Here is a 57,671-nt window from a genome sequence, read left to right on the forward strand (position 1 = left end):
CCGTCCCGGCCACCATGCTCCTCGGCCTGGACAACACCCCCGGCCACCTGCACGGATACGGCCCCATCCCCGCCGAGACCGCCGCCCACATCGCGACCGACGCCACCTGGCAACGCCTCCTGACCGACCCCGTCACCGGGATCCTGACCGACTACTCCACCACCACCTACCAACCCGGCAAGATCCTGCGCCAAGCCGTCACCCAACGCGACCAGACCTGCTGCTTCCCCCAGTGCGACCGACCCGCCCAATGGGCAGACCTCGACCACATCCACCCCTACGACCACACGCTCGACCCCACCACACAACCACCGGGCGTGCCCGGACAGACCCGCGCCACCAACCTCCAACCGTTGTGCCGCGCGCACCACCTCGCCAAGACACACGGCGGCTGGAACGTCACCCGCCACCCCGACACCGGGAACACCACCTGGACCGCACCCACCGGCCACACCCACACCCGACCACCCACCCAGGCAGGGCCCACCAGCACCGACCACGCCGGCACCGGCACCGGCACCGGCATCACCAGCCTCGCCGACGACATCCGACACCGCCTCGGACAGCGAGGCCCGGGCAGCTCGACCGACGATCTCGCCGCCAGCACCCCGCCCGGCGCCGGACCTCATGAGACACCCGCTACCGGTGAACCGCGCCGGCTTCTTCCTGAGGAGCCACCCTTCTGATCGTTCGGGCCGCACCCACCGACCCGTCAGACGCGCCCGTCACCACCCAGCTCTGCGGCGCGGCGCAGCACGAGCTCGGGCACCGGGTCGGCGACGTAGTCCTCGGTGAGGGGCGCCGAGGCGACCCGGCGCACCGGCACGAGCCCGGCCCAGCCGTCGAGCTCGAGGTCGCCAGGTTCGAGCGTGGCCCCGCCCGCGCGCTGCTTCATCGAGGCCTCGGCAAGCGGCAGCGCGATCACCACGGTCGCCGCGAGCTCCTTGCGCGTCGGGGGCCGCAGCGTCGCGGCACGCCCAGGCACCATGTGGTCCACGATCAGGTCGAGCGCCCGGCGGCGCTCCCCCGCGTCGGTCACCTGCCGAGGCCGCCCGATCACCACCGCCGACCGGTAGTTCATCGAGTGGTGGAAGCCCGTGCGTGCCAGGACCAGGCCGTCGAGCTCGGTCACCGTCACGCACACTTCCCGCTCGAGTGCCGGTGCGAGCCAGCCGGCCGCGACGGAGCCGTGCAGGTACAGGGTCCCGCCGTCGTCGGGCCCGGCGGGGTCGACGCCGAAGGCGGTGGGCAGGACCACCGGGTGCGCCCCGGCCACGACCCCCAGGTGTGCGATCAGCGCGTCGGCGAGCAAGGCCATGAGCCGGTCCCGCTCGTCGACCTGGCGGTTGCGGCCGCGGGTCGGCGTCGTCCGGTCCGTGGGCGACAACGAGGCTGAGGACGGGCCAGACGTGGACGAGCCAGGCACGGCAATATCGGATGTGGACGAGCCAGACGTGGACGGGGCGGGTTCGGGGCGACCTGGTGCGGCCGGTCCCGGCGTGAGCTGCTGTGTCGTCATACGGTTAGCCTGACCCCGAAGTGGCTTACCGACACGGGCCATTTTGCCGCCAGTTGAACAAGCCACTCGCCCCAGGGACACGGGCCACCGGGCTCCCGCACCGCCCCGAACGACCCGAACGCCCCGCACCACCCGCACCACCCGCACCACCCGAGACCACACCACGCCACCCCGACCCGAAAGCCGCACCATGCTCCCCGTCCGACTCGACCGCACCCGCGCCGAGCCGCTCCCCGCCCAGCTCGCCGCTGCCGTCCGTGCCCTCGTGACCGACGGAACGCTCGGCACCGGCGACCGGCTGCCCTCCAGCCGCGCCCTCGCGGCCGACCTGGGGGTGGCGCGCGCCGTCGTCGAGCAGGCGTACGACCAGCTCCTGGCCGAGGCGTGGGTCTCCACCCGCCGCGGCGCCGGCACGTTCGTGGCGTCCGGCGAGACGCTCCCCGCCCCGCCGCAGCCGAACCGACCCGCCACGCGAGCCACCGAGTACACGCACCTGGACGCGGGCACGCCCTGGATCGACCCGCGCCAGCTCGCGGGCTGGCGTCGCGCCTGGCGGGAGGTCTCCGCGACGACGCCGCCGCGGGGCTACCCCGACCCGGCCGGGCTCCCGGAGCTGCGCGAGGCCCTCGCCGAGCGCCTCGCGCGCACCCGCGGCCTGATCGTGGGACCCGATGAGATCCTGCTGACCAGCGGCTCCACGGACGCCCTGCGCCAGCTCCTGGGGGCGCTCGGGCCCGGCGACGTCCTGGTCGAGGACCCCGGCTACCGGGCCGCCGTGGAGACGATCCGGACGTCGGGCCGGGACGTCGTCGACCATCCGGCGCTCGCGCCCGTCACCGACCTGGCCGGGTGCGCCGCCGCCTATGTCACGCCCGCGCACCAGCACCCGCTGGGCCGGGTCATGCCCGCCGCGGACCGGCTCGCACTGCTCGCGGCCGCCCGCGCCGCGGGCGCCGTCGTGGTCGAGGACGACTACGACTCCGAGTTCCGGTACGACGTCGCCCCCGTGCCCGCCCTGGCCGCACTCGACCGGTCGTGCGTGGCCTACGTCGGGACGGCGTCCAAGTCGGTCAGCCCCGGCCTGCGGCTGGGGTGGCTCGTCGCGCCGCCCGAGGTCCACGAGCGCCTGCTGGACCACCGCGCGATCACCCACGACACCCCGCCATGGCCCAGCCAGCGCGCCCTGCTGACCCTGCTGCGCGACGGCTGGGTCGACAAGGTGGTGCGCACCGCGCGCCGCGTCTACGCCGACCGGGCGCCCCGGGTCGCCGCCGCCCTGGAGCCGTACGCCGAGCTCGCCGGGCCGCTGGCCGGGATGTACTCGACCTGGCTGACCAGCCCGGAGGCGGCCGCCGCGGCGCGGGCGTCGGCCCGCGCCGCGGGGTTCGAGGTGCGGCTGCTGGAGCTGTACTGCCGGACCGCCGGCCCGACCGGTCTCGTGCTCGGCTTCGGCGGCGTGACCGACGCCGAGCTCGACCGGGCACTGGAGGCGATCGTCAGCGGCCTGCGCGGCCGCTGACGATCGCCGCTCAGACCAGCGAGTCCTGCCACGCCTCGTGCAGCCGGGCGTACCGCCCGTCGCCCGCGATCAGCTCGGCGGGCGTGCCGTCCTCGACCACCCGGCCGTGCTCCATCACGAGCACCCGGTCGGCGATCGCCACGGTGGACAGCCGGTGGGCGATGATGATCGCGGTCCGGTCGGCCAGCAGGGTCTGCAGACCTCGCTGCACGAGCCGCTCGCCCGGCATGTCGAGCGAGGACGTCGCCTCGTCGAGCACCAGCACCGCCGGGTCCGCGAGGAACGCCCGGGCGAACGACAGGAGCTGCCGCTGCCCGGCCGACACGCGGCCGCCGCGCTTGTTCACGTCGGTGTCGTACCCGTCGGGCATCTCGAGCACGAACTCGTGCGCGCCCACCGCACGGGCCGCGGCCTCGATCTCGGCCTGGCTCGCCCCGGGCCGGCCCAGCGCGATGTTCTCGCGCACGGACCCGCTGAAGAGGTACGCCTCCTGGGTGACCATGACGACGGCGCGCCGCAGGTCGGTCGAGGACAGGTCGCGCACGTCGATGCCGTCCAGCCGCACCGCGCCGGTGGACGCGTCGTAGAACCGCGTCACCAGCTTCGCCACCGTCGACTTCCCGGCGCCGGTGGTACCCACCACGGCCACGGTCTGACCGGCCGGGATCGTGAGGTCCAGGTCCGGCAGCACCACGGGGCCGTCGCCGTACTGGAACCGCACGTGGTCCAGCCGCAGCTCGCCGCGGGCCCGCTCGCCGGCGGCCGCCAGCGGCGTCGGGTGGGCGGGCTCGACGACGGTGGGCTCCTCGGCGAGCAGGCCCGACACCTTCTCCAGCGCCGCCGTGGCGGACTGGAAGGAGTTGTAGAACATGCCGAGCTGCTGCACCGGCTGGAAGAACCGCTTGCAGTACAGCAGCACGGCCGCGAGCACGCCCACCTCCATCGCCCCGTCCAGCACACGCCAGCCGCCGACGGCGAGCGCCGCCACGACCGTCATGTTGCCGATGAGGATCAGGCCCGGCTGGAACCGGCCGTTGACGCCGAAGATCTGCAGGTTGGCGTCGCGGTAGTCCTCGCCGAGCTTGCCGTAGTCCGCCTCGGTGGTGGGCTCGCGGCGGAACGCCTGCACGGCGCGCATGCCGGTCATGGTCTCGACGAACTTGACGATGAGCCGGGCGGACGCCGTCCGCTGCTCCCGGTAGTAGCGCTGGGACATGCGCTGGAACCAGCGGGTGAGCAGCCAGGCCGGGACGAACGCGACGGCGAGCACGAGGCCGGACCGCCAGTCGATGAGCAGCAGGCTCACGAAGGTGAACACCATGAGCAGCAGCGAGGAGACGACGCCGGTCAGACCGCCGTCGAGCAGCTCGCGCAGTGCCTCCAGGTCGGAGGTCTGCCGGGAGATGATCCGGCCCGAGGTGTAGGACTCGTGGAACTCGAGCGAGAGCCGCTGGGTCTGGCGGAACACGCGGCGGCGCAGGTCGAGCAGCACGGCCTGCGCGATGCGGGCCGCGGCCCGCACGTAGGCTCCGGCGGCCACGCCGCCCAGCACGGCGGCGACGAGGTACCCGGCGCCGGTGAGCACCAGGGGCGTGACCGAGCCGTCCTGCAGGGTGGGCACCGCCCTGTCGATGGCCACGGCGACGAGCCACGGCCCGGCGACCTGACCGAGCGTGGACGCGACCACGAGCACGGCGGCCCAGGCCAGCGCCCGCTGGTGGGAGCGCAGCAGGTCGCCGAGCAGCTGCATGGAGCGGCGCCGGACGGCCTGGGACGCCTCCTTGCCGAGGCGGGTCTCGTCGTCCGCGGCGGCGTCGGTGGGACGACGGCGGCCCCCTGCTTCCGGGGTGGTCTCCGTGGTCGCGGTCATGACAGCGCCTCCTGGCTCGTGGGCTCGGCGTTCCTCGACTCGGTTCTCCGGGGCTCGGTGCCCTCCGGCTCGTGCGCCTCGTAGTCCTCCTCGAGGCTCGAGATGATGTACCGGTAGTGCGGGTCGCCGGCCAGCAGGTCGTGGTGGGTGCCGACGGCGGTGATGCGCCCGCCCTGCAGCACGGCCACCCGGTCGGCCAGGGCCACCGTCGAGGGGCGGTGCGCGATGATCAGGCTGGTCGTGTCCCGCAGCACGTCCCGCAGGCGGGCGGTGACGGCCTCCTCGGTGGTGACGTCCAGGGCGGACAGCGGGTCGTCGAGCACGAGCACACGCGGCCGTGCGGCGATGGCGCGGGCCAGGGCGAGGCGCTGGCGCTGACCGCCGGACAGGGACATGCCCTCCTCGCCGATGCGGGTGCCGACGCCGTCGGGCAGGTCCAGCACGAACTGGGCCTGGGCGACGTCGAGCGCCTGCGTCATGAGCGCCTCGCGCTCCGCCTCCGGCAGGTCGTCGGACACGCCGAGCAGCACGTTGTCCCGGACCGAGGCGGAGAACAGGGTCGGGTCCTCGAAGGCGACGGCGACGCGCTCGCGCACCTGGGCGCGGGTCATGTCGCGCACGTCGACGCCGTCCACCTCGACCACGCCCGCCGTCACGTCGAAGAGCCGGGGCGCGAGCATCGCCAGGGTGGACTTGCCGGAGCCGGTGAGGCCGACCAGAGCGGTGGTGGTGCCGGGCGGCAGCTCCAGGTCGACCTGGTCGAGCACGGGGCGCTCGGCGTCGTCGTACCGGAAGGTGACGTTGCGGAAGGCGACGTGACCGCCCCCACCGCCCTGGGCAGGTGCCGGCTCAGCGGGCCGCGTCGGGTCCGTGAGCGGGTTGACGGTCTCGATCACCTCGAAGAACCGGTCGACGGCGGTCCGTGCGTTGAGCGTCATCGACAGCGTCATGCCGAGGTCGACGACCGGGCCGTTGATGACCGCGGTGGTGGTGAAGAACGCGACCAGCGCACCGAGCGTCATGTCGCCCTGGGCCACCAGGTAGACGCCGACCACGAGCGCGACCGCCTGCGTGACCTCGGGGATCACGCGCAGCGCGGTGGTCAGTCCGGCGTCGGTGGTGGCCTTGCGGATCTCGGTCTCCCGCAGCTCGGACGCCTGGTCGGTGAACGAGTCCAGGGCGTCCGGGCCGCGGCCGAACGCCTTGAGCACGCGGATGCCGTGCACGGACTCCTCGACGGTGGTGGCGAGGTCGCCCGACTGGTCCTGCGAGAGCCGCGAGATCTTCCGGTACTTGCGGGAGAACCGGAACGCCAGGATCGTCACCGGGATCGCGCCGCACAGGAAGATGATGCCCAGCCAGCCGCCGGTGGCCACGAGCAGGCCGACGCCGACCACGATGGTCACGAAGCTGACCACGAGCTGCAGGATGCCGAAGACGAGCCAGCGGCGCAGCAGGCCGAGGTCGCCCATGATGCGGCTGAGCAGCTGCCCGCCGGGCCAGCGGTCGTGGAACGCGACCGGGAGGTCCTGCAGGTGCTTGAACAGGGCCATGCGCATCACGGCCTCGACCCGCGTGCCGGGGAACATGACGAGCGTGCGGCGCAGGAGGATCAGGCCGGCCTCGCCCGCGCCGAGCAGGGCGACGAGCACGACGGACCAGGCGAGGCCCGTCCAGTCGTGCTCGCGGGCGCCGGCCGTGAGCGGGCCGTCGGTGACCCACTGCAGCACGCGCGGGATGGCGAGCGCCATGAGGCTGGCGCCGAGCGACGCGACCAGACCGCCCACCAGGCGTGGCAGGGCGGGGCGGACGTAGGGGTAGAGCCGGCGGATCGAGGCGAAGGTGCTGCGCTCGTCGCCGGGCGGGCTGCTGGGATCAGAAGAAGGATCGGATCGATTCGAGCGTTCGTCTGTGGGAGGCATCACAGCCATTATCCCGCCGGGCGCAAGTTGTTAGTTTCGGTAAGCACCTTCTTGTGTTGTGACCTGCACCACAGGAGTGCGGGCCGGGAAGCGGCGTCAGCGCACCCGCACCGAGAGGCACGTGACGCAGCCCTCGAGCTTCTCGAACTCGGTGACGGGCGTGGTGAGCACCGTGAGCCCCCGCCCCCGCAGGAGCTCGGCGGTGGCCGGTGCGGACTCCGACAGCAGCACGGTGGTCTCGTCCAGCACGACGACGGCGGTGCCCTCCGCCTCCGGGACGGCCAGGAACGACTCGAACCGGCTCGGGTCGTCGACCAGCGGCACATGACCGATCACCGTGCCGTCCGGCAGGGCGGTCACGGCGGACTTGAGGTGCAGCGCCCGGGTCACGGGCACCTCGACGACGCGCCAGCCGCGGGGTTCGAGCAGCGCGCGCAGCTGCGCCGCGCCCTCGGCGTTCGTCCGCGCCGTCCGCCCCACGTAGACGGTGCGGCCGACCTTGAGGATGTCGCCGCCCTCCAGGGTGCCGGGCTCGGTGATCTCGGCGACCTCGCGGCCCGTCGCCTCGGCCACGGGCCGCATCGACTCGATCTCGCCCCGCCGGGACAGGGCGCCGGGCCGGGTCAGGACCATCAGGTCGTCGAACACCACCACGGTGTCCTCGACGAACACCCCGTCGGGGTGCTCGTCGGCGGCGGGGAGCTCGCGCACCGCCCACCCCAGGTCGCGGAACACGTCCGCGTACCGCGCCCACTGCCGCGCGGCCAGGTCCGCGTCGACGGGAACGCGTTCGAGGTGCGTCAGCTCGCCGTCGGCCAGGGCAGGCGACGGCGGGCGGACGAGCAGGGTGCGGGGCAGTTCCTCCGGGGCCGGCCGGGCGGCGGGCTGTGCGGTGACCATCCCGCGACGCTACCGCGTCAGGAACGGCATCGGTCCGGCGGTCCCGGTTCCCGGCGTTATCTCCCCAGGTAGGCCATCCGCGCCGTCTTCGGCCCCTGCGGCGACTCGAACGAGACCACCTCGCCCGCGGTGAACCCCATCACCAGCATGCGGCGCAGGGCCTTGTCGTTGTGCGCGTCCGGCTCCCCCACCAGGCGGCGGGTGCCCGCCCCGGCGAAGAGGAACCCACGCATCGCGGGCCCGAGCACCGACCAGGGGTCCGCGGGCGCCCCGTGCCGGGCCGCCGGGCCGCGGCTGCCCAGGAAGAAGTGCAGCCCGAGGTCGCCCTCCCGCACGTCGTAGGCGGTGCCGATCGGGTCGTGCTCCGGGTGGTAGGCCTGCACGAGCACCACGGGCTCGTCGTCCCACCGCACGAGGTAGGCGTGGTGGGTCTCCAGGGAGTCCACGAACGCGTACGTGTCGCGCACCTCGTCGCGCGTGTGCTCCCCCATCCCCCAGAACGCCGCCCGCGGCCGGGTGAACCACCCGTGCAGCAGGTCGGCGTCGGCCTCCGGGTCCAGCACGTGCACGGTGACGAGACCGTCCTCGCCGAAGTCGCGGCGCCACACCTCGGCGCCGCGGGCGCCGTTCAGCAGCCGCAGGCTGGTGTCCGCCGGGCGCAGCTGGTCCCAGTCGGTGACGACGGCGGAGGTGCGGGCGTCGGCCCAGGTGGCGTGCTGGTCGTCGAAGTGCGGGCTGCCCGGGCGGCCGTCGGCGCCGAACGGCACGCCCCACCGGCTGTTCGCGCGGTCGGACAGGTCCCAGACGTACCGCGCCACCGACGCGCGGTACGCGGTGGGCGCGACCCCGGGCGAGCCGCCCGTGCAGCGCACGGTCTCGTTGTTGCCCGAGACCGGGGCGGGCGTCACGTCGAGCGGGCGGCCGGGCACCGCGGGCGCGACAAGGTCCGGCACCGGGAGCAGCGGCGCGGGCACGTGCAGGTCGCCCCAGGCGGGTTCGGCCGGGCCGACGGCGGCCTGCACGGCGGTCGCCTGCACGACCTCGGCCAGCGCCGCGCTCGCCTCCGCCGCGGCATCGATGCGCAGGCGCCGCCCGTCCGGACCCGCGACGACGAGCCAGTCGGCCGCGAGGATCCGCGACAGCCCGGCTCCGACCGCCGTCGGGACGTCGAAGACGCCGCCGAGCACCGGTGTCAGCGCGGGGTCCTGCCCGTGCGGCTCGTGCAGCGGCGCGAAGACGGGGTGGCCGGCGAGCCGGTGGGCCAGGGCGTCGCGCCAGCGCATGTAGAGGGCGGCGTCGGTGGAGACGGCGTCCACGTGGGCGCCGTCGGCCACCCAGGCGCGCAGGCGGACGGCGGCCGCGGAGGCGTCGTCCGCCAGGTGCGCGACCAGGCCGGGCGCGCCGAGGTCGCGGGTGTCGCCGTGGATCCGGGCCTGCGTGGTGGGCGACTCCGGTGCGGTGGCCGCGGCGAGGAGCTGCCGGATGCGCTCCGCGCGGTGCGGCGCGTAGGACCAGCCGAGGTCGTGCGCCTCCCGGCCCGGACGCAGGTCGCGCGGGCCGGATCCCGGGCGACCGTCCTGACCGGCGGGCCGCTGGGTGACCGGCCGCTCGTTGGCGTCGACCGCGACCTCGGTCACCCGCGCCGGCGCCGGGAGGTCCACGTAGCCGTCGGCCGGCTTGGCGGTCGGCAGCGCGCGCTCCGGCGCGCCGGCCGGCACGTCCGGGACCTTGCCCGCCGTCAGGCTCAGCACCTCGCCGGTGCTGTCGGCCGTGAGCACCCGGTTGACGGGGTCGACCCACCCGCCGAAGGCCTCGGCGACGTCGCGCGCGGTGCGGGCGTGCAGCAGCGCGCGCCACGCCGCCACGCCGACGTCGGACAGCTCGCGGGCCGGCCAGTGCAGGCGCCAGCCCTCGGGGCGGCCGCTGTCCGCGCCGTCCGAGACGACCTCGACGTGGTGCGCCGCGGCGTTGGTGATGCCCCAGGCCACGGCTGACGACGGTCCCGACGCGTGCCCGAAGTGCGGCACCCCGGGCACGCCCGGGAAGGCGAAGCCGACGACGTCGTAGGGCGCGGCCGGGTCGGTGCACGCGAGCCGCACCTGCTGGTACGGGCCGGGCAGCTCCAGCGTGCGGTGCGGGTCGCCCGCGACCAGCGGGCTGCCCGACTCGGTGAACCGGCCGTGCACCGCCCACGCGTTGGACCCGGAGCCGCCGTCGGCCACGAACAGGCCCAGGACCCGGTCCAGCGGCACGCCCGGGACGTGCAGGTGCCGGGCCACGTGCGCCCGCCACAGGATGCTCGGGAACCCGTTGAACAGGACGTGGCTCGCCAGGAAGACGCCGATCGGGGTCCACGGCGCCCACGGCCGGAACGGCACCCCCGCCAGCTCCGGCACGTCGCGGCCGCCCGCCAGCAGCCCGGCGCTGACGCCGTCCGCGTACGCGGCCAGCCACTCGCGCTCGGGCCGGGCCAGGGCGTCGTGGATCGTGCGGGCCGTGGCGGCCAGCCGCTCCCGCGCGGCGAACCGGTCCCACGCCTCCCCCGCCGCGCCGGCGAGCTCGCCGTACCGTTCCTCGGCCCGCATCCGGTCCGCCTCGACCTGCAGCCCGCGGTCCTGGGCGGTCACCCAGCCCTGGCCGTAGGCCAGGGCCGTCTCGGTCGCGGCCCGCACGTGCGGGATGCCGAGGTCGTCACGAAACAGGTCGAAGTCCACGTTCCCTATCATCTCTCCGGGTTCATCTCTCTGGGGTCATCTCTCTGGGCGCCGCACGGGGTTCGCGAGCGTTCCCGCGTAGATCAGCGACTCGGACTGGTTGGTCAGGTCCACCATCTGCAGGGTGTTGCGCAGCTGCAGCCGGTTGAGGCACGAGTGCGCGAACCGCGCGGCCCGCAGGTCGATCCCCGTCCTGGCCCGCACGTCGGGGTGCTCGGCCGCGTGCCGGTCGATCGTCTCGGCCACCAGGGCCCAGAACCGGTCCTCGCCCAGCACGCCGTCCTCGGCGAGGATGCCCGCCAGGTGCCGCAGCACGCCGTCGAACACGTCGGTGAAGATCGCGAGCGCCTTCTCGTCGTCGTCCACGGCGGCCCGGATGCGCTCGACGCCGTCCGGCAGGGGGCTCTGGCCCAGCAGGGCGACCTCCTCGCCGATGTCCTTCATGATGGCGCGCTGCACCACGCCGTCGCGCAGCACCAGGATGAGGTTCTCGCCGTGCGGCATGAACGCGAGCTCGTAGCTCAGCAGGCAGTGCACCAGCGGGTAGACGTAGGCGTCGAGGTAGGCGCGCAGCCACTGCTCGGGCGCGACGCCGGACTCGCGGACCAGGCCCGTGGCGAACGACGCCCCGCTCGCGTCGCGGTGCAGCAGGCTCGCCATGGTCACCAGGCGCTCGCCGTCCGCCAGCCGCGGCACGGGCGACTCGCGCCACAGGGCGGCGAGCATCTTGCGGTGCGGGTTGGGCTGGGGCGTGCGGTGGTAGACGTCGCCCGTGTACCCGACGGAGGCCAGCTCGCGCAGGACGCCGAACCCGGCGCGGCGCAGGGTCTCGTCGCCGCCCACCAGGTCCGCGACCCAGTCGTTGATCGCCGGGGTGGCGCGCATGTAGGCCGGGGACAGGCCGCGCAGGAACCCCATGTTCTGGATCGCGAGCGCCACCTTGACGTAGTGCCGCTGCGGGCGGGTGCGGTTGAACATGGTGCGGATCGACTGCTGGGCCTGGTACTCGTCCGAGCCGGGGCCGAGCGGCACCAGGTCGCCGCGCGCGACGTCCGCCGCGAAGGTGACGGCCACGCGGTGCTCCCACTGCCAGGGGTGCACGGGCAGGTAGAGGTAGTCGGCGGGGTCGAGGCCACGGGCGGCGAGGCGGTCGGCGAAGGCGGCGCGCTCGGCGTCGGACAGCTCGCCCGGGGTGCCGGGGCTGCCGTAGTGGCCCGCCTCGGTCTGGTCGGCCGCGAGCGCGAGGTGGGTGTGCTCCCGGCGCGCGGCGAGCCACAGCATGCGCAGCCGCTCCCCGCGCTCGGGCGCGTAGGCGCGGTAGTCCCGCAGGGAGAAGCCGATGCGGCCGTTGTTCGCGACGAAGCTGGGGTGCCCCTCGGACATCGCGGCCTCGACCTGCTGGAACGCCTCGGCGGTGGCGTGCGCGCCGGACGCCGTCCGGGCCGCGTCCAGCAGCCCGCGCACCGAGGGCGTGGTGCCGTCGAGCTCGCGCTCCCGCTTCGCGGCCGCGCTGGCCAGGGTGGCGGACAGCTCCTCGAGGTAGGTCGCGAGCAGGGCGTCGGGCACCTGGAGCAGCGGCTGCAGCTCCGCGATCAGCTCCAGCGCGTCCACGGGCAGGACGACGGCGCCGCGCACCCCGGCGTCGGCCGTGCGGCGGATGGACGCCGGGTCGATGACCCAGTGCTCCAGGGCGTAGCGGCGGGCGGTGAACCGGTAGGTGACGCCGTCGAGATCGAGGCGGTAGGCGCCGTCGGCGCTGTTCCCGTCGGCGCTGTTCCCGTCCGTGCTGTCGTCCGGGGCGTCGTCGGGCTCCGGCGCGAAGAGCCGCTCGTGGGCGAGCTCCGCCAGGGCCTTGGCCGCCAGGTGCCGGTGGGCGTGCTCCATGAGCGGTGCGCTCAGGTGTGTGGCGATCATCGGGTCGGGCCGGTGGGTCGCGGGGTCGCCGCCGGGCGCGAACCCGTCCCCGAGGGCGGACGCCGCGAAGTCGGCGCGGGTCGCGACGCTCAGGGCGGCGCGCTTGGCGTGCGCGCCGCGGCCGAGGTCCACCTCGCGCAGCACACGGAACCCGGCGGCGGCGTTCTTGGCGGCGATCTTCCGGTTGCCGACGTCGGGCTCGACGACGACACGGACGGCGCCCCGGCCGGCTCCTGCCCCCGCGCCCGTAGCCGACAGGCAGAACCGCATGACCGCCGTCATCACGGCGTCGGTCAGCCCGTGCCGCGGGGTCGCGGGCGGGGCGACCAGCAGGTGCATGCCGAGGTCGCCCGGCTGGGTGTCGTGGACGCCGTCGAGCAGCACGCGCGGGTCGTACGTCTCGGTGAGGAACACCGGCTCACCGTCGAGGCGGCCGAGCCAGGCGTCCTCGCCGGGCCGGCCCTGGATGCCGGCCAGGTACTCGCGCACGTCGTCGACGTGCAGCTCGCTCATCTGCCAGAACGACGACGCCGGGTGCGCCAGCCAGCGCTGCACCAGCTCGGCGTCGCGCACCGGGTCGACGGGTTCGAGCGTCACCCCGCCGAGGCGGGTCGGGGTCGCGAACGTGTGGACCGTCGTCGGGGCGCTCACCGGGCGGCCTCCATCTCGTTGTCGGTCAGGTGCTCGGCCGGTTGCGTGCTGCCCCGTCCCGGCCCGTCCCCGCCGTCGGGCAGGCCGAACTGCTGGAAGGCGATGCGGCGCTCGATCGGGTACGGCTCGCGGCCCGTGACGTTCGCGAGGATCACGGAGTTGCGCCAGGCGCCGAACCCGAGGTCGGGCGCCGTCACACCATGGGTGTGCTCCTCGCCGTTGACCACGTGGATCCGCCCGTCGTCGTCCACGGTGTAGTCGCGGCGCACTGCGTAACGGCCGCGCGCGTCGAGGTTGACCAGGCCGGGGGCCAGGAACGCGGGTACGGAGGCGGCATAGCCCGTGGCGGCGACGATCGCGCGGGTGCGGTGCTCCGCCGTCGTGCCGAGCTGGGCGTGGCGCAGGGTCAGCACGTACTCGCCCGCCCCGTCCGCACCGTCAGGGTCCGAGCCAGCAGGGTCCGAGCCAGCAGGGTCGAACCGCGCCGCGACCACCTCCGTGTCGGACAGCAGCGTGGTCGGCACCTCCGCGCCCAGGGCCGACTTGCGGTACAGGGTGTCGTAGATGTCGTCGATCAGGTCCCCGCTGATGCCCTTGTAGAGGTTGCGCTGCTCGCGCCCCAGCACGTCGCGCTGCTCGATCGGGAGCGACACGTAGTGGTCGGTGTACTCGGGCGACGTCATCTCGAGCGTCAGCTTCGTGTACTCCATGGGGAAGAACCGCGGCGAGCGGGTCACCCAGTCCACCCGGTGCTCCCCCGGCCCGGTGCCGCAGCCCTCCAGCAGGTCGCGGTACACCTCCGCCGCGGACTGTCCGCTGCCGACCACCGTGACCGAGCCGGCCGCGGCGAGCTCCGCGCGGCGCGGCAGGTAGTCGCTGGTGTGCACCACGGGGCCGGCCGCGCCGCCGGGACCGTCCTCCAGGGCAGCAAGGAAGGCGGGCAGCCGCGGCTGGGTGCCGGTGCCCAGCACGAGGTGCTTGGCACAGTATTTCTCGACGCCGTGGGCGGTCTCGGCGGTCACCTCGAACAGGTAGCCGCCCTCGCCGGACGACGGCGCCGGGTCCGCCACCCGGACGACGGCGGTGACTCGCCGCCCCCAGCGCAGCGTCGGGAGCTGCTCGGCCACCCAGCGGCAGTACTGGTCGTACTCGGCGCGCAGCGGGTAGAACGACTCGCGGATGTAGAACGGGTACAGCCGCCCCGTCGTCTTGAGCCATGCCAGGAACGAGTAGGGCGACGTCGGGTCGGCCATCGTCACCAGGTCGGCCAGGAACGGGACCTGCAGCGTGGTGCCCTCGATGAGCATGCCCGCGTGCCAGGAGAAGCCGTCGCGCTGGTCCAGGAAGACGGCGTCGACGTCGTCCAGGGGCTGGGCGAGCGCCGCGAGGCCCAGGTCGAACGGGCCGATGCCGATGCCGAGCAGGTCGTGGACCTTCATCTGTCGGGTACCCGTCTGGTCGGTGCTCATCGCGTCTCCCCCTCGCCGCGCGCCAGCCGCGGGTGCACGTCCCGGCACGGCGGCTCCTCCGTGTCCGCGAGCGCCTCGCCCGCGAGCAGCCCGTGGGCGGCGGAGCGGACCAGCTCCAGCACACCGCGGATGTCGGCGAGCGTTGCGTCGGGGTTGAGCAGGGTGAGCTTGAGGCAGGGGCGGCCGTCGATGACGGTCTTCGCGACCAGGGTGCGGCCCGAGTCGAACAGGACGCGCCGCACCTGGGGCACGAGCGCGTCGGCGCGCTCGGGGTCGAGACCGTCGGGCTCGTAGCGGAACAGGACCGTGGACAGGTCGGTGGTCCCCACGAGGCGGAAGTCGGTGTCGTCGGCGAGGTCCTGGTGCACGGCGGCGGCGAGGTCGCAGACGGCGTCCACCATCGCGCCGACGCCGTCCGCCCCGAGCGCGCGCAGCGTGACCCAGAGCTTGAGGGCGTCGAAGCGGCGCGTGGTCTGCAGGGACTTGTCGACCTGGTTCGGCTCCGCGTTCTCCTGGGGGTTGAGGTAGTCGGCGTGCCACGCCACGGGGGCGAGGTCGGGCCGCTCGCGCACGATGAGCGCGCTGGACGAGACGGGCTGGAAGAACGACTTGTGGAAGTCGACGGTGACGCTGCGGGCCCGCTCGATGCCGTCGAGCAGGTGCCGGCGCGTCGGGCTGACCAGCAGGCCGCAGCCGTAGGCGGCGTCGACGTGCAGCCAGGTACCGACGGCGTCGCACAGGTCGGCGATGGGGACCAGGGGGTCGATACGGCCGCGGTCGGTGGTACCGGCGGTCGCGACGACGGCGACCACCGTGTCGCCCGTGCGCTCGATGTCGACGAGGGTCTGGCCGAGGGCGTCCAGGCTCATCCGGCCGTCGGCGTCGGTGCCCACCTCGACCACGGCGTCGTGCGGCAGGCCCAGCAGCAGGGCGGACTTGGCGACGCTGAAGTGGCTCGCCGCCGTGGCGAGGATCCGCATGGACTCCAGGCGGACGCCGTCGCGGCGGGCGCGCTCCCGGGCCAGGAACAGCGCCTGGAAGTTGGACTGGGTGCCGCCCGAGGTGAAGATGCCGTCGGCGCCCTGGTGCACCTCCGCGCCGTCGCCGCCGATCTCGCCGTCGACCGGGAAGCCGATCCGGCCCGCCGTCCACTCGACCAGGCGCCGCTCCATGAGCGTGGCGACCGTGGACTGGTCGTAGGTGTCGACCGAGGTGTTGATCGCGGCGAGCATCGTCTCCGCGCCCACGGCGGGCAGCGCGACCGGGCAGTTCAGGTGCGCGGCGTAGGTGGGTTCGTGGAACCAGATCGCATGCTTCGCGTACAGGTCCGCGGCCTCGCGCAGCGCCGCCCGCGTGCCCGACGGCGGGCCGTCCAGGTCGACGGCGTCCACGAGACCCTGCAGCTCGGAGCGGCTGGCGCCCGAGAACGGCTGGGTGACGGAGGTGAGCCGTGCTGCGATGTCGTCGGCGACCGCGCGGACGGTGTCCGCATAGGTGCTCGCGGTGGCCCCGCGCAACAGCGCGGTCGTGTCGTGGCTCGAACCCGAGGGTGCGGTGGGCACTGGCTGCGTCACTGCGGGCAGGTGTGAGGGCATGCGGAAGGCTCCTCGTGCAGGCGAAAGGAACGCCGCCCGGACCGGACGGCGTGGTGGTGCGACTTAGGTTTGCCTGACCTAACTTAATCCTTCGGACACCCGCGTCAAGCCATGGCCGCAACCCGGGACGTGGCGCCCGTCACTCTGCCGGCGGCACGACCGCCACCGGGCAGGGCGCGTGGTAGATCAGGGCCTGGCTGGTGGATCCCAGCAGCAGGCCGCGAAAGCCCCCGCGCCCGCGGGAGCCCACCACCACGAGCCGGGCGCCCTCGGCCCGGTCGAGGAGGGATGCGGTCGGGCCGTCCGGGGCCACGACCCGCTCGACGCGCACCTCCGGGTGGTCCGCCCTGGCGTCGGCCAGCCAGCGCTCCAGGGCCTCGGCGCCGTGCTCCTGCACGCGCTGGTCCTGCACCCCGTGCCTGGCCGCGGCCGACGCGTCCCGCCACGCGTGCACCGCGACGAGGGGCGCGTCGCGGAGGGCGGCTGCGTCGAAGGCGAAGCGGATCGCCGCCTGGCTCGTGGGCGAACCGTCGACGCCGACCACCACCGGGCCCTCCTGGGCGGGTGTGCCGCGCACCACCACGACCGGGCAGTGCCCGTGCGTGGCCACGGCCACCGCGATCGAGCCCACCAGCAGCCCGGTGAACCCGCCGAGCCCGCGCGAGCCGAGCACCACCAGGCCCGCAGCCGCCGACCTGCCCACGAGCTGGCCTGCCACCGACCCGCTGGCCAGCCTCGTGCCGGCCGGGACGTCGGGCGCCTCCTGCGCGGCCGCCGCGGCGGCGTCGGCGAGCCACTGGCGTCCCTGCTCGATCAGCCCGTCCTCGTACGGCCCGAGCGTCGCGGCGTGCGGGACGCCCGGGGGCACCGGCGTCCACACGCTGACGAGGACCAGCGGCGCACCACGCCGGGCGGCCTCGCGCGCCGCCCACCGCACGGCCCGTGTCGCCGAGTCCGAGCCGTCCACACCCACCAGGACCGGTAGGTCTCGCGTATCGCTCACCAGCCCATCGTGACACCGGATCACGGGACCGGCCGGACCGAGGCGATGGATGATCTACCTATGAGCCGCATTCTCGTGACGGGTTCCGCCGACGGCCTGGGCCGCCTCGCGGCCGACGCTCTCCTGGCCCAGGGCCACGACGTGGTCGTGCACGCCCGGAACCCCGGCCGCGCCGAGACCCTGCGGCCGCTGGTCGACCGCGGCGCCCGGCTGGTGGTCGGCGACCTCGCCGAGCGCGACGACGTCCGCGGCCTCGCCGGTGCGCTGGCCGACGACGCCCCGCTGGACGCGGTGATCCACAACGCCGGCGTGTGGAGCGGACGGGCCGTCATGCCGGTCAACGTCGTCGCCCCGTACCTGCTCACGGCCCTGCTGCCCCGGCCTCGCCGCCTGGTCTACCTGAGCAGCGGCTCGCACTACAGCGGCCGCCCGGTGCTCGACGGCGTCGACTGGCAGGGGCGGGCGCCGGGCTCGTACGGCGACAGCAAGCTCTTCGTCACGGCCCTCGCGGCCGCCGTCGCGCGCCTGCGCCCCGGGGTGCTGAGCAACGCCGTCGACCCCGGGTGGGTGCCCACCCGGATGGGCGGGGCCGGCGCCCCGGACGACCTCGAGCTGGGGCACCGCACCCAGGAGTGGCTCGTCACCAGCGACGACCCGGAGGCGCTGACGACCGGCGGCTACTGGTACCACCAGGAACGGCAGCAGCCGCACGGCGCGGCCCTCGACGTGGCGTTCCAGGACCGGCTCCTGGCGGCGCTGGCGCAGGAGACCGGCACCCCGCTCTGAGCCGACCCGCGGGGCGGCGGGACAGCCGGGCTACGACGCCGCCGTCGGCCGCGGCTCCGCGGCGGACCAGGACGCGAGCAGACGCAGGCCCTCGGCCGACGGCGATCCGGGCTCGGCGCTGTAGACGAGCATCACCTGGCCCGGCTCGGCCGTGAGGGCGAGCTCCTCGTAGACCAGGGTCAGGTCGCCGACGACGGGGTGCCGGAACCGCTTGGTGCCGGCGCCGTGCGTGCGCACGTCGTGCTCGGCCCACAGCGTGCGGAACGTCTCGCTGCGCGTCGAGAGCTCGCCGACGAGGTCCTGGATGCCCTTGTCGTGCGGGTCGCGGCCGGCCTCGGCGCGGATGATCGCCACGCACATCCCGGCGAAGAGGTCCCAGTCCGGGTAGAACTCGCGGGACGTGGGGTCCAGGAACTGGAAGCGCGCGAAGTTCGGCGTCCGGCCGCCGTCCCCGATCAGGGGCGAGTAGAAGGCGCGCCCGAGGGCGTTGACCGCGACGAGGTCCTGCCGCTGGTCGCGGACGACCGCGACGGAGTCCGTGATGGAGTCGAGCGTCCACTGCAGGCTCGTCCGGGGCGCTCCGGGGCGGGAGGCCCGACGGCGGCCGCGCCCCGAGGACGGGATGCCGTCGGCCGCGCGGGCGAGGTCGAGCAGGTGGGCGTGCTCGGCGTCGTCGAGGCGCAGGGCGCGGGACAAGGAGTCCAGGACCGCCGCCGACGCGCCGCCCAGCGCGCCGCGCTCCAGCTTCGCGTAGTACTCGACGCTGACGCCGGCGAGCCCGGCGACCTCGCCGCGGCGCAGGCCCGCCACCCGGCGGTGCGTGCCCGCGGGCAGCCCCGCCTCCTGGGGCGTGAGCCGGGCGCGACGGGTCATGAGGAACTCACGGACCTCTGCTCGGTTGTCCATGCCTCCAGGCTAGGTCGGACGCCCGGGGCGCGGGGTGCCCTGTCGGTACACCCCACGCCAGGGACTCCCTCTCCCCCGCACCACCGCCAAGACTGAACAGGACACCGCACCGACCGAGGGACCACACACCATGAAGGCCACCGTCATGTACGGCGCGGGCGACGTCCGCGTCGAAGCCGTCGCCGACCCGACCGTCCGGCTGCCCACCGACGCCGTCGTGCGCACCGTGCGCACCTGCATCTGCGGCTCCGACCTGCACCCCTACCACTCGATGCCGGGCACCGAGCACGGCCAGACCATGGGGCACGAGCTGCTCGCCGTCGTCGAGGAGGTCGGCTCCGCCGTCACCGCCGTCCGCCCGGGCGACCTCGTGATCGCGCCGTTCGCGTTCGCGGACAACACCTGCCCGATCTGCCGGGACGGCTTCCAGACCGCCTGCCCGCACGGCGGCTTCTACGCGACCCCGCAGACCCCCGGCCTGCAGGCCGAGCTCGCCCGCATCCCGCTCGCCGACGGCAGCCTCGTGCCCGTGCCCGGCGTGACCGAGAAGGACGAGGCGGTCCTGCCCTCGCTGCTGACGCTCTCGGACGTCTACCTCACCGGCTACCACGCCGCGTTCATGGCACGCGTCCGGCCGGGCCAGACGGTCACCGTGATCGGGGACGGCGCCGTGGGCCTCTCCGCGGTGCTCGCCGCGAAGCAGCTCGGCGCCGAGCGCATCATCCTCATGGGCCGCCACCAGGCGCGTACCGACCTGGGCCGGGAGTGGGGCGCGACCGACGTCGTCGCCGAGCGCGGCGAGGAGGGCATCCAGCAGGTCGTCGACCTGACCGGCGGCGAGGGCTCCCACGTCGTGCTGGAGGCCGTGGGCCACATGCCCGCCTACACGCAGTCCGTGGGGGTCGTGCGGGCCGGCGGCGTCATCTCCCGCGTCGGCGTGCCGCAGTACGAGGACGCGCCGGTCGGCTTCGGCTCGCTGTTCGGCAAGAACATCACGCTGACCGGCGGGCCCGCCCCGGTCCGCGCCTACATCGAGCAGGCCGTCCCGCTCGTCCTCGACGGCACCATCGAGCCAGGCAGGGTGTTCGACCGCACCCTCTCGATCGACGAGGTGCCCGCGGGGTACGCGGCGATGGACGCGCGCGAGGCGCTCAAGGTGCTCGTCACCGTCTGACGCAGAGGCGACCGCGCCGACCTCCCGTCGGCGCGGTCGCCCGAGGTCTCAACCGGCGGTCAGGACCTCCACGCCCAGCTCCTGGACCTGCCGGACGACCGCGTCGTGCGGGTCGGCGTCGGTGATCACCCCGGTGACCCGCTCCCAGGGCAGCACCCGGAACCGCGAGGCCGTCCCGATCTTCTCCGACGAGGCGAGGACGTAGGTCTCCGCGGCCCGCGCCGACAGAGCACGCTTCATCGCCGCCTCCTCCGCGTCCCCCGTGGTCAGGCCCGCCTCGGGATGCACCCCCGTGACGCCGAGCAGGCAGAGGTCCGCGGAGACGTTCTGCGCCGCCTCGACGGCGGCCGCGCCGTAGGCGACCGCCGAGTGCTTGAAGACCCGGCCGCCGAGCAGGAAGATCTCCGCGCCCGGGTGGTCGAGCAGGGCCACCGCGATGGTCGGGCTGTGCGTGATCACGGTGCATCCCAGGTCCGGCGGGAGCGCCCTGGCGACGGCGAGCGCCGTGGTGCCGCCGTCGAGGATCACCGCCCCGCCCGGACGCACCAGGCCGGCGGCGACCGAGGCGACCGCACGCTTGCCGTCGGGAGCGACGGACTGCCGGGTCGCGTAGTCGACGACTGCCGGCGAGACCGGGAGCGCGCCGCCGTAGACACGCTGGACGAGGCCCTCGGCGGCCAGGTCCCGCAGGTCGCGTCGCACGCTGTCCTCGGAGATCCCCAGGTCGGCGGCCACGTCCTTGGCCACCACCTTGCCGTCGCGGGCCAGCAGTCCGAGCAGGTGATCTCGACGTTCGGCAGCCAGCATCCGCATTCTCTCCCGTTGTTGCACGTTTCTGCATGTACGGTAGCACTCGTGACCGACAAGCCTCAGCCCCTGCACGTGACGAACCGCCCCGGCGTCGACGTGCCCGACCACCGGGGTCGCACGGGCCTCGACCAGGCCGGGCGCGGCCTGGACCGCAACCCCGGCGTCGTGGTCCGCGACGTCGAGCTCACCTCCCGGGGCTGGCACGTCCTGCGGCGCACCACGTTCGACTACCGGCGCCGCGACGGGCGGTGGGAGTCCCAGCAGCGCGAGACGTACGATCGCGGCAACGGCGCCGTCGTCCTGCCCTACGACGTCGCACGCGGCTGCGTGCTGCTGACCCGTCAGTTCCGCTACCCGGCCTACGTCAACGGGCACCCCGACGGCATGCTCGTCGAGGCGGCCGCCGGACTGCTCGACGCCGACGACCCCGACACCGCGATCCGCCGGGAGAGCGCGGAGGAGCTCGGCGTCACGCTCGGGGAGCTGACCCACGTCCTCGACGCCTACATGAGCCCCGGTTCCGTCACCGAACGCCTCCACCACTACGCCGCCCCCTACACCCCGGCCGACCGGACCGGGGCCGGCGGAGGGCTCGAGGAGGACGGTGAGGACATCGAGGTCCTGGAGGTGCCCTTCGCGGAGGCCCTCGCCATGGCTCGCGACGGCCGCATCGTCGACGGCAAGACCATCCTGCTCCTGCAGTGGGCGGCGCTGGACGGACCGTTCGCGCCGCCCGCATCATCGTGAGCAGGGTCCAACATGAGAAGGGCCCATCATGAGCAGGGCTCGTCGGGAGGAGAGGGCGGCAGGGCGATGGATCCGATCACCGAGGTGCGCGGGCTGCTGGTCGCCGACCGCGAGCGCACGTCCGAGCTGATCGCCTCCCTGACCGGGAGCATCGCCTCGATGGTGGAGGCGACACAGCTCTCCGCGTCCGACGACGAGCACGATCCCGAGGGGTCCACGATCGCCTTCGAGCGCTCGCAGGCGAGCACGCTGCTGGCCACGGCGACGGAGCACCTGGCCGACATCGACACCGCGCTCACGCGGATCGCCGCCGGCACCTACGGCCGCTGCGAGCGCTGCGGACGAGCCATCGCCCACGAGCGCCTGCTGGCGCGACCGACGGCCCGCACCTGCATCACCTGCGCCGCCGCGGGCCAGGCGGATTCCGCGGGCTAGCCAGACGTCACCGACCGGGCGAGCGTCGCCGTCGCGGCGTCCAGCACGGCCCGGAGCTGGGCGTGGGGAAAGCCGTCGCCCGCGCCGGTGTCCGGCCCGATCCGGGTGCTGTAGAAGGGTTCGGCGTCGACGTCACGCTCGCCGGTCCACAGGTTGCCGGCCTCGTCGCGCTGCCACGTGACGTTCTCGCCGCGGAAGTCGGCGCGTTCGAGCCAGTCGGTGCCGCGCGGCCAGTAGCCCGCCCAGTCCGCGGGGCGCAGCGCGGCGTACGCCTCGTCGACGGCGGCGAGGGCCTGGTCCACGTCGTCGTCGTCGAAGACGGCGGCGAAGCGGCACAGCAGGGCCAGCGCCGCGCCCGGGGGCAGCTCGGGGTTCCTCGCGGCGATCGCCCGGCAGATCAGGTCGAGCTCCGACCAGCGCAGCGCGTACGGGTGCCAGTGCGCGAGGTCGTCCCAGCCGAGCTCGGCCGGCTCGGTGGTGCCGGGCGTGGTGACGCCGAGGCTGTGGAGGTCGATGGAGACGTCGATGCTCAGCACGACGTGGTGGCCGGCGTCGACCTCGAAGGCCACGTCGAGCGACGTGTCGTCCTCGTCGTCGACGTCGTCGTCAAGGTCATCGTGCTCGTCCAGCAGATCCTGGAGGGCACCGAGCCGGTCCGCGCCCGGGCCGTCCTCATGGGCGAAGGTGTACCGCGCCCAGAACTCGGGGTCGTGCCAGAGCTCGTGCAGGGCTGATGGGGTCGTCACGCGAGAAACATAGGGCACATACCGGTCAGGCTTCCGGGATCTCGCGGCCGAAGGTCTCCAGCGTGACGTCGGCGGGCTCGGGACCACCGCGGCGTCCGGTGTCCAGGGCGTCGATCGCGGCCAGCTCCGTGCCGGACAGCTCGAAGTCGAACACGTCGAAGTTCTCCGCGATGCGGTGCGGCGTGACCGACTTGGGGATGGCGGAGCGGCCCTGCTGCAGGTGCCAGCGCAGCATCACCTGGGCCGGCGTCTTGTCGTGGGTCTTCGCGATGCCGACGATCGTGGCGTCCTCCAGCGTGCTGGTGTGGCCGGCGTCGCGGTAGAACGTGATGCCGCCGATGGGCGACCACGCCTGGGTGAGGATCCCGGCGGCAGCGTCCGCGGCGAGCACCTCGGGCTGCCGGAAGTAGGGGTGCACCTCCACCTGGTTCACGGCCGGCACCACCGTGGTCGCCTCGCCGAGCCGCTCCAGGTGGTCCGGCATGAAGTTGCTGACACCGATCGCGCGCACCTTCCCGTCGGCCAGCAGGGTCTCCAGCGCGCGGTAGGCCTCGATCGTCAGGTCGAACCGGCTCGGCAGCGCCTGGTGCAGGATCAGCAGGTCGATCGTCTCGACGCCGAGCTTGCCCGCGCTCTTGTCGAACGCGTGCAGCGTGGCGTCGTACCCGTAGTCGCTGATCCAGACCTTCGTCTCGACGAAGATCTCGGACCGGTCGACGCCGGAGCGACGGATCGCCTCGCCGACCTCACGCTCGTTGCCGTAGGCCGCAGCCGTGTCGACGTGCCGGTAGCCGACGCTCAACGCGGCCTCGACAGCCGCGACCGTCTCGTCGGGCGGGGTCTGGAAGACGCCGTACCCCAGGGCGGGCAGCGCCACGCCGTTGTTCAGGTTCAGGGTGGGGATGGAGCTCGTCATGACCTCCACGCTACGTACGACCCGGCCGCGGTGGGAGGCCCTGCCGTTACCCCGAAGTCCCGTCCCCCGCCGTCAGCCGGGAAGCTGTGCGCCGTCCGGGAAGTCCGTGGTGCGGGACAACTCCGCCCACTGCTGGATCTCCTGGTCGACGGCGGCGCGACCGTTGGCGACCAGGCGCAGCGCGTCGGAGCCCAGCACCAGGTGGGCGGGCGGGTTCGGGACGCCGACGATCTTCAGGACCGCCTCGCCGGCGGCCCGCGGGTTGCCGAGCTGGCGGCCGTCCGCCGCCAGCCGGCGCTCCCGGACCGGCGTCATGACCTGGTCGTAGTCCGGGACGGAACGCTCCGCGCGGACCATGGAACGGCCCGCCCAGTCGGTGCGGAACGATCCCGGCGCGACGGCGGTCACGTGGATCCCGAAGGGCGCGACCTCCTTGCCGACGGTCTCCAGGATGCCCTCGACGGCGTACTTGCTGCCCTGGTAGAAGGACGTGCCGGGAACGGTGATCAGTCCGGCCATCGACGTGACGCCGAGGATGTGCCCGCGGCGGCGCTCGCGCATGTGCGGCAGGACGGCCTTGACGAACGCGACCGTGCCGTAGACGTTCACCTCGAACTGCCGGCGCAGGTCGGCCATCGTCGACTCCTCGAAGATCCCCTCGTGCCCGTACCCGGCGTTGGCGATGGCGACGTCGACCGGTCCGACCGCGTCCTCGATCTCGTCGACGGTCCGCAAGACCGCGTCGTCGTCCGTGACGTCGAGGGTGCGGGCGACCGATCGGCCCGGAGCCAGGGCCTCGAACGCCTCGGCGTCGGCCTGCCTGCGGACGGTTCCCACGACGGTGTGACCGGCGTCGAGCGCCGCCTGCGCCATCGCCCGGCCGAGCCCGGAGCTCGCGCCGGTGACGATGAAGATCTTCGTGCTGTGGTTGTCTGTCATGACGACGAGTCTACATCGCGCCGACAATAGTCGACACAGTGTCAATTATGTTCGACGGCGGGTAGGGTGACGGGGTGGACGACGAAGAAGGGGCGCGCGGACGTCGACGGCGCGCGACACCGACCAAGGGCGACCTCCGCGAGCGGGCGATCCTCGACGCGGCCGAGCGGCAGCTGGCCGCCGACGGGTACGACGCCATGACCGTGGCGACCATCGCTCAGGCGGCCGGGATCACCCGCGGGGCCCTGTACTTCTACTTCGGCTCCAAGAACGAGGTCCTCGCCGCCCTGGTCGAGCGGACGGTCACCCGGCTCCGCGCCGAGATCGACGGTACCGACGACGGCGTGGCCCCCGAGGACGCGGTGCGCCAGGGGATCGCGTGGACCGCCCGGATGTGGCGCGAGCACGGGACCGTCATGCGGGCCGCGGTGGAGCTCTCGCCGTCGGTTCCCGCGGTCGAGCAGCTGTGGCGGTCCACGGTCGTCGCGCTCGCGGACACGATGCGCGGTGTCGCCGAGCGCGCCGGCGTGCCGCACGGCCCGGGGCCGCACGACGCCGCCGCCGTCGTCGCCGCGCTGGTCTGGATGACCGAACGGGCCTTCTACCAGGCGGCCGTCACGGGGGGCCTGGTGGACGAGACCGCCGCCACCCTGGCCCACGTCTGGCTGTCGACGCTGGGCCTGCCCGTCGGCACCGGGAGCCGGCAGGGCACGTAGACGTGCCCTGCCGTCGTCACCACGACGTCCGTGCGTACACACGGACGCCCATGGGAGAGTCGTCGTGTGCCGACGACCGACCTCCCGGACTGGCTGCCGCGATGGTGCGCGGATCAGCTCGGAAGCACGCCCGACGGTGTGCTCCTGCGGGTGCACCAGGTCTCGACGGTGCTCGGTCTCCGCCTGCGCGACGGCACGGACGTGGTGGTCAAGGCGCGTCCCGACGACGGCCGCGCCGCGTCCTGTGTCGCGGCGCAGGCCCGGATGTCCGAGCGCGGCTTCCCGTGCGCCCGGCCGCTCACGCCGGCGACCCGCGTGGGTTCGCTGGCCGTGCACGCCGAGGAGTTCCGGCCCGACGGCGAGATCCTGCACGGGACGTCGCCGGAGATCGCCGTGCGCTGCGCGCGCCTGTTCGCCTGGCTCATGGCCGAGCTGGCGGACGTGACCGTCCCGCCGCCGCTGCCCAATCCGCCGTGGGTGCGCTGGGACCACACCGACGGCGGGGTATGGCCCGCGACCGACGGCCCCACGCACGACCAACCCGGTGGCCGGGCCGACGGGGCCCTGCGCGCGTCCGACGTCGACGCCGCCGAGCGGGCCAGACGGCGGTTGCTCGCCGCCGACCTGCCGTCCGTGCTCGGCCACGCCGACTTCGAGGCGCAGAACCTCCGGTGGGTCGGCCGGCAGGTGCGGACGGTGCACGACTGGGACAGTCTCGCGTGGCAACCGGAGGCGGCGCTGGTGGGAGCGGCGAGCGGGGCCTTCGCCAGCGACGGGCCGCCCGTGCTGGCCCCGATCGAGAGCTCCGAGGCGTTCTTGGCGGCCTACCAGGACGCCCGGGGTCGTCCGTTCGGCTCCCAGGAGCAGGAGGTCGCCTGGGCGGCCGGCCTCTGGATGGCCGCCTACAACCTCCAGGAGGGACTGGGCGGCGTCGCCTCCCGCGACGCGTTCAGGGTGCAGGCTGCCGAACGTCTGCGCCGGGCGGGCGCGTAGCCAGGGGCGGCACCCGGCCGCGGCCGGAGAAGCCACGGCCGGTGCGAGCCTTGCGGACGGGCAGTCGCCGACGAGCGTCCGCTGGCGCGGCCGACGGCCCGCACCTGCATCGTCGGCGCTGCCGCTGGCTGGTGGCCGGCATCGGCCAGTCCTGGCGAAGGCCGACCCCGGACGGCTCGGAGGTCGAGCCATAGGATCGACCAGATGGCCGTCAGACCACCCTAGGCGCACGACAGGAGACAGCACGATGACCATGGACGCCCGATACGAAGCTCTCAGAACCGCCCTCGAACAGGACCCCGACCGCGACGTCACCGTGCGTGAAGGAGCCCTCGTGGTCCATCAGACAGCGTTCGCGTTCCTTGCGGGCAGCTCGCTCGCCGTCCGTCTGCCCGCCGGCCGCGCGGACGATCTGATCAAGCGTGGGATCGCGGAGCTCCTCAGGCACGACCCCGGCGCCGACTGGGTGACGATCTCGGACCCCGAGGACTGGCCCGAGCTCGCCGCCGAGGCCCACGAGCTCGCCAGCGGCCACCAGCCTGGCAACAGGTCGTGACACGGGTCTGGTGACCGGCAACGGCCACCGGAATCAGAGGCTCATGAGCAGCCGCTCCCGGCGCCGGCCGAGGTCCGCGAGCTGCGCGTCGAGCTCAGCCGTCCGCCGTCCGGTTCTCTGGTCCGTCTGCTCGACGATCCCGAGAGTCTCGTGCACCCGGTCGACGGCGCCGTCGATCCGGTCCATGAAGGTCCGGTTGTTGAACCGGTGGTCGAACAAGAAGTCGAACGTCCCGAGGTAGTCGTCGTCCAGCAGGTGATCGATGCGGTCCCGCTCGACCTCGTCGAACTCGCGTGCGAGCACGCGGAGCGCCGCACCGGCCTTCCGGATCAGGCCGACAGCCTGGTCCATCTCGTCGGCCTTCCGTCTCTGGTGGCGGTGGCCGTGGCCGTCCCGCACGACGTCGACGGTCGCGGACTCGATCAGGAACAGGTCGTACCGCTGGTCACCGGTGACGTTCCGAGACCGTCCGTGCGCTACGCGGAGGCGGCCTCTGAGGACCGCTGTCACGATGGACTTCCGGCCGGTACGGCGGCAACCGCAGTCCTCACCTCTCCCGCGGCTCGAAGGGGAACGCAGATGCAGATCGATCTGACCGGACGGGTAGCACTCGTGACCGGTTCCAGTGCCGGCATCGGCCGCGCGATCGCGACCTCACTCTCCCGAGCGGGAGCGGACGTCGTGATCAACGGCCGCGACGCGGAGCGGGTCAGGTCCGTCGCGCAGGAGCTCGGCGGAACGGGGATCGTCGCCGACGTCGGCACCGCTGAGGGCGCTGAGCACCTCGTCAGGGAACTGCCCGAGGTCGACATCCTCGTCAACAACACCGGCGTCTTCCCGGCACGCCCGGTGTTCGACATCGACGACGCCGGGTGGCGGGAGATCTTCGAGATCAACGTACTCTCAGGGATCCGGCTCACCAGGCACTACGCGCGCGGGATGGCGTCGCGCGGTCACGGAAGGGTCGTGTTCATCTCCAGCGAGGCGGGTGTTCAACCACCGACCAACATGGTGCACTACGGCACGACGAAGACCGCGCAGCTCGCGGTGGCGCGCGGCTACGCGCAGGCCCTCGCCGGCACAGGCGTGACGGTGAACAGCGTGCTCGCGGGCCCGACGATGAGCGACGGCGTCCTGGCCATGTGGGACGACATCTATCCGGGACTCAGCCGCGAGGAGCAGGAAGCCCAGTTCATCGAGGACGGCCGCGTCGCCGGATCGCTCATCGGGCGGTTGATCCGGCCGGAAGAGATCGCGCACCTGGTGACCTACCTCGCGTCGGGCTACTCCTCCGCCACCACGGGGCGAGCGCTCGGCGTGGACGGCGGCCTCGTGCCCACGATCCTGCCCTAGGTGTGATGTCCGGGGAGGTTGTTCCTGGATCTGGCTTCCCTCCCCCCGCCGGCACGTGAGCAGGGGTGCGACGGCTTCCCGCGCGGTGAGCGACGACGCGTGGGCCGGTACACGGCACGGACCGTGGTGTGACACAGGTCACCCGACACGTTGGGAAGGGTGCCGCGTCCTACACGAGTGTGATCGAAGCACTGATCTGGAAGCGCGCGAGCACTGCTCCGCCACATCGTCCGCCCCGAGCCGCCTAGTGGAGAACCGCCCGCCCTGTCGAGTGAGCGGCGCGGCCCTGCAAGGGTCGCTCCTGCGCGCCGAGAGGCTCCTGCCCGCGCTCCCACCCGGCGCGCATCGTAGGCCCCATCTTGAGCGCGCCCTCGACCAGGCGCTGTCCACGAACGCCGCCCGGCTGGTGTTGCTGCGTGCACCGCGTGGGGCCGGTCGGCGTACGGCAGTCGCCTTCTGGTCCCACCAGCAGCTCCGCGCCGGCCGGGTCGTGGTCTGGGTCGACGTCGCGGAGTCCGACGCCGTGGACAGCGTCGCGCTCGGGCGAGCCATACGTACCCGGCTCGGGCACATCACCGACGAGGTCCCCGAGCACGACGCGATCTCCCCCGGGTCCGTTGCCGCCACCCTCGACGCCCACGACGCGCTCCTGGTCGTCGACCGGCTCGGCGCGGAATCCGGCCCCGGGCTGGTCTTCGTGGATCAGGTCGCGAGTCTCTTGCGGCGCGGCGGCGTCGTCGCGTTGACAGCGATGCCCCTGCCGGGCCCTGTCCCGACCGCCCACGACTGGGCACGCGACGACCGCCAGGCAAGGGTCTCGCACCTCGGGCGCGCTCGTGACGCGGCCGACGCGGTCTCCGGCCGCACGGAGCTGACCTTGCGCGACCTCGCCGTCCGTGCCGATGAAGCAGAGGCCGCGGCAGCGTCGCTCGGCACGTCGGTCACCCGGTCTCAGGCCCGCTTCCTCGTCACGGCCACGGCGGGGTGGGCTCCATTGGTCTACCAGGCTCTGCGGGAGATCTGTCGTGCGAGCGCAGGCAGCGGCCCCGTCACCGACGAGACGGTCTCGTCGGTGACCGCGGCACAGCGCGCCGCGTACGTGCGCGGTGTGCTGCCCGAGGAGGCGATCACCGTCCTGGTCGAGGCGGGCCTGGCCCCACGGTTCAGCCGGGCCGAGCTGTTCGCCACCGGCTTGCTCGCGCCACTCCCGGCCGCCGGCACGTTCGTCGACCGGCTCGTCGCCACTGGCCTGATCCTCGACGACCCCGCCGGGCCGGACGACGTCCTCGCACTGGAGCCGCACACCCGCCGCGCCCTGCTCGACTATGCGCGCGGCCGCGACGGTGAAGAACTGTCGCAGCGAGCCACCAAGGCCGCCCGAAGGCGCGCGCAGTCCGGGGACGCACGCGGGGCGCTCCTGGTCGCACTCGAGTCCGGCGACCCGGAGCTCGTGCGCGACCTGCTCCAGGGCCTGTGGACGCACGTCCTCGACGGCCACGACGCCACTTTGCACGAAGTCCTGTGGGGCGCAGCAGCCTCCGTCCCCGCTACCCACGTACCAGGCGAGCTGCGGGCCCTGCTGTCCGTGACCCGCCGATTCCCGGGTCGCCCCGGCGATCTCCGGTTCACGCCCGGTCGACCGCCCGGGAACCGTCGACCCGATGTCGGGCACACACCCGACAGGCTGGACGGCAGCGAGCCCAAGGACCCGCTCGCCACGTTCATCCACGTCGCAGGCCTCCGCAGGGCGGGTCGGTCCGACGACGCTCTGCGGGCGGCCCGCTGCCTGCTGGACACCGGCGGCGGACCCGATGTGGCACGACTGCTCGTCGAGCTCCAAGCCGCCCTCGCCGCAGCCGAGACTGGTCTGCTCGACGAGTCCCTGCGACGCACGGAAACCGCATACCAGGTGGCGGTCGGGGCCGGCGCGCTGCCGCTGGCTGCCGCCGCGGCGGAGCTGAGTGCCCTGATCCACGCGCTCGACTCAGGAGTTCGGGCAGCGGCCGACTGGTCCGCCGAAGCCACGGCGCTGCCCGACCCGCCTGCCTGGTGGCGGCAGGCCGTGGGCGACCCCGCGGTCCTCGCCTCCGCCCTCGTTCAGCTCGAACACCTCGACGCCGACCCGCCCGGCCCGCTCCTGGCAACCGCGCGGGCAGCCGCCGGGACGGACCTGTGGTTCGCCGGGCTGCACACCGAGGTGACGCTCGCCGCGCTGCGCCGCCAGGAGGAGACGGCCGTGGACCGGCTGCGGGACGTGCTCACGCAGCGCGGGCTCGCCCCGTCCGACGGCGGCCGAACCGACACCGGCGTGCGGATCCCACCGCTCCTCGCGCTCGACCTGGGGCTGCTCCTCCTGGCGGTCGGGCGTGGCACCCAGGCCGTCGTCGTCGCCGACGCGCTCACCACACGGACGTCCGCCGCCGCGCTCCTCGACGGCCACATCCACCTGGCTCAGGGCCGGGCGCACGACGCGCTCCGGGCTGTGGCTCCTGCGAGCCCAGGGGCTACGCCAGGCATACGCCTCCAGGCGCATCTGCTGGCGGCGTGTGCCCTGGCGGTCGTGCCCGACGGCGACGGCGTACACCGTGAGCTGTCGCGCGCAGCAGCACTGGCGCACGAGGTGGGCGGCTCGTTGCCGTACTGGTGGGCGTCGCCCGCCGTGCTGCGCCGTGTCGTGGACGACGCGCCGGCGCCGGTACGCGAGCGGATCGAGCAGGTCCTGTACCGGCGCGGCGAGCCTGCTCCGGTCGAGTTCGTGGTGATCCCGGACCGGCAGCTCGCAGTGCTGCACCGCCTGGCCGAGGGGTTGAACGCGACCGAGGTGGCCAAGGCCTCATTCGTGTCACGTAACACGGTCAAGACGCAGATCCGCGAGTTGTACCGGCGTCTGGGGGTGCACGACCGGACGTCCGCGCTCCGCCGAGCCCGCGAGCTGGGGCTGCTCGATCCGATGGTCCGGGCGCGGCTCGGCGCAGACCCCGCAGATGCCCCGCCTAGCTCCCCGTCGCGACCGTGACGACGCCGAGCGTGTACGCGTCCGCCTCGCCCACCGCGACGAGTTCCGCCCGCGGCGCCGCCATGGCCACCGGTTGGAACGGTTTGACGTCGACCCCTAGCGCGTTGGCATACGCGGAGCCCCAGGCTGTGGAGTCGAACGCGTTCCCGGCCGAGCCTGTGCCCACCTCCCCGGCGCCACCCCAGAGCATCGGGACCAGCGGCGTGCCGTCCAGCTCGAGACGGTCCGTCGCGCCGGACCGGTCGCCGTCCCAGGCGACGGCACCGATCCGGGCCGCTGTACCCGGCCGGCCCGCCACCGCGAACCGCGGCGGATCGGCGGAGGGCGACACGGCCATCAGCCCGTCGTAAACGATCGCGAGCCCACGACCGGCCGCGCCGGTGCCCGCGGGCCGGTGCAGGACCACGAGCGCCCAGCCGGCGTTCGCCCCGACCCCCTCGGTGGCGCACACGTCGGCCACGCCCCATGTCCCGGCGCCGCCGGAGCGGACGAGGCCGGTCACGTCGGCGCTCGCCTGGTAACGCTGGCCGCTGCGATACATGCTCAGCGGCCCGGCGACGGCTTCCGCGACGGCCCCCGGGGCGCCCACCCGGACGGGCGCGACGTCCCCCGCGCACCTCCCCGACCAGTAGAGCCGGGCGGCCACCACCTCGGACCCGGCAGGGAGTGCCAGCTCGGCCGTGGAGGACGCAGTCCCCGTGCCCAGGGCGTCGACAGTCACCATGTTCCACGCGTTGTTGTTCTGTGCGGCTCCGGTGGCGGATCCGTCGACGACGGCCGCACACCCGGCCTCCGCCGGGTCGCAGTGCAGTACGGGTGCGCCGACCACGGCGACCTCGACGGGCCCGGTCGCGACATAGCGGGCTGTGAACGGGCTCTGGCTCACGGGCACGGTCGCGTCCACTCCCGCGGGGGCGACGCCGTCACCATGAAGGTCCAGCCGGAGGTCGGCGGCGCCTACGGCGGTGTCAGCGCCGACCAGCACGGGCACCAGCAGGGTGGACGTCCCGCCCGCTGCGACGCCGTCGACGGTGCAGGCGGGGCCGTCCGGCGTCCCGGCGGCGCAGGTCCAGCCGGACACGGCGCGGCTGCCGCCCGCCACGTCCAGCTCGACCCCGGCAGGCAGGGTCACGTCGACCGACACGGTGCCGGTGGCGTCCGCGGTCGGGTTGCGCACGGTGGCGCCCAGCACGCCCGACCGGCCAGGGACCAGGTCGCCCAGGTCGTCGTACTCGACCTCCAGGACGAGCGGCTCCGGCTCGGGCGTGGGCGTGGGCGTCGGATTGGTCGGCGGCGGGGCGGCCGACGGCGCCGGCGTCTGCCCGGGCCCGGGTCCGGGTTCCGGCACGGGCCGCGGTCCCGGGTCCGGTCGCGGGTCGTTGGCCCCGGGTTGCGCAGTGCCGCCGTCGCTCACCCACGAGCTCTGGTCGAACGGCCACCTGTCGTGGGCTTGTCCGTCGCCGGGCCACACGGCCGGCGGTGTGCCGGTCGGCGGAGTGCCTCCGTCACGCCCGCCGCCGGGACGGCTCGGGGTGGGTGCCCCGGGCTCTGGAGGCGAAGTGGCGTCCGGCCCGGCCGTCCCGGCGTCCGCCACAGGCGGGGGCTCGATCCGGCCGGCCGGGTCGAGCACGTCCGACGAGGCGACGGCCGCAAGCGTGAGCAGGCTCATCGCCAGGAACAGGACCGGCAGCAGGACAGCCTGCTCCGTGCCGCGTGGCCTGGGCCACCACGACCGTCGGAGAGCCTGCACCACCCACCCACCGAGTGCCGTCGCTGCGCCCACACCGAGCATTCCTGCGCCGAGCGCGCCGGAACCCGAACCTCTCCTACGCCACCGGTCATGCCGGCCACGCGGCTCCGCGACCGCTGCGGCGGGCAGGCCGAACGGGAGCAGCACAGCGCGCATGCGGCGCCTGAGGTCCCGCATCTGCTCGACGGCAGCGGTGCAGTGCTCGCACGCCAGCACGTGCACCCCGACCCGGTGCTGCAGGGGCGCGGCCAGCGTCTCCTCGACGTACCGGGCCAGGTGCGGCGAGTAGTCCTCGCACCCGGGGGCCACTCGGTCCTGGTGTGCCTGCAGGTATTCGCGCCGGAGCCGCTCCCGCGCGCGGCGGACGAGCGTGGAGACGGCGTTGGACGAGATCCCGAGGATCGGGGCGACGTGGGCGGGGGCCAGGTCGTGCACGTCCGCGTACCAGAGCACCCGGCGCCAGCGCGGCGGCAGAGCGGCGAACGCCCGGCGCACGCGGTGCTCGTCGTCCGCCGCGACCAGGGCGTCGGCGTCGTGGTGCGGGCGGTCGACCACCTGGGCCTCGGCGGGCACCGTCCGTTCCCGCGCCCGCAGGTGGCCGATCGCGGCGTTGCGCACACTGGTCAGCAGGTACGAGCGGACGTTCGTCGTCGGTCCGCGCCCGGCGCGGACCGACGAGAGCAGCGACGTGAAGGCGTCGGCCACGACGTCGTCCACGGCCGGACCGCTCCCCACCACCTGCCGTGCGACGCCGTACGCCGTGCGGCGGTGCCGCACGTAGAGGTCGGCGAAGGCCTGGTCCTGACCGGCGCGCAGGTCGTCGAGCAGGACCTCGTCGGAGACCGGTGCCGCCGGGGACGACCGCCGTGCCGAAGCAGGACGGGGCAGATCGAGCATGCGTACGCACTCCTGAAGCCGTGGTGTAGCGCCCGCACGAGGGCATGACGCTGCCCACCCAGGCCTCTGTGGACCGGGCGTCGTGCACGCCGGATTTCCTCGGATTTTAGGTCGCAAAGCGCCCAAAACGCATATCACAGCGGGGTGATCCGGGGGGTGACCGGGGCGTCCTGGCTTGCGCGCGTCACCAACGGGTGGTTGTCCCGTCTAGCCCCCCGATGGACACCACACCCGCACGAGACGACGCCCTCGGCACCCTCTGCGCGCGCTGGCGCAGACGCTCGCTCGCCGACGGCTGGCGCATGCCCGACGACTGGCCGGCGCCCGCAGCGGTGCGACTGGCCGACGCCGTGCTCAACGACCTGCCCGCCGAGACGTACGCCGAGGCGCTGGGCACGGCGCGAGCGCTGAGCGGCGTCGGTGTCACGGAGGGCTTGCGCGACGTGAGCACCCTCTACGCGGTGCACGTCAAACCGGTGCCCCCCTCGGTCCTGCTGGCGTTCGCGGCAGGCTGGGAGGCCGCAGATGCCGGCCTGGGCGAGCTGCCCGCGCATGCGGGGATGAGCGGGTTGCCCCGCCGGGAGGAGTTCCTGGAGCGCGCCACCGACGTCCTCACGGGCGTCCAGAGCGCGCGCGAGGGGAGGTCACCCGTGCTCGTGACCCTCGACGGCAGGCTCGACCGGGACGAAGACGGTGCGCGTGGGCCGGCCGGCGCGGCCACCCAGCTCGCGCACTGGGAGCGTGACGTGCTGCTCGGTGAGGCGGTGCATCTGGCCTTCGACGCCGACCTGCCGGCCGGCTATCACGACGGCGTGGCGATGGTGCTCGGCTGGTCGGAGCCCCGGGGCCAGGTCCGGGCCGCCGTCGAGGTGGCCCGGACCACCTTGGCACGGCTGTCCCGGCACGGTGCGGGTGTGCTGCGCACGCCGGTGCGGATCACCGTGCGGTCACTGCCCGACGACCCAGTGGCACTGCGGAGGCTGGTCGTCGCGGACGGGGCCTCGTAGTGCCCTGGGTCAGGGGGTCAGGACTGCTCGTGCATCCGCCGGGCGACGAACCGCCGGATCGATTCGCGGGCACGCACGAGCAGGGCCGCGACGGCGTTCTTCGAGATCCCCAGGTCTGCGGCCACCACGGAGATGGACACTCCCGCGAACACCGTGCGCTCCAGGGCGTACCGCTGGCGGGGCGGGCACGCGGCCAGGCCCGCGAGCACGTCGGCGAGCTCCATGGACGACAGGACGGCCACCGCGGTGTCGTCGTGCGCGGGCACCTCGTGCGCCTCGTCGATCACCGTGGTCGGAAGCACCTTCTTGCGCGAGCGGTCGGTCGCGATGTTCCGCACCGTGCGGGCCACGTACGTCTTCGCATACTCTCGCGGCCCCCGCCCCTCGCGCAGCAACGACAGGATCCGGACGAACGCCTCCGCCGCCAGGTCGTCGGCGTCGCCCAGGTCCCGCGTGTAACGGCGTGCGACCTTGAGCGCGTACGAGTAATGGCGCCGCCAGACCAGGTCCATCGCCGCGACGTCGCCCGACCGGGCCCGGTCGAAGAGCTCGATGTCGCCTGGGTCGTCCTGGTCGTCCGCCGTGCTCTCCGGACGTCCGACAGGCCTCTGCGAGACACCGACCACCTGCCGCCACGTCACCGTCGTCACCGACATCTGAGCTCCCCTCCTCGCGACGGCCCACCGGTACGTCCCGGCGGAGCCGTCGGCGCACCCGTGTGCGCGATGGTGAAGACGCGACGGACGGCTGATGGTGTCGCACGCCACAGAGGTGATCGGGAGGGTGATTCGCCTGGTCAGAAGGGGTGAGAGCGGTCAGCTACCGCGGCGCAGCAGGCCGAGCCGGGCGAACAGCACGGCGCACACGCCCAGCGTCACGACCATCAGGAACGAACCGACGACGGTGTGCGTCCAGCCGAACCCCTGCGCGCCCCAGCGGGCCTGCGCCTCGGCGATCAGGATCATGCGGGCGGTGTTCACCGTGGCAAGAAGTGCCACGGCGGCCGACGCCGCGGCGAGCACGCGCGGCACGCTGTTACGCCGCGAGAGCAGCAGGAGACCGCCGACCACGAGCACGCCACCCACGTAGAAAGCGGCAGTGCACGCGGTCGTGACGGCGAGCCCCGCCCACGACCCGTCGTCACCGGGTACCTGCTGGTACAGGAACACCGGTTCGGTGGTGAGCGTCCGGGACGGGCGCTCGAGCGGGCCGCCCAGCACCCATGCGGTCCACGCCGCCTCGGCGAACCGGAATCGCTCCTCGACCAGGAAGGTCGCCGCTCCCCCGGCGAGCAGGGCCACGAGCGCGAGCAGGCGGAGCAGTGCGGCGGCGGCGCGACGTGGCCAGGGTGGCCGCGCGGCGAGGTCCGGCGCGGCCGGGACGGCGGGGTTCGGCGGTGGCGTCGTCACGTGCACGTCTTCTCCCTGGATCAGCGAGGTGGGTGGTCGCGGCACGAGCCGTGCCGCGACCACCCACCTCTGTCGGTAGGACCAGTCGTCCGTCAGGCCGTCATGCGCCGACGGAGGCGGAGGGCGCCCGCGCCAACCAGTGCGAGCGCCGCGCCCGTGAGGCTCAGCGCCGGCACCGGCGGCTCCTCGCCCTCGGTCACCGTCACCGTCACCGTCGCCTCGACCTCGACGCCGTCCGGGCCGGTCACCCGGTACGTGAAGGTGTCGGTACCGGTGAACCCGGCCGGCGGGGTGTAGGTGACGGTGCCGTCACCGTTGTCGACGACGGTGCCGCCCTCGGCCGACGTCTCGTCGACCGCCCAGCCGGTCGACCCCTCCGGGATCGTGTCGTTCCCGTCGATGTCGATCGTCGCCGGGGTGTCGACCTCGGTGGACGCCGAGTCGTCGACCAGCGTCGCCGGCTCGCACGCGAACTCACCGGTGAAGCGCGCGAGGAATCCCTCGGCGCCCGGTGCGCTCGTGACCTGCACGATGATGCTGTTCGCGCCGCTCCGCCAGTCGTCACCCAGCGTCACCGAGGCCTGGCCGCCCTCGTGGAAACCGGCGTTCCAGTACGGGTACGGCGACGTCAGCGCGGGCAGACCGGTCGTCTTCGAGCTCTGCGCCGTGTTGTTCACCCACACCTCCATCACCGCGTTGTCGGCGTAGAAGTCCAGGCTCAGCTCCTCCAGCGACACTCCCGGGGCGAGGTTGAAGTCGTACCGGTAGTACCAGCTCGCGGCGACGTTCGGCTGCGTCTGGCCGGGAGCCTCCTTGGACACGTACTGCGCGTCGGAGTGCTGCGTGCCACCCGGCCAGTACGGCTCGTGCTTGGCGTAGGCGGCGGTCCACGTCGCGTTCGCCGGGGGCAGAGCCGCGGGCACCTCCGTCACGGTCCGGGAGGCGTTGGTCTCCATCGGGTAGTGCGGGCCAGCGACCTGCCAGTGCTGGTCTCGGCTACCGTTCGGCAGGATGCCGCCCGTCTGCACGTTGTAGCCCGTGTTGAAGATCGCCGGGTCCGTCGAGCAGTCGATCGTCGGTGCCGCAGCTGCGGCAGAGCCGGCGAACGCGACGCCCAGCCCGCCGGCGAGGACCCCGGTCAGCACTCCCACTGCTGCGAGGCGACGGCCCTGGGCCACCGCTCGCGATGTCATACGTCGAGTCACGAGATATCTCCCTTGCTCATGCGCCCTGCGGGGCGCCCTTGCCGCGCGGATGAGGTCCGCGCTCGGGAGAACAGACGAGACCGGTCGCGTGAGATGACGTGCGTCGAAGCAGCGGTGCGCGGGGTCGTCCACGCGGCACGGGCGCGTGCTCGCGCGCTGACAATCGTTCAGGAATTGGGGTGCACGACACTGGCTGGGTGGCAGATCGCGTGTAGGTGAACGTGTCCGTCCCGCCGAAACCTGCCCTCGGGGGTATGTCCTTCGACGGTCCAATGGACCGCCGAAGCGGTGACGGCCGAGGCGGCTCAGGCCACGTCAGCCGTCACCGCCCCGCCCGCGCTCCGTCCATCCGGTTGCGAGCCGCGACACCGCCGTACCTCACCGTCGCGGACGCACACAGAAGGGAAGACACATGAGCAACACCTCTCATGAGATCAAGAGCGGCCGTGGGCTCCTGCGGGCACGCATGGCCGCCGTCGGGCTGGGAGCGGCGCTCCTGCTCGGCACCGGCGCGATGACCGCCTCGGCAGCGCCCGTGACCGAGCCGGTGTCCTGGGGGTCGAACTCCGGCACCACGGCGAACGGCCTTACCTGGACGGGCCGGGGCGGTCTGGCCGGCACCGGGGGGAACGTCCGGGACGACGTGACCCGGACGCTCACGTTCGGCAAGCCCGTCACGGCGACGTTCGACGTGCACAACCTCAACGGCTTTGACGGGGCCTCCCGCGAATGCGCGCAGCTCTCCCCCGGCGTCGTGCTGGTCCGGCTCGACCCCGACAACACCTGGAACCCCAACACGCGCCAGCTCTGCTACCGCGGGGCTCAGGGCACCTCGGCGGACGGCAGCACCAACGGCAACACCGTCTCGTCCTTTCGCACGTCTGAGCCGATCACCCAGCTCTCGCTGACCGGGACCAGCGGCGGGAACCGCCAGAGCACGATAAGGGACCTGTACGTCACCCACGACGTCCAGCCGGCCGTACCGATGGTCGCCCCGGCGTTCGCCGCGGCCGGCCTCCTGGCCACCGGTGCCGCGGCCGGCGTCCGCCGTGTGCGCAGCACCAAGCTGGACGCCGCTCGGACCATGACCACCAAGGCCTGAGCAGGCCCACACAGACCTACGGGAGAGAAGTCCCCCTCGACCCGTAGACCGACGCCCCGTCGCTCTCCTCCACGAGCGGCGGGGCGTCGTGCTGCGCTCCGCGCCCGATCCTCTTCGAGACCAAGGGGGCAGCGTCATCAGCGCAGCCCGGCGGCGTCAGTACTTCGCGTGACGACCACCGCTCCCCCCGCCGCGCCCCCTCGCCACGTGCGGTCCGCCACCCTCCCGGTGCCACCGCCCCCGCTGCCGTCGGTGTACTTCCGGGCCGTGGACGGGCTGCGCGGCGTAGCCGTGCTGTCGGTGCTGATGTACCACACGGGCCTGTACGAGAACGGCCTGTTCGGGGTGGACCTGTTCATGGTCCTCTCGGGCTACCTCATCACCCTGACGCTGCTGCGCGAGGAGTCCCGGAGAGCGCGGATCCGCCTCGGGTCGTTCTACCGGCGCCGGGCCAAGCGGTTGCTGGTGCCGCTGCTGGTCACGCTAGGAGCAACCGCCGTGGCGACGACGCTGCTCGGCCGGCCGGAAGAGGCGGACCGCGTGCTGCAGCAGGGCCTCGCCTCCCTGCTCCAGGTCGCGAACTGGGAGCAGATCGCCCGCGGCGAGGCCTACTGGGACGCGATGGGCGTGCCCGGCCCCCTGGCGCACATGTGGTCGCTCTCGCTGACCGAGCAGTTCTACCTGGTGTGGCCGCCGCTGCTGGCCCTGGTGTGCGCCGTCGTCACCCGGGGCCGGCGCGCGGTGATCGCGGTGATCGCCGCGGGGCTGGCGATCGCCATGACCACGGTGACCGTGCTGCAGTACGACGGCGGCAACGCCGACCTGATGTACCTGGGCACGCACACGCACGGCGTCGGGCTCATGGTGGGTTCCTGCGCCGCGTTCGTGACCGCCGCGAGCCTGCGGCGCCAGGCGCGCGGACCGGTCGCGCGACGGCGTCTGCCGAGACCGCTCGCGGGCCTGGTCACAGTGGTGCTGCTGGGCGCGATCGTCGTGGTCTCGGTGGGGACCGACACCTATGAGGCGCCGTGGCTGTACCGGTGGGGCGGCCTGACGGTGGTCGCCGTCCTCAGCGCCGCCCTGATCCTGGCCCTCACCCGGGAGGACACCCTGGTGGCCAGGGCGTTCGCGTCGATGCCGCTGGTGGAGCTGGGGAAGGCCTCCTACTCGCTCTACCTGGTGCACGTGCCGGTCTTCTGGGTCCTGCAGCGCACCGTGGAGGTGCCGGGTCCCGCCACGATCGCCCTCATGGGCATCCCCTGGTCCGTCGTGATCGCGCTGTTCCTGCACCACATCGTCGGCGAGCCCGTACGCCTGCGCCGGTGGAACCGCGCCGGGGGCACGTCGTTCGCCGTGCTGACCGCCGCGGTGTGCGCAGCCCTGGTGGTGTCGCCCACGATGGTCCGCCAGGAGTCGGGTACCGGCGGCGTACGGGTGCTCGTGCTGGGCGACTCGCTCGGTCACGACTTCGCCACATCGCTCACCACGTTCGCCGCCGATGACTTCTCCGTCACCGACGCCGCCTTCAACGGCTGCGGCATCTTCAGCCCGGAGACGAGCCGCACCACCGCGATCGAGCAGGGCCCGGCGCCGGGCTGCCTGCCCTGGGAGGACCGGTGGCGCGACGCCGTCCGCGAGTCGGCGCCCGACGTCGTGCTGGTCAACCTCGCCTGGGACGGTGCCGAGCAGCGCGTGGGCGGGCGGTGGACGGAGCCGTGCTCGCCCGCCTACGCCGACCGGTACCGGTACCAGCTCGCCTCCGCCCTGGAGATCCTGACGGCGGACGGCACGCAGCGCCAGGTGCTGCTGGCCAGCTCCCGCAGGTTCACGCCCATCGCGACCCCGGAGAACGCCGCCTGTCACACGGACCTGCTCCGAGAGCTCGCCGCGGAGCACCCCGCCACCGTGAGCATGCTCGAGCTCGACGAGTTCGTGTGCACGGACCGGGAGTGCCGTCAGGAGACGCCGGACGAGGCACCGACCTATATCGACACCGTGCACTTCACGCGCGCGGGCATGCGGTGGATCGCGCCGTGGCTGGCGACCTCCGTCCAGGAGGTCACGGGCGCCGAGCCACGCCCGGAGTGACCGGGGGCGGCCGTCACCTGATGCCGCACTCGTCGTCTGCACCTGTGCACGCTCCCGCGTCATGAGGTCACGCGGGCGACATCCCACGGAACGATCGAAGGAGAGAACCATGCAACGCATGCGAACGCTGAGCAGGCTGGCCGCCGGGGTCGGTCTCGGCGCGGCCCTCGCCGCCGCCGGAGCCTGGCCCGCCCACGCGGCCCCCGGCCCCGGGTACGACCTCGAGGACGACCAGGCCACGACGACCGTCGACACCACCGTCGAGATCGACACCCTGGCCAACGACGCCTGGTCGTTGCCGGAGGGCTCGCACGGGTGGTTCGACTACCTGCAGAGCCCCACCGAGCAGGGCGGAACGGTCACGGACGCCGGCTACGGATACGTCTACTACACGCCGCCGCCCGGCTTCGTCGGCACCGACACCTTCGAGTACGGCCGGACCGAGGACGTCACCGGGGAGTACTCGGACACCGCGACGGTGACGATCACCGTGACCGCGGCAGACAACCCCCCGGTTCCGATGATCGCGCCGGGCATCGCGGCCGTCGGCCTCCTCGGCGGCGGCGCTCTGCTGGGCGCGCACCGACTGCGCGACCGAGAGCGGGCCTGACCGCCCGGCAACGTCCGGACCTGTCCGGCACGGCGCGCTGCCTCTGCGCGCCGCGCGGGCGCCGGGTGACCGAGCACACAGAACCGGGCCGTAGTCGGAGCCAACCGGCTGCGTCTGTCCACGAGGAGGGCCGCGATCTGTGCGGCCCACGTACCGAGAGGAATGCGACATGTACAACACCCCTGGCGTCGGCAGCGGCGTCGCGACCGGCGTCGTCGGAGCCGGCACGCTGGCCCAGACCGGCTTCGACGGCCTGTGGCTCGCCGTCGCCGCGATCACGTGCGTCGTCGGCGGATTCATCCTCATCCGGGCGAGCCGGTCGCGCCGTCGGCTCGAAGTGACGGGCGAGCGGTGACCGCCCCGCCCATCCCGGCGGTGGCCGACGGCGGCTCCCCTGCCGCCGCGGCGCCGCCCGCGCGCCGCCGCACGGCGCTGCGAGTCCTGGCCGCGCTGCCGGTCGCGGCAGCCGGTGTCGCGACCATCCTCGTCATGGACCTGTTCCGGCATGGCGAGGCCCTGCTGACGGCCTGGTCCCTGGAGAACCTGCTGGGCCGGGCAGCGAAGGTGTTCCCGGCCGAGGACGTCTTCTACTACCAGGCCGCACGTGGTGCGATCCCCGTGTGGGGCGGCTTCACGATCACCGAGGAGTGCTCCGCGGCCTGGTTCGTGGGCGGTGTTCTCCTGGTCACCGCGCTGCTGCTCGCCGTGTGGCGCCGCGCGGGCGCCGGCCGGCTGCTGGTCGCCGGCAGCGTCACGGTCGCGCTCCTCGTGGTGGTCAACACGGCGCGGATGGTGCTGATCACCGAGGCAACGGTCCACTGGGGCGAGTCCGGCTTCGGCTGGTCGCACACGGTCGGTGGCTCGATCCTCATGATCGCCACCCTGTGCCTGTGCGCGCTGCTCTTCGCACGCATCGCGCTGCTGTCCAGGACCCGGCGAACGAGGGCCGAGCATCCGTGAGCATCGTCAGTCTCATCGCCACGCTGATCATCACCTCGTCGATGGCGTACTTCGCGCTGCTCATGTGGTCGGGGATCAAGGAGATCCGCCGCAGCGGAACCCGCCTCGACCACCTGGGCGGCACGAGCTACGGCACAGGACCGGCCGCCGCGGCACCTGATCTCGCGGTGTACTTCCTGGTGCCGTGCCTCAACGAGGCCGAGGTGGTCGGCCGGACCGTGGCCGGGCTGACGATCAACCCGGGCACCACCACCGTCGTCATCGACGACGGGTCCGACGACGACACGGCCGCCATCGCCCTCGCCGCGGGGGGTGCCCGCGTGGAAGTGGTCCGGCGCGACCTGCCCGATGCCCGGCAGGGCAAGGGCGCAGCCCTCAACGCGGGGCTCGCCCGGATCCGGGAGATGGTCGACACCCTCGGACAAGACCCCGGCCGGGTGGTGGTGTGCGTGATGGACGCCGACGGGCGGCTCTCCGCGGGCGCCCTGCACCACGTGCTGCCGCTGTTCGACCGGCCCAGCGTCGGCGGTGTCCAGCTCCAGGTGCGCATCCGCAACCGCACCTCGTTCCTCACCCGCTTCCAGGACTTCGAGTTCTGGGGCGCCTCCAGCGTCACCCAGATCGGCCGCTCCGCGACCGGCACCGTCAGCCTCGGCGGCAACGCCCAGTTCAGCCGGCTCTCCGCGCTCGACTCTGCCGGTGAGCACCCCTGGACCGACTCCCTGACCGAGGACCTCGACCTGGCGATCACCCTCGCCCTGCGCGGCTGGGAGCTGACCACCACTCCGTTCGCGTCCGTCGAGCAGCAGGCCGTCGAAAAGGTGTCGCTCCTGCTGCGCCAGCGCACCCGCTGGTACCAGGGCCACATGATGGCGATCAAACGCCTCCCGGAGATCTGGCGCTCACCCCACCTGTCGCACGTGGCGGCACTGGAGCTCTCCTTCTACTGCCTCTCGCCCTGGGTCCTGACGCTGCCCTGGTCGATCCTGTTCCACGTCTGCGTGGCGGACCTCGTCCTCAACGGGTCGGCCCTGCTCGACTTCGCCTCGACGCCCGTCGCCATGGTGCTGGTGATCCTCGCCTGGTACCTGCTCGCGTTCGCCCCGGCGGTGTTCAACGGGTGGCTGTACTGGCGCCGCGACCACAAGGTGGGTCTGCTGCGCGGACTCGCGATGGGCAACTACATGGTGCTCACCAACTACCTCTCCTTCGCGTGCGCCTGGAAGGCGCTGGCCCGGGTGCTGCGCGGCGAGACCGCCTGGGCGAAGACAGCCCGGACGCGGGAGGCGCCCGCACCCGCGAGCCAGCAGGTACCGGTGCTCGCGGCCACGGTGCCCGTGCCATGAGCGCGCTGCACTCCCCCGGCCGCCGGCCCGCCGCCGCGCGCGGGTGGCTCCCCGGCCTGGCATGGGCCCTGCTGCTGTTCGCCCTCGGCCTGGTGCGCATGTTCGTCCCGCGTGCCATCGGGCTCGCGGACAGCGGCGGTAGCGCAGGTCTCGCCTGTCGTCTCGGCATCGCCCCCGAAGGCGGCACACAGTATTTCACCTTCGCGATGTTCCGTTGGGTGGCCGACGACAGCTCGTCGTGCGACGCGGCCGGGACGCCGCCCCCGTGGCCACAGCTCGCGGGTCTCACGATCGCCCGGGCCGTGTCCACGACGCTCGGTCTGGGCACGCTCGACCTGCGTGTGTCGTCCGTCGCCTACTGCGCGCTGGCCGCTCTCGCCGCCGCCCTGGTGGGCCAGGCCGCCCGCCGGCGCCGCTACGGCCGCGCCGTCGCGACGGCGCTCACCTGGATCCTCCTGATGGACGCCTCGTTCGCGGAATACGCGGCAAGCCTGTACCCGCAGGCGGCCGGGATCGTCGGACTGGTCCTGTGCGGCATGGGCTGGCTCCTGCTCGACACCTCCCGCCGCATCCGCTGGGCCGGCCGGTTCGCACTCGGCCTGGGCAGTGCAGTCCTCGTGTCCTCCGGGCCGGTGCCCGCGCTCGCCGTCGTGCCGCTCGGCGTGGCGCTGGCCGTGCGCGCCCACCGTTCGCGCGAACGGGGCGGCCGTGCCGCAGCGGTGGTGCTCATGGTCGCGCTGACCGCGCTCGCGGCCGGCACCTTCCTGGGCGTCTCCGCCGAGCAGCGCAAGAATGACACCTGGGACTACGTGAGCACGGGGATCCTGGCGGACGCCGCGCGGCCGGGTCCCGAGCTGGAGGCCATGGGGCTGCCGTCCGACGCCGCGCGATTTCTCGGCATCCCCGTCTGGTCTCCTTCCTCGATCCGAGGCTGGGAACGCTGGCCCGACGTCGACCCGAACCCGGTCCGCGTCTGGGGTTACGTCCTGTCCCATCCGGCCGTGCTGTACGACCGGCTCGACGGCACGGTGCGCGCCATGAACGACGGCCGGCCAGGCAGCCTCGGCTCGTTCGACGCCACCAGCGGACTGCCCGGCGAGCAGGAGCAACGGGTGACGCTCTTCTCGGGCCGCCAGGCCCAGCTCGCCCCGCTCGGATTTCCTGGGGCGGCCGTCCTCGGCCTCCTGCTCGCCTGGCTGGCGCTCGTCATCGCGCGTTCGCCGGTCCATGGCCGCCATGCGCGCCGCCTCGCCTCGACGGCGCTCGTCCTGGTGGGCATCGCGGCGAGCCAGGTGGTCGGCACCGCGTTCAGCGAGGCCACCGAGGTCGCCCGTCACGTCGTCGTCGGAAACCTCGCCGGGCTGCTCGGTCTGTGCCTGCTCGTCACCGCGGGCCTCACCTCGCGTGCTCTGGACGCCGCTGCCCGGCCCGAGGTCGAGCGGTCGCACGCCTGAAGGACAGATCACGGACGTGGCCGTCACCGGTCCCGCGCGGCTGCGTCGGTCACGTTGGCTCGACCTCTGCGGGCCGTACGCACGAGCAGAAAGAAGCACCATGCACCGCACCGCTCGCCGCCAGATCGCAGTGCTCTACGGGACTCGGCCCGAGGCCGTGAAGCTCGCCCCGGTCGTCAACGAGCTCAGACGCCGTGACCAGCACACGCCTCTCGTGGTCACGTCCGGCCAGCACCGGGGCATGCTCGATCAGGTCAACCGCCTCTTCGAGATCGTCCCCGACCACGATCTGGGCCTGTTGAGGCGCGGGTACTCGCTCGACGACGTCCTGGTCGGCGCGATCCGCGGCTTCAGCGAATACCTCGACGCGCACCCGGTCGACGCCGTCGTCGTGCAGGGCGACACCACCACCGCCTTCGCCGGCGCCCTGACCGCCTATCACCGGCAGATCCCGGTCGTGCACGTCGAGGCAGGGCTGCGCACCGGCGACGTCTACTCGCCGTTCCCCGAGGAGGGGAACCGGAAGTTCATCAGCGCGATCGCCGCCCGGCACTGCGCGCCGACGTCGCTGGCCGCCCGCAACCTGTACCTCGAGCACGTGGCGGAGCAGGACGTCATCGTGACCGGCAACACCGTCATCGACGCACTGATGCACACGGTGTCCCGTCCAGGCCGGATCAGCGACCCCGAGCTCGCCGCCGCGCTCGACCAAGGGCGGCGGCTGGTCCTGGTCACGGCACACCGCCGCGAGTCCTGGGACAACGGGATCGCCCAGATCGCGCAGGCCGTCGTCCAGGTCGCAGAGGCGTTCCCGGACGTGCTGGTCGTGGTCCCCCTGCATGCCAACCCCACGGTGCGCGAGGCGATCGTTCCGACGGTCATGCACACAGCGAACATCCTGCTCACCGAGCCACTGCCCTATACGGAGTTCTGCCAGGTCCTGGCACGGGCCACCGTCGCCGTCACCGACTCCGGCGGCATCCAGGAGGAGGCCCCCGCCTTCGACGTGCCCGTCGTGATCACCCGCGAGACGACCGAGCGCCCCGAGCTCGTGGAGTCGGGCGGCGGCGTGCTGGTCGGCACCGACGCGGCCCGCATCGCCGACACGGTGTGCAAGCTGCTGACCGACGAGGCACTGCATCAGCGCATGGCCTCCGCTCCGAACCCGTTCGGCGACGGCCACGCCGCCGAGCGGGTGGTCGACGTGATCGAGTCCATGATCCACGACCGCCGGCGCGACAACGACAATCGCTGGGCGGCGGCCGCCCTCGCCCGCTAGGACGCCTGGTCCGCAAACCTCCCAGGGACCATCGGCCGCTGTGGGGTGGATCGAGGCACCAGCCACGCCGGAGGCCGGATCTGGGAGGATCTCGGCCTCCGGCGTGGTGGTTCACGGCCGCACGCTGGAAGCGGCCGACGCGCAGGTGAAACTCTTCCCCCAGGCACAGGACGAGTCTCGCGGGAGGACCGACAGGTAATGTGGGCGGTCGGAATCAGAAGGGGGCATCGTGCGCAAGGTGACGGTCTATGACGTGGCGGAGCTCGCGGGAGTCTCCATCGCCACCGTCTCGTTCGCCTTCACCCGGCCGGACAAGGTCAAGGCGCAGACGCTCCGGAGCGTGATGGAGGCCGCGGACCAGCTCGGCTATGTGCCCAGCGGGAGCGCACGAGGCCTGGCCCGCGGCCGGACCGGCGCGATCGGCATCTATTCCTACGACTACCTGCTCGACCCCGACGAGGACAAGCCGGCCACCGACACGGAGACACCGGTACCTGACGGGCGCCTCTTCCCGCTCTACGCCGACGAGGTGCAGCGGGGCGTGCAGATCGAGTGCCGACGCCGCGGCTACGCGCTCATGCTCGGTGGCAACCGGGCCTCCGACCACCTGCCCCACGTGATCGAGGTGGCCGGACGCGTCGACGGGCTCATCGCGTTCGCCGGAGCGCTGACGGACAACGCGCGCCGCCAGGTGACGGCGCGCATCCCGGTCGTCGAGCTCGGGGGCCTCGAGCGCGACGACGCACGCACCGTCCTCGTCGACAACGAGAGCGGCATGCACGATCTCACCCTCCACCTCGTCGAACAGCACCACCACCGGCGCTTCGCCTACGTGGGCGAGCTCGGGACCGAGGAGTTCAAGGCCCGACGGCGCGGCTTCGAGCGCGCCCTGGGCACCCATGGCATCACCGCACCGGAGATCGTCCCCGCCCACGCGGGCGACGACGCGTCCACGCTCCGCGCCGTCGCGGAGATCCTCGCGCGGCCCGAGCGGCCGGAGGCCATCGTCTGCGACACCGACCAGTCCGCCCTCGCCGCGATCGTGGCGCTGCGGGCAGCCGGGCTTCGCGTGCCCGACGACGTCGCCGTGACCGGCTTCGACGGCATCCTCGCCGGGCGGATCGCCGCTCCGGTGCTGACCACCGTCCGCCAGCCGATGGAGCAGATCGGGCGTGCCGCCGTCGAGATCCTTTCGCGGACACTCGACGGGCAGGACGCCGTCGCCCCGGCGCCCGTGCTGACCTGCGAAGTCTTCGTCGGAAGCAGCTGCGGCACGCACTGACGTCACCCACGGGTGTCACATCTGCCTCTTGCGCGGAGAAATCTAAGCGCTTAGATTCTGCGAGACGGCCCGCCCGCAATGCCGCGAGCGAACGTCACCCCGCACGCACCGATGAAGGAACAACGATGATCCGACACAGACTTCTGGCCGCGTTCGCCGTAGCGACCGCTTCCACCCTCCTCGTCTCAGGCTGCGGACGAGCCGAGAGCCCGGGACAGACCGGCGGCGCCGCTGCCGGGCTGAGCGACGGTCCCGCGACCGGCACCGTCACCATCTGGGCCCAGGGCACCGAGGGAGAGGCGCTGCAAGACTTCGTCAAGCCGTTCGAGGAGGCCAACCCCGACGTCCAGGTCGAGGTCACGGCCGTGCCGTGGGACTCGGCGCAGAACAAGTACCAGACGGCGATCGCCGGCGGCACGACGCCCGACATCGGGATGCTCGGCAGCGACTGGATGCCCGGGTTCCGGTCGGCCCTGACGCCCGTGCCCGAGAGCATCGACACCTCCGACGTCTTCCCCTTCGCGCTCGAGTCCACCGAGTTCGACGGCGCTTCCTACGCCGTGCCGTGGTACGTGGAGACCCGGGTCATCTTCTACCGGACCGACCTGCTCAAGGAGGCAGGTTTCGACGACTTCCCCACCGACTGGGCCGGCCTGAAGGACCTGGCCAAGGCGTACCAGGACGAGACCGGTGCCGAGTTCGGCATCTCGCTGCCGTCCGGCGGGTGGAACGCGTTCCTCAGCAACCTCCCGTTCGCCTGGTCGAACGGCGCCGAGGTCATCAACGAGGACCAGACCGAGTGGACGCTCGACAGCCCGCAGATGGTCGAGTCGCTCTCGTACCTCAACTCGTTCTTCGAGGAAGGGCTCGCGGACAAGAGCCCCGACACCGAGTCCGGGTCTGCATCGGCCGACCTGGTCAGCGGCGACGTCCCGATGTTCCTCAGCGGCCCCTGGGACATCCCGGGTCTCGAGCTGGCCGGCGGTGAGGGGTTCGAGGACAAGTTCGGTGTGGCGACGATCCCGGCCGGCCCGGACGGCACCTCGACGTCGTTCGCCGCCGGCTCGAACCTCGGGGTGTTCAAGGACGCCGAGAACCCGGACGCCGCCTGGAAGCTCATCCAGTGGCTGAGCCAGCCGGACGTCCAGGCGCAGTGGTTCGAGACCGTCAACGACCTCCCCGCCCAGCAGGCGGCCTGGGACGACGAGGCACTGACCGCCGACCCCCGCGTCGCCGTCTTCGGCGAGCAGCTCCAGAGCGTCAAGATCGCCCCCACGCTCGTCTCGTGGACCCAGGTCTCGGCCGCCGCGGACACCCAGATCGAGCAGGTGTTCCGGGGCGGCAAGAGCGTCGAGGACGCGCTGGCCGAGCTCCAGTCCACCGCCGACTCGCTGGGCACCGGGCAATGACTGTCCTCACCCGGGCCGTGGCCCCCGCTGCGCTCCCGCGCAGCGCGGGCCACGGCCCGGCCGCCGCGAGACGGCGCCGCACGGCGGTCGTCGCCTACCTCTTCTCGTTGCCGTTCATCGCGAGCTTCGCGATCTTCATGGTCTTTCCGCTGATCAGCTCGCTCGGGATGTCGTTCACCGACTTCCGCAGCACGGACATCCCCACGCCGTTCGCGGTGGCGTTCGTCGGTCTGGACCAGTACACGGCCCTGTTCCAGAACGAGCAGTTCGTGCGCTCGATGGTCAACACGCTGTACTTCGTCGGCGTCGGGATCCCGCTGACCATGGCCGTCGCGCTCGCCCTCGCGGTCGCCCTGAACGGCGCGATCACCCGCTTCCGGACCGTGTTCCGCGTCGGGTTCTACGCCCCGGTCGTCACCAGCATCGTCGCGGTCGCCGTGGTGTGGCGGTTCATCCTGCAGCCCGACGGCCTCCTCAACACGCTGCTGGCGGCGATCGGCATCACCGGGCCCGACTGGCTGGGCTCCACCGCCTGGTCCATGCCGTCGATGATCCTCATGGCGGTGTGGCGCAACATGGGCACGCTCATGATCATCTTCCTGGCCGGCCTGCAGGGCATCCCGCAGGAGGTCGTCGAGGCCGCCGAGGTCGACGGCGCCGGCGCGTGGCAGCGCTTCGTCCGCGTGACGCTGCCGATGCTGCGCCCCACGCTCCTGCTCGGCGCCGTGCTGCTCTCGGTCGGCTACCTGCAGTTCTTCGAGGAGCCCTTCGTCATGACCAAGGGCGGCCCGCTCGACTCCACCCTGTCGATCAGCTACTTCACCTTCAACCAGTTCGGCTTCGGGAACTACGGGACGGCGTCGGCAGCCAGCTATGTGCTCTTCGTGGCGATCGCGCTGCTCAGCATCGTGCAGTTCCGTGCCTTCCGGACAAAGGAGTGACCATGGGCTCCGCAACCACGGCCACGGCCGTCTCCGAGCGCTCGACCAGAACCCGGAAGGTCACGTCGGCACGGCGTCGGAGCCCGTCGGGCACCGTACTCGCCTACACCGCCCTGACGTTCGCACTGGTGGCGACACTCATACCCTTCGCGTGGATGTTCCTCGGCTCGGTGAAGACCGAGGCCGAGCTCCGGCAGCGACCGCCGACCTGGTGGCCCCAGACGTTCACCTGGGACAACTTCGCGGCATGGTTCGGCCGGCTCGACATCGGCACGTTCTTCATGAACAGCGTCGTCGTCGCCGTGTTCACCGTCCTCGGCACGCTCGTGTTCTGCTCGATGGTGGGATACGCGCTGGCCAAGCTGGACTTCCCCGGCAAGCGCCTCGTGTTCACGCTCGTGCTGGTCACGCTGATGGTCCCGGGCGTCGTCACGTTCGTCCCGCTCTTCGTCGTGGTGAGCAAGCTCGGCATGGTGAGCACCTACCCGGCACTCATCCTGCCGTTCCTCGCCGGTCCGCTCGGCGTCTTCCTCATGCGTCAGTTCATCCAGGACATCCCGGACTCGCTCATCGAGGCCGCCCGGATCGACGGCGCGGGCGAGCTGCGCATCTTCCTGCGCGTCGTCATGCCGCTGTGCGGCCCGGCGCTCGCGACGCTGGCGATCCTGACCTTCCTCGGGTCGTGGAACAACTTCCTGTGGCCGCTGGTGGTAGCCCAGTCCGAGGACATGTACACCCTGCCGGTGGCGCTCTCGCTCTACTCCGTCGGCCAGAACTCGACGAACTACGGCGTCCTCCTGGCCGGCTCCGTGCTCATCATCACCCCCGTGCTCCTGCTGTTCGTCGCGCTCCAGCGCTACTTCATCCAGGGCATCGCAGCGACAGGAATCAAGTGACCACGACCAGCACCCAGCCCACCCCTGCCCGCACGCGGACACCGCACGAGGCGCCCGACGCGCTCACGAGCGTCGTGCCGATCATCCCGGGCTTCCACCCCGATCCCTCCGTGTGCCGGGTCGGGGACGACTACTACCTGGCGAACTCGTCGTTCGAGTACGCGCCGGGCGTCCCCCTCTGGCACAGCCGCGACCTGCTCACCTGGACCCTCGTCGGGAACATCCTCGACCGGCCCGACCAGTTCCCGGCCGGGCACGCCCCGTCCAGCCGGGGCGTGTTCGCCCCGACCCTGCGCCATCACGACGGCAGGTTCTGGCTGATCACCACCGACGTGTCCGACCGCCCGGGCCAGCTCGTCGTCTCCGCCGAGGACCCGGCCGGACCGTGGACCGCTCCCACGTTCCTGGGCGGCCTGCACGGCATCGACCCCGACCTCGCGTGGGACGACGACGGCACGTGCTACGTGACCTACTGCGCCACCGACCCGGACGGCGTCGGGATCGCCCAGGCACGCGTCGACCTCGAGTCCGGGGCCGTCCTCGAGACCCCCCGACGGCTGTGGAGCGGCACGGGCCTCGCCCACCCCGAGGCGCCGCACCTGTACCGGCGCGGCGCGTACTGGTACCTGCTCGTCGCCGAGGGCGGGACCGAACGCGGCCACAGCGTCTCGATCGCGCGCGCCGACCGGCCCGACGGACCGTACGTCGGCGCACCGGCCAACCCCGTGCTCAGCCACCGCAGCACCACCCACCCGGTGCAGAACACCGGCCACGCCGACCTCGTCGACAGCGCGGACGGCAGCTGGGCGGTCGTCTACCTGGGCGTACGCCCGCGTGGCGTCACGCCGATGTTCCACGTCAACGGCCGCGAGACGTTCCTCGCCGGGATCGACTGGGTCGACTACTGGCCCGTCGTCGACGAGGACCGCTACCTCCGGCCGGTACCCGACACGTCGTACACCGACACGTTCGACGGCGGCGAGCTGCATCCCCGCTGGGCCTCCCCCGGCACCGGGCTGCCCGAGATCGCCGAGGCTCAGCCCGGCGGAGGGCTCCGGCTTCGCCCCGGGGACGGTCCCCGCGGCGCCGTCGGCGCCCTGACCGCACGCACCCTTGACCACGCCTGGCGGTTCGAGGCCGACCTCGACCTGGGTCACGGGTCGGGCGCACTGCTGCTGCGCCTGGACGACGCGCACTGGTGCGAGGTCCGCGCCGACGCCGGCCTGGTCCGCGCCGTCGTCCGCATCGGTCCCCTCGAGTCGCACCTCGGGGCCACCGTCACGCCGACAGGTTCGTCCCTGACACTTCGGGCCGAGGCACTCGGCCCGACGACCGACGGGCCGGACGACGTGCGGCTGTCCGTGGTCGTCGACGGGACCGAGCACGAGCTCACCCGCTTCGACGGCCGGTACCTCTCCACGGAGGTGGCCGGCGGCTTCACGGGACGCGTCGTCGGGCTCCGAGCGCTTGACGGGACTGTCGACGTCTCCGAGGTGCGGTACACGCAGTTCACGAGGGACTCGACCGAGTGAGCTCACGAGCCTCCCGGGCGGGTTGGTCCGGGCCCTCGGCCGGGCCGAGGGGGATCTTCGGGTGCGACGAGCTCGGAGGCAGGCTCTCGGGACGTTGGACTCCGGCCGCGCAGTGAACGAGGCATGGACCGGCAGGGAGCCCAGGCAGGCGAAGCGGCACCGTTGCCACGGGTAGCCGTGACGACGGTGCCGCCGCCAGGGCCGCTAGGCCCGTGCAGTCGCCAGCTCGGGGTAGACGGCCTCGAGCGGAGCGCTGAGCCCGGCCTTCGCCTGGACGGACGTGGCGTCGGCGAGGACCTCGTACTCCCCCGCCTCGGTGGCGTCGAACACGATACGCACCAGGTCGGCCGGGTCGGTCTTGGGGTCGGTGGTGTGGGCGGCCATCGGGGTGTCGACCCAGCCGACGTGCACTCCGACGACGTGCACCCCTGCGGGTGCGAGCTCGAGGCGCAGGGAGTTGGTCACGGACCAGAGTGCGGCCTTGGTCGCGCTGTAGATGCCGGCGACGGCGTACCAGCTCAGGGCGGAGTGGACGTCGATGATCACCGAGCCCGGCTTGGCCGAGAGGGTGGGCACGAACGCACGCGCCAGGAGCAGCGGGCCGACGAAGTTGGTCTCGACGCTGCGGCGGATCTCCTCGTCCGTGTGGGTGAGGATGCCCGCGCTGGACACCGACGTACCGGCGTTGTTGATCAGGACGGTCACGTCGGAGGCCGCTTCGACCGCCGCCTGGATGGATTCTGCGTCGGTGACATCCAGGGCGAGCGGCACGATGCGCTCGTCGTCCCAGGTGCGAGGGTTTCGGGCGGTCGCGTAGACCTTGGCCGCGCCGAGGTCGAGGGCCTGCCGTACGAACTGGGTGCCGATTCCGCCGTTGGCTCCTGTGACCAGGACGACGGCTCCGTTGAGTGAGGGCATGGGCTTCTTCTTTCCGAGGGATCTGAGGTCGAGCGGGGTCAGACGTGCGTCAGGGCTGGGTAGTCCGTGTATCCGGCCGCGCCGCCGCCGTACAGGGTGGTCGGGTCGAGCTCGTTCAGCGGCGCGTCGGTGCGCAGTCGCTCGACGACGTCGGGATTGGCCAGGGCGAACCGGCCCAGGGGCGCGATGTCGGCGAGCCCGGCGTCGATGTCGTCGGCGATCTGCTCACGGGTCCGCCCGTATCGCACGACCAGCACGGCCGTGGGCCACACGTCGCGCAACGAGCGAAGCAGGTCGTCGTCGCCGAGGTGGTGCACGTGCAGGTACGCCAGCTCCAGCGGGGCAAGCTCGCCGACCAGGTGCCGGTACTGCGCCCGGACGCTCTCGACGCCGCCCTCGTCGATCCCTCCCAGGGGGAATGCGGGCGAGATGCGGATGCCGGTCCTGTCGGCGCCGATCTCGTCGGCCACCGCTCGGGCGACCTCGACCACGAACCGGGACCTGTTCTCCACGGATCCGCCGTACTGGTCGGTGCGGTGGTTCGCGTTCGGGGAGAGGAACTGGTGCAGCAGGTACCCGTTCGCGCCGTGGATCTCGGCGCCGTCCGCGCCCGCGGCGATCGCGGACGCCGCCGCGTGCCGGAACTCGCCGAGCACGGTCTGGATGTCCTCGGCGGTCAGCTCGCGCGGCACCGGTGTCCTCTGCGGTCCGGCCGCGGTGAACATGTCCTGCTCGGCGGAGACGGCGGACGGCGCGACGGGCTGGCTGTGGTGCGGAGTGTTGTCCGGGTGCGACATGCGGCCGACGTGCATCAGCTGGATGAACAGCGACCCGCCACCGGCGTGCACGGCGTCGGCGACCTTCCGCCATCCCTCGACGTGCTCGGGGGTGTAGATGCCGGGGGTGTTGAAGTAGCCCTGCCCGTCCGCAGAGGGCTGGACGCCCTCGGTGATGACCAGACCGAGCCCGGCCCGCTGCCCGTAGTACTCGGCGGCCAGCTCACCGGGCGTGCCGTCCGGGTTGGCCCGGTTGCGGGTCATCGGCGCCAGCGCGAGCCGGTGCGGGAGCTCCACACGGCCGAGAGCAAACGGCTGCCAGAGGGAAGGTGACGAGGTCATGGGTGCGAATCCTTACGTCGATCGGTCTTGGGTGGCCGCCACTGCTGCCACGGTTGGAACCTTCGCGCAGTAGTGACTGCGCTCATAACTGAGCATAGTCAGCATCTATTCCGACGAGGGTGCGCACCGCGCGGAGGGCCGCTGGGCGTCGGCTTCGCGACGGCGAGGATCGCGCCCGAGCGCCCCCACTCCCCCGACGCTCGACTCCTGCCCCTCTTGACAGATTTTTCTGAGCATGCTCATTATTGAGCATGCTCGCATAAGCCGAGCGGTACCAGGACCAGGAGAACGACATGTCGCAGCAAGGGACGACCCAGGGCTACGCGGACGCTCCGACGCGGACGATCGCGGCGAGCGACGCCGTGTTCGCATACCGCGAGCTCGGCCCGCAGACCGGTGTCCCGCTGGTCCTGCTGACGCACCTCGGAGCGAACCTCGACGGCTGGGACCCGCGCGTCGTCGACGGCCTGGCGCGCGACCGCCGCGTGATCGCCGTCGACTACCGCGGCGTCGGCGACTCCACCGGACGTGTGCGCACCTCGATCGAGGAGATGGCCGGTGACGTCGTCGCCGTGATCGAGGCGCTCGGCCACGACCGCGTGGACGTGTTCGGCCTGTCGATGGGCGGGATGGTCGCCCAGGCCGTCGCCGCACGGGCGCCGCGGTTGATCGACCGGCTCATCCTCGCCGGTGCGGGCCCTGCGGGCGGGCCCGGGCTGACCACCATGACAGCCGTCATGGTCAGGACCGTGCTCCGCGCCGGGCTCACCGTCAACGATCCGAGGGCGCTGCTGTTCTTCACCCCCACCACGGAGGGGAAGCACGCCGCCCGCACCTACCTCGCGCGGCTCAAGGAACGCACGACGGGACGCGACAAGCCGGTCGCTCCCGGCGTGTATCAGGCGCAGCTGGCCGCGGTACGCCAGTGGGGCACCCAGGAGCCCGCGGACCTGACGGCGTTCACCGGACCCGTCTTCATCGTCCACGGGGACAGCGACCGGATGGTTCCGCCCGCCAACGCCACGGCGCTGGCCCGGCGTCTGCCCGGCGCGGCCGTCACGGTCTACCCGGACTCCGGGCACGGCGTCGTCTTCCAGTACCACCGAGAGTTCGTCGCCGGGGCGCGGGACTTTCTCCACCGATAGTCCCCGCCCGCCCCGTCCTCGCCGCAGACCAACCCATCAGGCCAAGCCACCAGAACCAGAAGGAAGAGCACCATGCGCGCGTTCGTCGTCAGCAAGTACAAGGGACCGCTCCAGGAGGTGGACGTCCCGGAGCCCGTGGTCGGAGAGCACGACGTGCTCGTCCAGGTCCAGGCAGCCGGTCTCAACATGCTCGACGAGAAGATCCGCGCGGGCGAGTTCAAGCAGATCCTCCCGTACAAGCTGCCGCAGATCCTGGGCAACGACGTCGCCGGGACCGTCATCGGCGTCGGCCCCAGGGTCCAGGAGTTCGCCCTGGGCGACCAGGTGTACGCCCGGCCCGACAAGGACCGCATCGGAACGTTCGCCGAGCGGATCGCCGTGGCCGAGGCCGACCTGGCGCTCAAGCCGGTCTCGGTCGACATCGAGGAGGCGGCCTCGCTGCCGCTCGTGGCTCTGACCGCATGGCAGGCACTCGTCGAGAAGGGCAACGTGCAGCCCGGTCAGCGGGTCCTGATCCACGCCGGCGCGGGGGGCGTGGGGACGATCGCGATCCAGCTCGCCAAGCACCTCGGCGCGACCGTCGCGACGACGGTCAGTGGCGGCAACGCCGACTTCGTCCGCGAGCTGGGTGCCGACAGCGTCATCGACTACCGCACCCAGGACTTCGAGCAGCTCCTGGACGGGTACGACCTCGTGCTGGACAGCCTCGGCGGCCAGAACCTGGAGAAGTCCCTGCGGGTGCTGCGCCCCGGCGGCAAGGCGATCGGGATCGCCGGGCCGCCCGACCCCGCCTTCGCGAGAGAGGTGGGCCTGAACCCTGTACTGCGCCTCGCGATCGCGGGGATCAGCGGCAAGATCCGCAGGCAGGCCAAGCGCCTCGGCGTGACCTACGAGTTCCTCTTCATGCGCGCCAGCGGCGACCAGCTCCGTGAGATCACCGCCCTCGTGGACAGCGGCGTGCTGCGCCCCGTCGTCGGACGCGTCTTCGACTTCGACCAGACCGTCCAGGCCGTGCAGTCCCTCGAGAGGGGCGGCATCCGCGGCAAGGCCGTCGTCACCAGGGCCTGAACGAGCCCTCATCCACCGCACTCCGGAAGCAGGAGAACCATCATGAGCGCCAACGACACCTCGAACCAGCACACCGTCACCTCTTATGCGCTGGCCCCGGCCCGCACCATCACCGCGGGCGGCGTCACCTACGCCTACCGCGAGCTCGGCCCGAAGGGCGGGATCCCCGTCATCTTCTTCGTGCACCTCGCCGCGACCCTCGACAACTGGGACCCCCGGATCGTCGACGCCATCGCGCAGAACCGACACGTCATCACGTTCGACAACCGCGGTGTCGGCGCCTCCACCGGCCGCGTTCCCGACAGCGTCGAGGCGATGGCCGATGACGCCTACGCCTTCGTCAAGGCCCTCGGCTTCGGCACGATCGACGTCTTCGCCTTCTCCCTGGGCGGCATGGTCGCGCAGGACCTGGTGGTCAAGCACCCCGAGCTGGTCCGCAAGCTCGTCCTGACCGGAACCGGGCCCCGGGGCGGCAAGGACATCGACAAGGTCGTGGCCACCACCTACTGGGACATCCTGCGCGCGACGCTGACCCGGTCAGACCCGAAGGAGTTTCTGTTCTTCAACCGCAACGCGACCGGCAAGCCCGCCGCGAAGGCATTCGTCAAGCGCCTCCAGGAGCGCACCACGGACCGTGACGACGACATGTCGCTGAAGGGGTTCCGGACGCAGCTCAAGGCGATCAAGAAGTACGGACGCTCGGCCCCCGCCGACCTGTCGGTGATCACGCAGCCCACTCTGATCGCCAACGGCGACAACGACCGCATGGTGCCCTCCGTGCTCTCCGAGGACCTGCACCGCCGTATCAAGGACTCCACGCTCGTCATCTACCCGGACTCCGGGCACGGCGGCATCTTCCAGTACCACCAGAGGTTCGCTCCTGTCGCCGCCGAGTTCCTCGCCGGCTGACGTCAGGGCTACGTCGAGGCCCGGATGGCTGACCGCGCAGGTCAAGGCAGCCCCGAGCGGCCCGGTCGATGCGCTGTACCCGGACCTGCGCGGCACCGGGCACCCCCGGATCGCCGTGGAAGAATGAGCGCCGAGCGCCAGCCCGATCAGCAACGAAGGAGGGCAGCCATGCCACTC

Annotated in this window: 50 protein-coding genes (1 of these 50 running past the window's edge); 29 read left to right on the forward strand and 21 right to left on the reverse strand. The window is 72.8% G+C overall.

All coding sequences use genetic code 11. The annotated features are described in order from the left end of the window. Positions 1 to 686 (forward strand): HNH endonuclease (locus QRN56_RS19240; protein WP_285105926.1); only part of this gene is annotated, 686 nt, incomplete at its 5' end. A gap of 26 nt (positions 687 to 712) precedes the next feature. On the opposite strand, the gene QRN56_RS19245 is transcribed toward QRN56_RS19240, so the two are convergent. Next, positions 713 to 1,387 carry a pyridoxamine 5'-phosphate oxidase family protein gene (locus tag QRN56_RS19245; RefSeq protein ID WP_285105928.1) on the reverse strand — a complete coding sequence of 225 codons (675 nt, stop codon included), beginning with the start codon at positions 1,385 to 1,387 and terminating at the stop codon, positions 713 to 715. 322 nt (positions 1,388 to 1,709) lie between these two features. Here QRN56_RS19245 and pdxR point away from each other — a divergent pair, with 322 nt between their 5' ends. Continuing rightward, positions 1,710 to 3,038, forward strand: a complete 1,329-nt coding sequence (gene pdxR, locus QRN56_RS19250; protein ID WP_285105930.1) for a MocR-like pyridoxine biosynthesis transcription factor PdxR — start codon at positions 1,710 to 1,712, stop codon at positions 3,036 to 3,038. A 10-nt stretch (positions 3,039 to 3,048) separates the two neighbouring features. On the opposite strand, the gene QRN56_RS19255 is transcribed toward pdxR, so the two are convergent. The 8 genes from QRN56_RS19255 to QRN56_RS19290 form a co-directional block, all read right to left on the reverse strand. Continuing rightward, positions 3,049 to 4,908 (reverse strand): ABC transporter ATP-binding protein, encoded by a 1,860-nt coding sequence (locus QRN56_RS19255; RefSeq protein ID WP_285105932.1) that lies wholly within the window; start codon positions 4,906 to 4,908, stop codon positions 3,049 to 3,051. Further along, complete coding sequence (locus QRN56_RS19260; RefSeq protein WP_285105934.1) at positions 4,905 to 6,830, reverse strand: ABC transporter ATP-binding protein; 1,926 nt, start codon at positions 6,828 to 6,830, stop codon at positions 4,905 to 4,907. Before QRN56_RS19260 ends, QRN56_RS19255 begins: the two co-directional genes overlap by 4 nt. Before the next feature lie 96 nt (positions 6,831 to 6,926). Next, entirely contained in the window at positions 6,927 to 7,730 is an 804-nt protein-coding gene (gene ddaH, locus QRN56_RS19265) for a dimethylargininase (RefSeq protein WP_285105936.1), read from the reverse strand. Between the two features lie 56 nt (positions 7,731 to 7,786). Further along, positions 7,787 to 10,444: a GNAT family N-acetyltransferase gene (locus QRN56_RS19270; RefSeq protein WP_285105938.1), complete on the reverse strand. Its 2,658-nt coding sequence runs from the start codon at positions 10,442 to 10,444 to the stop codon at positions 7,787 to 7,789. Positions 10,445 to 10,480: 36 nt separating this feature from the next. After that, entirely contained in the window at positions 10,481 to 13,009 is a 2,529-nt protein-coding gene (locus QRN56_RS19275) for a GNAT family N-acetyltransferase (protein WP_285105939.1), read from the reverse strand. Continuing rightward, positions 13,006 to 14,478 (reverse strand): lysine N(6)-hydroxylase/L-ornithine N(5)-oxygenase family protein, encoded by a 1,473-nt coding sequence (locus tag QRN56_RS19280; protein WP_285105941.1) that lies wholly within the window; start codon positions 14,476 to 14,478, stop codon positions 13,006 to 13,008. Before QRN56_RS19280 ends, QRN56_RS19275 begins: the two co-directional genes overlap by 4 nt. Beyond that, positions 14,475 to 16,073 (reverse strand): pyridoxal phosphate-dependent decarboxylase family protein, encoded by a 1,599-nt coding sequence (locus tag QRN56_RS19285; protein ID WP_285105942.1) that lies wholly within the window; start codon positions 16,071 to 16,073, stop codon positions 14,475 to 14,477. The genes QRN56_RS19280 and QRN56_RS19285 overlap by 4 nt, the downstream gene beginning before the upstream one ends. 139 nt (positions 16,074 to 16,212) lie before the next feature. Next, the gene (locus QRN56_RS19290; RefSeq protein WP_285105944.1) at positions 16,213 to 17,076 is read right to left on the reverse strand and encodes a universal stress protein; all 864 of its coding nucleotides are present in this window, start codon (positions 17,074 to 17,076) and stop codon (positions 16,213 to 16,215) included. 60 nt (positions 17,077 to 17,136) lie between these two features. On the opposite strand from QRN56_RS19290, the gene QRN56_RS19295 reads away from it, so the two are divergent. Beyond that, a complete protein-coding gene (locus QRN56_RS19295) occupies positions 17,137 to 17,862 on the forward strand; it encodes an SDR family NAD(P)-dependent oxidoreductase (protein WP_285105946.1) in 726 nt (241 codons plus the stop codon). Positions 17,863 to 17,892: 30 nt separating this feature from the next. Here the strand turns inward: QRN56_RS19295 and QRN56_RS19300 are convergent, their stop codons facing one another. Further along, complete coding sequence (locus QRN56_RS19300; RefSeq protein WP_285105947.1) at positions 17,893 to 18,768, reverse strand: helix-turn-helix transcriptional regulator; 876 nt, start codon at positions 18,766 to 18,768, stop codon at positions 17,893 to 17,895. A 130-nt stretch (positions 18,769 to 18,898) separates the two neighbouring features. On the opposite strand from QRN56_RS19300, the gene QRN56_RS19305 reads away from it, so the two are divergent. Then, positions 18,899 to 19,942: a zinc-binding dehydrogenase gene (locus tag QRN56_RS19305; RefSeq protein ID WP_285105948.1), complete on the forward strand. Its 1,044-nt coding sequence runs from the start codon at positions 18,899 to 18,901 to the stop codon at positions 19,940 to 19,942. Positions 19,943 to 19,990: 48 nt separating this feature from the next. Here QRN56_RS19305 and QRN56_RS19310 read toward each other — a convergent pair whose 3' ends face one another. Further along, positions 19,991 to 20,749 carry a DeoR/GlpR family DNA-binding transcription regulator gene (locus QRN56_RS19310; RefSeq protein WP_285105950.1) on the reverse strand — a complete coding sequence of 253 codons (759 nt, stop codon included), beginning with the start codon at positions 20,747 to 20,749 and terminating at the stop codon, positions 19,991 to 19,993. A 48-nt stretch (positions 20,750 to 20,797) separates the two neighbouring features. Here QRN56_RS19310 and QRN56_RS19315 point away from each other — a divergent pair, with 48 nt between their 5' ends. Both QRN56_RS19315 and QRN56_RS19320 read left to right on the forward strand, forming a co-directional pair. Beyond that, positions 20,798 to 21,499 carry an NUDIX domain-containing protein gene (locus QRN56_RS19315; protein ID WP_285105951.1) on the forward strand — a complete coding sequence of 234 codons (702 nt, stop codon included), beginning with the start codon at positions 20,798 to 20,800 and terminating at the stop codon, positions 21,497 to 21,499. A 66-nt stretch (positions 21,500 to 21,565) separates the two neighbouring features. Next, a complete protein-coding gene (locus tag QRN56_RS19320; protein ID WP_285105952.1) occupies positions 21,566 to 21,934 on the forward strand; it encodes a TraR/DksA family transcriptional regulator in 369 nt (122 codons plus the stop codon). Here the strand turns inward: QRN56_RS19320 and QRN56_RS19325 are convergent. The 3 genes from QRN56_RS19325 to QRN56_RS19335 form a co-directional block, all read right to left on the reverse strand. Further along, positions 21,931 to 22,680, reverse strand: coding sequence for a hypothetical protein (locus QRN56_RS19325; RefSeq protein WP_285105954.1), 750 nt, complete (start codon positions 22,678 to 22,680; stop codon positions 21,931 to 21,933). The genes QRN56_RS19320 and QRN56_RS19325 overlap by 4 nt on opposite strands. 25 nt (positions 22,681 to 22,705) lie before the next feature. Further along, positions 22,706 to 23,596 (reverse strand): aldo/keto reductase, encoded by an 891-nt coding sequence (locus QRN56_RS19330; protein ID WP_285105956.1) that lies wholly within the window; start codon positions 23,594 to 23,596, stop codon positions 22,706 to 22,708. Positions 23,597 to 23,668: 72 nt separating this feature from the next. After that, a complete protein-coding gene (locus tag QRN56_RS19335) occupies positions 23,669 to 24,535 on the reverse strand; it encodes an oxidoreductase (RefSeq protein WP_285105958.1) in 867 nt (288 codons plus the stop codon). 74 nt (positions 24,536 to 24,609) lie between these two features. Here QRN56_RS19335 and QRN56_RS19340 point away from each other — a divergent pair, with 74 nt between their 5' ends. The 3 genes from QRN56_RS19340 to QRN56_RS19350 all read left to right on the forward strand — a co-directional run bounded on the left by QRN56_RS19340 (position 24,610) and on the right by QRN56_RS19350 (position 26,800). After that, entirely contained in the window at positions 24,610 to 25,251 is a 642-nt protein-coding gene (locus QRN56_RS19340) for a TetR/AcrR family transcriptional regulator (RefSeq protein ID WP_285105960.1), read from the forward strand. A 66-nt stretch (positions 25,252 to 25,317) separates the two neighbouring features. Continuing rightward, positions 25,318 to 26,244 (forward strand): aminoglycoside phosphotransferase/kinase family protein, encoded by a 927-nt coding sequence (locus tag QRN56_RS19345; RefSeq protein WP_285105962.1) that lies wholly within the window; start codon positions 25,318 to 25,320, stop codon positions 26,242 to 26,244. A gap of 334 nt (positions 26,245 to 26,578) precedes the next feature. Beyond that, on the forward strand, positions 26,579 to 26,800 hold the full coding sequence (locus QRN56_RS19350; protein WP_285105964.1) for a hypothetical protein: 222 nt from the start codon (positions 26,579 to 26,581) through the stop codon (positions 26,798 to 26,800). A 33-nt stretch (positions 26,801 to 26,833) separates the two neighbouring features. On the opposite strand, the gene QRN56_RS19355 is transcribed toward QRN56_RS19350, so the two are convergent. Next, positions 26,834 to 27,103, reverse strand: coding sequence for a hypothetical protein (locus QRN56_RS19355; protein WP_285105965.1), 270 nt, complete (start codon positions 27,101 to 27,103; stop codon positions 26,834 to 26,836). Here QRN56_RS19355 and QRN56_RS19360 point away from each other — a divergent pair. Further along, the gene (locus QRN56_RS19360; RefSeq protein ID WP_285105966.1) at positions 27,056 to 28,153 is read left to right on the forward strand and encodes an SDR family NAD(P)-dependent oxidoreductase; all 1,098 of its coding nucleotides are present in this window, start codon (positions 27,056 to 27,058) and stop codon (positions 28,151 to 28,153) included. The genes QRN56_RS19355 and QRN56_RS19360 overlap by 48 nt on opposite strands. 406 nt (positions 28,154 to 28,559) lie before the next feature. After that, the gene (locus QRN56_RS19365; RefSeq protein WP_285105968.1) at positions 28,560 to 31,169 is read left to right on the forward strand and encodes a LuxR C-terminal-related transcriptional regulator; all 2,610 of its coding nucleotides are present in this window, start codon (positions 28,560 to 28,562) and stop codon (positions 31,167 to 31,169) included. On the opposite strand, the gene QRN56_RS19370 is transcribed toward QRN56_RS19365, so the two are convergent. Next, positions 31,147 to 33,816 (reverse strand): sigma-70 family RNA polymerase sigma factor, encoded by a 2,670-nt coding sequence (locus tag QRN56_RS19370; protein ID WP_285105970.1) that lies wholly within the window; start codon positions 33,814 to 33,816, stop codon positions 31,147 to 31,149. The two genes, QRN56_RS19365 and QRN56_RS19370, sit on opposite strands and share 23 nt — an antisense overlap. A 218-nt stretch (positions 33,817 to 34,034) precedes the next feature. Here QRN56_RS19370 and QRN56_RS19375 point away from each other — a divergent pair, with 218 nt between their 5' ends. Next, positions 34,035 to 34,823, forward strand: a complete 789-nt coding sequence (locus QRN56_RS19375; RefSeq protein ID WP_285105972.1) for a hypothetical protein — start codon at positions 34,035 to 34,037, stop codon at positions 34,821 to 34,823. Positions 34,824 to 34,840: 17 nt separating this feature from the next. Here QRN56_RS19375 and QRN56_RS19380 read toward each other — a convergent pair whose 3' ends face one another. From QRN56_RS19380 to QRN56_RS19390, 3 genes are all read right to left on the reverse strand, one after another. Next, positions 34,841 to 35,479 (reverse strand): RNA polymerase sigma factor, encoded by a 639-nt coding sequence (locus QRN56_RS19380; RefSeq protein ID WP_285105973.1) that lies wholly within the window; start codon positions 35,477 to 35,479, stop codon positions 34,841 to 34,843. A gap of 159 nt (positions 35,480 to 35,638) precedes the next feature. Next, positions 35,639 to 36,232, reverse strand: a complete 594-nt coding sequence (locus QRN56_RS19385; protein WP_285105975.1) for an archaeosortase/exosortase family protein — start codon at positions 36,230 to 36,232, stop codon at positions 35,639 to 35,641. Between the two features lie 92 nt (positions 36,233 to 36,324). After that, positions 36,325 to 37,383: an Ig-like domain-containing protein gene (locus QRN56_RS19390; RefSeq protein WP_285105976.1), complete on the reverse strand. Its 1,059-nt coding sequence runs from the start codon at positions 37,381 to 37,383 to the stop codon at positions 36,325 to 36,327. A 466-nt stretch (positions 37,384 to 37,849) separates the two neighbouring features. On the opposite strand from QRN56_RS19390, the gene QRN56_RS19395 reads away from it, so the two are divergent. From QRN56_RS19395 to QRN56_RS19455, 13 genes are all read left to right on the forward strand, one after another. Continuing rightward, positions 37,850 to 38,539 (forward strand): hypothetical protein, encoded by a 690-nt coding sequence (locus QRN56_RS19395; RefSeq protein WP_285105978.1) that lies wholly within the window; start codon positions 37,850 to 37,852, stop codon positions 38,537 to 38,539. Positions 38,540 to 38,746: 207 nt separating this feature from the next. Beyond that, positions 38,747 to 40,627, forward strand: coding sequence for an acyltransferase family protein (locus tag QRN56_RS19400; RefSeq protein WP_285105979.1), 1,881 nt, complete (start codon positions 38,747 to 38,749; stop codon positions 40,625 to 40,627). A gap of 109 nt (positions 40,628 to 40,736) precedes the next feature. Next, the gene (locus QRN56_RS19405) at positions 40,737 to 41,237 is read left to right on the forward strand and encodes an Ig-like domain-containing protein (RefSeq protein ID WP_285105980.1); all 501 of its coding nucleotides are present in this window, start codon (positions 40,737 to 40,739) and stop codon (positions 41,235 to 41,237) included. A 169-nt stretch (positions 41,238 to 41,406) separates the two neighbouring features. Next, a complete protein-coding gene (locus tag QRN56_RS19410; RefSeq protein ID WP_285105982.1) occupies positions 41,407 to 41,592 on the forward strand; it encodes a hypothetical protein in 186 nt (61 codons plus the stop codon). Further along, the gene (locus QRN56_RS19415; RefSeq protein WP_285105984.1) at positions 41,589 to 42,197 is read left to right on the forward strand and encodes an archaeosortase/exosortase family protein; all 609 of its coding nucleotides are present in this window, start codon (positions 41,589 to 41,591) and stop codon (positions 42,195 to 42,197) included. The genes QRN56_RS19410 and QRN56_RS19415 overlap by 4 nt, the downstream gene beginning before the upstream one ends. Further along, the gene (locus QRN56_RS19420; protein ID WP_285105985.1) at positions 42,194 to 43,543 is read left to right on the forward strand and encodes a glycosyltransferase; all 1,350 of its coding nucleotides are present in this window, start codon (positions 42,194 to 42,196) and stop codon (positions 43,541 to 43,543) included. Before QRN56_RS19415 ends, QRN56_RS19420 begins: the two co-directional genes overlap by 4 nt. Next, positions 43,540 to 44,997 carry a glycan biosynthesis hexose transferase WsfD gene (gene wsfD / locus QRN56_RS19425; RefSeq protein ID WP_285105986.1) on the forward strand — a complete coding sequence of 486 codons (1,458 nt, stop codon included), beginning with the start codon at positions 43,540 to 43,542 and terminating at the stop codon, positions 44,995 to 44,997. Before QRN56_RS19420 ends, wsfD begins: the two co-directional genes overlap by 4 nt. Before the next feature lie 100 nt (positions 44,998 to 45,097). Beyond that, complete coding sequence (gene wecB, locus QRN56_RS19430) at positions 45,098 to 46,276, forward strand: non-hydrolyzing UDP-N-acetylglucosamine 2-epimerase (protein ID WP_285105988.1); 1,179 nt, start codon at positions 45,098 to 45,100, stop codon at positions 46,274 to 46,276. A gap of 229 nt (positions 46,277 to 46,505) precedes the next feature. Next, the gene (locus QRN56_RS19435; protein ID WP_285105990.1) at positions 46,506 to 47,558 is read left to right on the forward strand and encodes a LacI family DNA-binding transcriptional regulator; all 1,053 of its coding nucleotides are present in this window, start codon (positions 46,506 to 46,508) and stop codon (positions 47,556 to 47,558) included. Between the two features lie 125 nt (positions 47,559 to 47,683). Beyond that, positions 47,684 to 48,967 carry a sugar ABC transporter substrate-binding protein gene (locus QRN56_RS19440; RefSeq protein ID WP_285105991.1) on the forward strand — a complete coding sequence of 428 codons (1,284 nt, stop codon included), beginning with the start codon at positions 47,684 to 47,686 and terminating at the stop codon, positions 48,965 to 48,967. Next, positions 48,964 to 49,908, forward strand: coding sequence for a carbohydrate ABC transporter permease (locus QRN56_RS19445; protein ID WP_285105993.1), 945 nt, complete (start codon positions 48,964 to 48,966; stop codon positions 49,906 to 49,908). The genes QRN56_RS19440 and QRN56_RS19445 overlap by 4 nt, the downstream gene beginning before the upstream one ends. 2 nt (positions 49,909 to 49,910) lie before the next feature. Then, entirely contained in the window at positions 49,911 to 50,804 is an 894-nt protein-coding gene (locus tag QRN56_RS19450) for a carbohydrate ABC transporter permease (RefSeq protein WP_285105995.1), read from the forward strand. Then, on the forward strand, positions 50,801 to 52,336 hold the full coding sequence (locus QRN56_RS19455) for a glycoside hydrolase family 43 protein (protein ID WP_285105997.1): 1,536 nt from the start codon (positions 50,801 to 50,803) through the stop codon (positions 52,334 to 52,336). Before QRN56_RS19450 ends, QRN56_RS19455 begins: the two co-directional genes overlap by 4 nt. Positions 52,337 to 52,540: 204 nt before the next feature. Here the strand turns inward: QRN56_RS19455 and QRN56_RS19460 are convergent, their stop codons facing one another. Further along, positions 52,541 to 53,254: an SDR family oxidoreductase gene (locus tag QRN56_RS19460; protein ID WP_285105998.1), complete on the reverse strand. Its 714-nt coding sequence runs from the start codon at positions 53,252 to 53,254 to the stop codon at positions 52,541 to 52,543. 38 nt (positions 53,255 to 53,292) lie between these two features. Further along, on the reverse strand, positions 53,293 to 54,372 hold the full coding sequence (locus QRN56_RS19465) for an alkene reductase (RefSeq protein ID WP_285105999.1): 1,080 nt from the start codon (positions 54,370 to 54,372) through the stop codon (positions 53,293 to 53,295). A gap of 293 nt (positions 54,373 to 54,665) precedes the next feature. On the opposite strand from QRN56_RS19465, the gene QRN56_RS19470 reads away from it, so the two are divergent. The 4 genes from QRN56_RS19470 to QRN56_RS19485 all read left to right on the forward strand — a co-directional run. Further along, complete coding sequence (locus QRN56_RS19470; RefSeq protein ID WP_285106000.1) at positions 54,666 to 55,517, forward strand: alpha/beta fold hydrolase; 852 nt, start codon at positions 54,666 to 54,668, stop codon at positions 55,515 to 55,517. A 72-nt stretch (positions 55,518 to 55,589) separates the two neighbouring features. Continuing rightward, positions 55,590 to 56,585 (forward strand): NADP-dependent oxidoreductase, encoded by a 996-nt coding sequence (locus tag QRN56_RS19475; protein WP_285106001.1) that lies wholly within the window; start codon positions 55,590 to 55,592, stop codon positions 56,583 to 56,585. Positions 56,586 to 56,627: 42 nt separating this feature from the next. Then, a complete protein-coding gene (locus QRN56_RS19480) occupies positions 56,628 to 57,494 on the forward strand; it encodes an alpha/beta fold hydrolase (RefSeq protein ID WP_285106003.1) in 867 nt (288 codons plus the stop codon). Between the two features lie 168 nt (positions 57,495 to 57,662). Next, positions 57,663 to 57,671 carry the 5' end (the start) of a TetR/AcrR family transcriptional regulator gene (locus QRN56_RS19485; protein WP_285106467.1) on the forward strand. It continues 606 nt past the right edge of the window, so only the first 9 of its 615 coding nucleotides appear in the window; it begins with the start codon at positions 57,663 to 57,665; the stop codon falls past the right edge of the window.

Source organism: Promicromonospora sp. MEB111 (assembly GCF_030209445.1).
In the GTDB taxonomy this organism is placed as follows: Bacteria; Actinomycetota; Actinomycetes; order Actinomycetales; family Cellulomonadaceae; genus Promicromonospora.

Coding starts and splice junctions, on each gene's coding strand:
- QRN56_RS19330 (WP_285105956.1), bottom strand. CDS start 23,596: ATGACGAGCTCCATCCCCACCCTGAACCTGAACAACGGCGTGGCGCTG.
- QRN56_RS19480 (WP_285106003.1), top strand. CDS start 56,628: ATGAGCGCCAACGACACCTCGAACCAGCACACCGTCACCTCTTATGCG.
- QRN56_RS19465 (WP_285105999.1), bottom strand. CDS start 54,372: ATGACCTCGTCACCTTCCCTCTGGCAGCCGTTTGCTCTCGGCCGTGTG.
- QRN56_RS19410 (WP_285105982.1), top strand. CDS start 41,407: ATGTACAACACCCCTGGCGTCGGCAGCGGCGTCGCGACCGGCGTCGTC.
- QRN56_RS19375 (WP_285105972.1), top strand. CDS start 34,035: ATGGACACCACACCCGCACGAGACGACGCCCTCGGCACCCTCTGCGCG.
- QRN56_RS19460 (WP_285105998.1), bottom strand. CDS start 53,254: ATGCCCTCACTCAACGGAGCCGTCGTCCTGGTCACAGGAGCCAACGGC.
- pdxR (WP_285105930.1), top strand. CDS start 1,710: ATGCTCCCCGTCCGACTCGACCGCACCCGCGCCGAGCCGCTCCCCGCC.
- QRN56_RS19310 (WP_285105950.1), bottom strand. CDS start 20,749: ATGCTGGCTGCCGAACGTCGAGATCACCTGCTCGGACTGCTGGCCCGC.
- ddaH (WP_285105936.1), bottom strand. CDS start 7,730: ATGGTCACCGCACAGCCCGCCGCCCGGCCGGCCCCGGAGGAACTGCCC.
- QRN56_RS19445 (WP_285105993.1), top strand. CDS start 48,964: ATGACTGTCCTCACCCGGGCCGTGGCCCCCGCTGCGCTCCCGCGCAGC.
- QRN56_RS19280 (WP_285105941.1), bottom strand. CDS start 14,478: ATGAGCACCGACCAGACGGGTACCCGACAGATGAAGGTCCACGACCTG.
- QRN56_RS19335 (WP_285105958.1), bottom strand. CDS start 24,535: ATGACAGACAACCACAGCACGAAGATCTTCATCGTCACCGGCGCGAGC.
- QRN56_RS19305 (WP_285105948.1), top strand. CDS start 18,899: ATGAAGGCCACCGTCATGTACGGCGCGGGCGACGTCCGCGTCGAAGCC.
- QRN56_RS19395 (WP_285105978.1), top strand. CDS start 37,850: ATGAGCAACACCTCTCATGAGATCAAGAGCGGCCGTGGGCTCCTGCGG.
- QRN56_RS19475 (WP_285106001.1), top strand. CDS start 55,590: ATGCGCGCGTTCGTCGTCAGCAAGTACAAGGGACCGCTCCAGGAGGTG.
- QRN56_RS19470 (WP_285106000.1), top strand. CDS start 54,666: ATGTCGCAGCAAGGGACGACCCAGGGCTACGCGGACGCTCCGACGCGG.
- QRN56_RS19300 (WP_285105947.1), bottom strand. CDS start 18,768: ATGGACAACCGAGCAGAGGTCCGTGAGTTCCTCATGACCCGTCGCGCC.
- QRN56_RS19405 (WP_285105980.1), top strand. CDS start 40,737: ATGCAACGCATGCGAACGCTGAGCAGGCTGGCCGCCGGGGTCGGTCTC.
- QRN56_RS19440 (WP_285105991.1), top strand. CDS start 47,684: ATGATCCGACACAGACTTCTGGCCGCGTTCGCCGTAGCGACCGCTTCC.
- QRN56_RS19295 (WP_285105946.1), top strand. CDS start 17,137: ATGAGCCGCATTCTCGTGACGGGTTCCGCCGACGGCCTGGGCCGCCTC.
- wsfD (WP_285105986.1), top strand. CDS start 43,540: ATGAGCGCGCTGCACTCCCCCGGCCGCCGGCCCGCCGCCGCGCGCGGG.
- QRN56_RS19260 (WP_285105934.1), bottom strand. CDS start 6,830: ATGCCTCCCACAGACGAACGCTCGAATCGATCCGATCCTTCTTCTGAT.
- QRN56_RS19450 (WP_285105995.1), top strand. CDS start 49,911: ATGGGCTCCGCAACCACGGCCACGGCCGTCTCCGAGCGCTCGACCAGA.
- QRN56_RS19370 (WP_285105970.1), bottom strand. CDS start 33,816: ATGCTCGATCTGCCCCGTCCTGCTTCGGCACGGCGGTCGTCCCCGGCG.
- wecB (WP_285105988.1), top strand. CDS start 45,098: ATGCACCGCACCGCTCGCCGCCAGATCGCAGTGCTCTACGGGACTCGG.
- QRN56_RS19285 (WP_285105942.1), bottom strand. CDS start 16,073: ATGCCCTCACACCTGCCCGCAGTGACGCAGCCAGTGCCCACCGCACCC.
- QRN56_RS19320 (WP_285105952.1), top strand. CDS start 21,566: ATGGATCCGATCACCGAGGTGCGCGGGCTGCTGGTCGCCGACCGCGAG.
- QRN56_RS19255 (WP_285105932.1), bottom strand. CDS start 4,908: ATGACCGCGACCACGGAGACCACCCCGGAAGCAGGGGGCCGCCGTCGT.
- QRN56_RS19380 (WP_285105973.1), bottom strand. CDS start 35,479: ATGTCGGTGACGACGGTGACGTGGCGGCAGGTGGTCGGTGTCTCGCAG.